At 31.3% G+C, this 57,671-nt stretch carries 42 protein-coding genes (2 of these 42 only partly in view); 9 read left to right on the forward strand and 33 right to left on the reverse strand.

Annotation, left to right across the window (positions count from 1 at the left end):
* From OIO11_RS07870 to OIO11_RS07885, 4 genes are all read right to left on the reverse strand, one after another.
* Positions 1 to 2,383, reverse strand: partial view of an efflux RND transporter permease subunit gene (locus OIO11_RS07870; protein WP_268070895.1) — the 5' portion only. The gene continues 731 nt to the left of window position 1, outside the view; only the first 2,383 of its 3,114 coding nucleotides appear in the window; it begins with the start codon at positions 2,381 to 2,383; its stop codon lies beyond the left edge, outside the window.
* Entirely contained in the window at positions 2,383 to 3,753 is a 1,371-nt protein-coding gene (locus OIO11_RS07875) for an efflux RND transporter periplasmic adaptor subunit (protein WP_268070896.1), read from the reverse strand. Before OIO11_RS07875 ends, OIO11_RS07870 begins: the two co-directional genes overlap by 1 nt.
* Before the next feature lie 208 nt (positions 3,754 to 3,961).
* Positions 3,962 to 4,531, reverse strand: coding sequence for a TetR/AcrR family transcriptional regulator (locus OIO11_RS07880; RefSeq protein ID WP_268070897.1), 570 nt, complete (start codon positions 4,529 to 4,531; stop codon positions 3,962 to 3,964).
* Positions 4,532 to 4,609: 78 nt separating this feature from the next.
* Entirely contained in the window at positions 4,610 to 5,458 is an 849-nt protein-coding gene (locus OIO11_RS07885; protein ID WP_268070898.1) for a DegV family protein, read from the reverse strand.
* Between the two features lie 316 nt (positions 5,459 to 5,774).
* Here OIO11_RS07885 and OIO11_RS07890 point away from each other — a divergent pair, with 316 nt between their 5' ends.
* Entirely contained in the window at positions 5,775 to 6,677 is a 903-nt protein-coding gene (locus tag OIO11_RS07890; RefSeq protein WP_268070899.1) for a polysaccharide deacetylase family protein, read from the forward strand.
* 186 nt (positions 6,678 to 6,863) lie between these two features.
* On the opposite strand, the gene OIO11_RS07895 is transcribed toward OIO11_RS07890, so the two are convergent.
* On the reverse strand, positions 6,864 to 8,036 hold the full coding sequence (locus OIO11_RS07895; protein WP_268070900.1) for an NAD(P)-dependent malic enzyme: 1,173 nt from the start codon (positions 8,034 to 8,036) through the stop codon (positions 6,864 to 6,866).
* Positions 8,037 to 8,605: 569 nt separating this feature from the next.
* Here OIO11_RS07895 and OIO11_RS07900 point away from each other — a divergent pair.
* Positions 8,606 to 9,841, forward strand: coding sequence for a S1C family serine protease (locus tag OIO11_RS07900; RefSeq protein WP_268070901.1), 1,236 nt, complete (start codon positions 8,606 to 8,608; stop codon positions 9,839 to 9,841).
* Between the two features lie 71 nt (positions 9,842 to 9,912).
* Positions 9,913 to 10,851, forward strand: coding sequence for a transposase (locus OIO11_RS07905; RefSeq protein WP_268070902.1), 939 nt, complete (start codon positions 9,913 to 9,915; stop codon positions 10,849 to 10,851).
* A gap of 156 nt (positions 10,852 to 11,007) precedes the next feature.
* Here OIO11_RS07905 and OIO11_RS07910 read toward each other — a convergent pair whose 3' ends face one another.
* A complete protein-coding gene (locus OIO11_RS07910; RefSeq protein WP_268070903.1) occupies positions 11,008 to 12,513 on the reverse strand; it encodes a sensor histidine kinase in 1,506 nt (501 codons plus the stop codon).
* Positions 12,510 to 13,190: a response regulator transcription factor gene (locus OIO11_RS07915; protein WP_268070904.1), complete on the reverse strand. Its 681-nt coding sequence runs from the start codon at positions 13,188 to 13,190 to the stop codon at positions 12,510 to 12,512. Before OIO11_RS07915 ends, OIO11_RS07910 begins: the two co-directional genes overlap by 4 nt.
* A 592-nt stretch (positions 13,191 to 13,782) precedes the next feature.
* Here OIO11_RS07915 and OIO11_RS07920 point away from each other — a divergent pair.
* The gene (locus OIO11_RS07920) at positions 13,783 to 15,783 is read left to right on the forward strand and encodes a fructose-1,6-bisphosphatase (protein WP_268070905.1); all 2,001 of its coding nucleotides are present in this window, start codon (positions 13,783 to 13,785) and stop codon (positions 15,781 to 15,783) included.
* A gap of 258 nt (positions 15,784 to 16,041) precedes the next feature.
* Here the strand turns inward: OIO11_RS07920 and OIO11_RS07925 are convergent, their stop codons facing one another.
* From OIO11_RS07925 to OIO11_RS07935, 3 genes are all read right to left on the reverse strand, one after another.
* Positions 16,042 to 18,033 carry a hypothetical protein gene (locus OIO11_RS07925; protein ID WP_268070906.1) on the reverse strand — a complete coding sequence of 664 codons (1,992 nt, stop codon included), beginning with the start codon at positions 18,031 to 18,033 and terminating at the stop codon, positions 16,042 to 16,044.
* 278 nt (positions 18,034 to 18,311) lie between these two features.
* Complete coding sequence (locus OIO11_RS07930) at positions 18,312 to 19,355, reverse strand: HD-GYP domain-containing protein (RefSeq protein WP_268070907.1); 1,044 nt, start codon at positions 19,353 to 19,355, stop codon at positions 18,312 to 18,314.
* A 382-nt stretch (positions 19,356 to 19,737) separates the two neighbouring features.
* Positions 19,738 to 21,018, reverse strand: coding sequence for a glycosyl hydrolase family 18 protein (locus OIO11_RS07935; protein ID WP_268070908.1), 1,281 nt, complete (start codon positions 21,016 to 21,018; stop codon positions 19,738 to 19,740).
* Between the two features lie 251 nt (positions 21,019 to 21,269).
* On the opposite strand from OIO11_RS07935, the gene OIO11_RS07940 reads away from it, so the two are divergent.
* The gene (locus tag OIO11_RS07940; protein ID WP_268070909.1) at positions 21,270 to 22,406 is read left to right on the forward strand and encodes an amidase domain-containing protein; all 1,137 of its coding nucleotides are present in this window, start codon (positions 21,270 to 21,272) and stop codon (positions 22,404 to 22,406) included.
* 226 nt (positions 22,407 to 22,632) lie between these two features.
* On the opposite strand, the gene OIO11_RS07945 is transcribed toward OIO11_RS07940, so the two are convergent.
* The 4 genes from OIO11_RS07945 to OIO11_RS07960 all read right to left on the reverse strand — a co-directional run bounded on the left by OIO11_RS07945 (position 22,633) and on the right by OIO11_RS07960 (position 26,597).
* Positions 22,633 to 23,433, reverse strand: coding sequence for a TPM domain-containing protein (locus tag OIO11_RS07945; protein ID WP_268070910.1), 801 nt, complete (start codon positions 23,431 to 23,433; stop codon positions 22,633 to 22,635).
* A gap of 129 nt (positions 23,434 to 23,562) precedes the next feature.
* Positions 23,563 to 24,132, reverse strand: a complete 570-nt coding sequence (locus OIO11_RS07950) for a LemA family protein (RefSeq protein WP_268070911.1) — start codon at positions 24,130 to 24,132, stop codon at positions 23,563 to 23,565.
* 338 nt (positions 24,133 to 24,470) lie between these two features.
* Entirely contained in the window at positions 24,471 to 25,379 is a 909-nt protein-coding gene (locus OIO11_RS07955) for an HD domain-containing protein (RefSeq protein ID WP_268070912.1), read from the reverse strand.
* A 219-nt stretch (positions 25,380 to 25,598) separates the two neighbouring features.
* Positions 25,599 to 26,597: a lysylphosphatidylglycerol synthase transmembrane domain-containing protein gene (locus OIO11_RS07960; RefSeq protein WP_268070913.1), complete on the reverse strand. Its 999-nt coding sequence runs from the start codon at positions 26,595 to 26,597 to the stop codon at positions 25,599 to 25,601.
* A 356-nt stretch (positions 26,598 to 26,953) separates the two neighbouring features.
* On the opposite strand from OIO11_RS07960, the gene OIO11_RS07965 reads away from it, so the two are divergent.
* Genes OIO11_RS07965 through OIO11_RS07975 form a run of 3 tightly spaced genes read left to right on the forward strand, consistent with a single transcriptional unit; the run spans position 26,954 to position 30,667 of the window.
* Entirely contained in the window at positions 26,954 to 28,063 is a 1,110-nt protein-coding gene (locus OIO11_RS07965) for a Ger(x)C family spore germination protein (protein WP_268070914.1), read from the forward strand.
* Between the two features lie 26 nt (positions 28,064 to 28,089).
* On the forward strand, positions 28,090 to 29,586 hold the full coding sequence (locus tag OIO11_RS07970; RefSeq protein WP_268070915.1) for a spore germination protein: 1,497 nt from the start codon (positions 28,090 to 28,092) through the stop codon (positions 29,584 to 29,586).
* On the forward strand, positions 29,579 to 30,667 hold the full coding sequence (locus OIO11_RS07975) for a GerAB/ArcD/ProY family transporter (RefSeq protein ID WP_268070916.1): 1,089 nt from the start codon (positions 29,579 to 29,581) through the stop codon (positions 30,665 to 30,667). Before OIO11_RS07970 ends, OIO11_RS07975 begins: the two co-directional genes overlap by 8 nt.
* 114 nt (positions 30,668 to 30,781) lie before the next feature.
* Here the strand turns inward: OIO11_RS07975 and gcvH are convergent, their stop codons facing one another.
* The 16 genes from gcvH to OIO11_RS08055 form a co-directional block, all read right to left on the reverse strand.
* Positions 30,782 to 31,165: a glycine cleavage system protein GcvH gene (gene gcvH / locus OIO11_RS07980; protein ID WP_268070917.1), complete on the reverse strand. Its 384-nt coding sequence runs from the start codon at positions 31,163 to 31,165 to the stop codon at positions 30,782 to 30,784.
* A gap of 159 nt (positions 31,166 to 31,324) precedes the next feature.
* Positions 31,325 to 35,128, reverse strand: a complete 3,804-nt coding sequence (locus tag OIO11_RS07985; protein WP_268070918.1) for a DUF5050 domain-containing protein — start codon at positions 35,126 to 35,128, stop codon at positions 31,325 to 31,327.
* A gap of 209 nt (positions 35,129 to 35,337) precedes the next feature.
* A complete protein-coding gene (locus tag OIO11_RS07990) occupies positions 35,338 to 36,705 on the reverse strand; it encodes a SpoVR family protein (RefSeq protein WP_268070919.1) in 1,368 nt (455 codons plus the stop codon).
* A 4-nt stretch (positions 36,706 to 36,709) separates the two neighbouring features.
* A complete protein-coding gene (gene yhbH / locus OIO11_RS07995) occupies positions 36,710 to 37,879 on the reverse strand; it encodes a sporulation protein YhbH (protein ID WP_268070920.1) in 1,170 nt (389 codons plus the stop codon).
* 4 nt (positions 37,880 to 37,883) lie between these two features.
* The gene (locus tag OIO11_RS08000) at positions 37,884 to 39,806 is read right to left on the reverse strand and encodes a PrkA family serine protein kinase (protein WP_268070921.1); all 1,923 of its coding nucleotides are present in this window, start codon (positions 39,804 to 39,806) and stop codon (positions 37,884 to 37,886) included.
* Between the two features lie 170 nt (positions 39,807 to 39,976).
* Positions 39,977 to 41,038 (reverse strand): endonuclease/exonuclease/phosphatase family protein, encoded by a 1,062-nt coding sequence (locus tag OIO11_RS08005; RefSeq protein WP_268070922.1) that lies wholly within the window; start codon positions 41,036 to 41,038, stop codon positions 39,977 to 39,979.
* Between the two features lie 227 nt (positions 41,039 to 41,265).
* The gene (locus OIO11_RS08010) at positions 41,266 to 41,808 is read right to left on the reverse strand and encodes a biotin transporter BioY (RefSeq protein WP_268070923.1); all 543 of its coding nucleotides are present in this window, start codon (positions 41,806 to 41,808) and stop codon (positions 41,266 to 41,268) included.
* Positions 41,809 to 42,072: 264 nt separating this feature from the next.
* A complete protein-coding gene (locus tag OIO11_RS08015; protein ID WP_268070924.1) occupies positions 42,073 to 43,776 on the reverse strand; it encodes a methyl-accepting chemotaxis protein in 1,704 nt (567 codons plus the stop codon).
* Positions 43,777 to 44,004: 228 nt separating this feature from the next.
* Complete coding sequence (locus OIO11_RS08020; protein ID WP_268070925.1) at positions 44,005 to 45,282, reverse strand: SH3 domain-containing protein; 1,278 nt, start codon at positions 45,280 to 45,282, stop codon at positions 44,005 to 44,007.
* 389 nt (positions 45,283 to 45,671) lie between these two features.
* Positions 45,672 to 46,892, reverse strand: coding sequence for a NupC/NupG family nucleoside CNT transporter (locus OIO11_RS08025; protein WP_268070926.1), 1,221 nt, complete (start codon positions 46,890 to 46,892; stop codon positions 45,672 to 45,674).
* Between the two features lie 122 nt (positions 46,893 to 47,014).
* Positions 47,015 to 48,340, reverse strand: a complete 1,326-nt coding sequence (locus tag OIO11_RS08030; RefSeq protein ID WP_268070927.1) for a pyrimidine-nucleoside phosphorylase — start codon at positions 48,338 to 48,340, stop codon at positions 47,015 to 47,017.
* Positions 48,341 to 48,360: 20 nt separating this feature from the next.
* The gene (locus tag OIO11_RS08035) at positions 48,361 to 49,179 is read right to left on the reverse strand and encodes a purine-nucleoside phosphorylase (protein WP_268070928.1); all 819 of its coding nucleotides are present in this window, start codon (positions 49,177 to 49,179) and stop codon (positions 48,361 to 48,363) included.
* Positions 49,180 to 49,321: 142 nt separating this feature from the next.
* The gene (locus OIO11_RS08040) at positions 49,322 to 50,497 is read right to left on the reverse strand and encodes a phosphopentomutase (protein ID WP_268070929.1); all 1,176 of its coding nucleotides are present in this window, start codon (positions 50,495 to 50,497) and stop codon (positions 49,322 to 49,324) included.
* A 204-nt stretch (positions 50,498 to 50,701) separates the two neighbouring features.
* On the reverse strand, positions 50,702 to 51,370 hold the full coding sequence (gene deoC / locus OIO11_RS08045; protein WP_268070930.1) for a deoxyribose-phosphate aldolase: 669 nt from the start codon (positions 51,368 to 51,370) through the stop codon (positions 50,702 to 50,704).
* Between the two features lie 176 nt (positions 51,371 to 51,546).
* The gene (locus tag OIO11_RS08050; protein WP_268070931.1) at positions 51,547 to 52,575 is read right to left on the reverse strand and encodes a LacI family DNA-binding transcriptional regulator; all 1,029 of its coding nucleotides are present in this window, start codon (positions 52,573 to 52,575) and stop codon (positions 51,547 to 51,549) included.
* Between the two features lie 263 nt (positions 52,576 to 52,838).
* The gene (locus OIO11_RS08055; RefSeq protein ID WP_268070932.1) at positions 52,839 to 53,342 is read right to left on the reverse strand and encodes a DUF1097 domain-containing protein; all 504 of its coding nucleotides are present in this window, start codon (positions 53,340 to 53,342) and stop codon (positions 52,839 to 52,841) included.
* A 602-nt stretch (positions 53,343 to 53,944) separates the two neighbouring features.
* Between OIO11_RS08055 and OIO11_RS08060 the strand changes: the two genes are divergently transcribed.
* Positions 53,945 to 54,883 (forward strand): DMT family transporter, encoded by a 939-nt coding sequence (locus OIO11_RS08060; protein ID WP_268070933.1) that lies wholly within the window; start codon positions 53,945 to 53,947, stop codon positions 54,881 to 54,883.
* Positions 54,884 to 54,957: 74 nt separating this feature from the next.
* Here OIO11_RS08060 and OIO11_RS08065 read toward each other — a convergent pair whose 3' ends face one another.
* The 3 genes from OIO11_RS08065 to OIO11_RS08075 all read right to left on the reverse strand — a co-directional run.
* On the reverse strand, positions 54,958 to 55,125 hold the full coding sequence (locus OIO11_RS08065) for a zinc-ribbon domain-containing protein (RefSeq protein ID WP_268070934.1): 168 nt from the start codon (positions 55,123 to 55,125) through the stop codon (positions 54,958 to 54,960).
* Positions 55,126 to 55,356: 231 nt separating this feature from the next.
* Positions 55,357 to 56,802, reverse strand: a complete 1,446-nt coding sequence (locus OIO11_RS08070) for a DEAD/DEAH box helicase (protein WP_268070935.1) — start codon at positions 56,800 to 56,802, stop codon at positions 55,357 to 55,359.
* Positions 56,803 to 56,939: 137 nt separating this feature from the next.
* Positions 56,940 to 57,671, reverse strand: the 3' portion of a protein-coding gene (locus OIO11_RS08075) for a serine/threonine-protein kinase (RefSeq protein ID WP_268070936.1). The gene runs 237 nt beyond the window's last position; only the last 732 of its 969 coding nucleotides appear in the window; the start codon falls outside the window, past its right edge; it ends in the stop codon at positions 56,940 to 56,942.

A 57,671-nucleotide genomic window follows, 5' to 3' on the forward strand; every position in this document is an offset into this window, starting at 1 on the left:
CTAAATTCAATGGTATACTGATTCCAGCTGCAGTTTGTATGTTGATATTTTTAAGATTTGATATACTTTGTCTGTATACTTCATCTCCTTTTACAATTACATCTATTTCATCACCATCATCAAGCTTGTATGTGGTAGCTGTTTTACCTGAGATAACCATATCCACTTGTGATGCCACTGCTCCTGCTGTAATTCCATATTGAGATGCGTTTTTTCTATTTAATCTTATTCTTACTTCGGGTTTTCCTTCTCCCAAGCTTGATTCCACTTCTCTTGTTCCTTTTACCTTGGAAATCTCCCCTACAAACTTGTCACCCAATTCTTTAAGCGTATCCAAGTTATCACCTTTTATCTTTATGGACACAGGGCTAGAACTTCCTCCCATAGCCTGTTGAGATGTAAAGCTCATTTCAGCACCTGGAATATCTTTTGTTTCTTTTCTTACCCAGTCTACAATTTCATCGGTACTTCTTTTTCTTTCTTTTAGGTCTTTTAATGTAACTGAAATTGAAGCATGATTTTTGCTGCTGCTTTCCCCAAACATAGAAGATCCACTTATTTGTGTATGTACTGTATCTACCTCTGTTACTTTTCCAAGTACAACTTCTATTTTGTTTGTAATATCCTGAGTATCTCTAAGATTTGCTCCTATCGGCAAGTCTACATTTATTGTAAATTGTCCCATATCTGAGGCAGGCATAAATTCAGCTCCTACCATAGTCAAAGAGAGTATACTTACTATAAAAATAGCTATACCTGCAAATACTGTAGATTTTCTGTGTTTTAATGCCCATCCCAATATTTTTTTATATCTTGTTTCTACTGAAATAAATCCTTTTTCAAAAGCTTCTCCAATTTTTGTAAAGATGTTACTTTTTCTTACCACATCTGCCCCTTCTATTATTTGTTCTTCCTTCAATAATTTATCTGAAAGCATTGGAATAAGCGTAAGTGCTACAACTAATGAAGCAACCAAGGAAAATATAACTGTCATAGATAATTCTTTAAACATCATTCCAGTTATGCCACTAGTAAACATTATAGGGAAAAATACCGCTACAGTAGTAAGTGTAGATGCTACAACCGACATTGTTACCTCTGATGCACCTTTAATTGACGCTTCTTTTACCGAATATCCTTCCTGTACAAACCTATATATATTTTCAAGTACAACTATGGCGTTATCCACCAGCATACCTATTCCTAAGGATAACCCTCCAAGAGTCATCAAGTTAAGAGTTACATTATTAAGATATAATAAGCAGAATGTACCTATTATAGAAATTGGTATAGCTGTTCCTATTATTAATGTACTTTTTATATCTCTTAAAAAAATCAATAGAATTAATATTGCTAATAGTCCACCCTGAATTGCAGCACTTGAAACACCATCTATAGATTTATTTATAGGTTCTGCCATGTCCATTAGAATTCTAATATCCAACTCTGGATAGGCTTTTTTAAGATTTTCTACTTCTTTTTTTATTCCATCTGCTACTTGAACCGTATTTGCATCTGATTGTTTTTGTATACTAAGGCTTAAACAATTCTCTTTATTAGCTGTGGATATTTGATTTATTTCCTTGTTATTACGGTTTACTTCTGCCACATCTTTTAATGTAATAACGCCGCCTGTTTTAAGAGGTATAGGGATTTCTTTTATTTCTTCAATAGATTTGAATTCTCCCATAGTTCTTGCCAGCAATTCTTGATTTCCTTTATATACTTGGCCAGAAGGTAAATTTATATTTTCTCCACGCAGTATATTGGAAATATAATCTATACTAAGTCCATATCCTTGAAGTCTTTCTTCATTTACTTTTATTTCTATCTGTTCTTCTACTCCTCCAGATATATTTGCTGAAGCAACACCTTTTACTCTTTCAAGCTTAGATTGAATATTTTCTTTTACTATATTTTGAAGTTTTGCCAAGTCTTTAGATTTTTTATCAGTTACGCCTAAAATCATAACTGCTTGAGCATTTGGGTCTATTTTCATAACCATAGGAGCTTTAACACTATCTGGAAGATGTCCTTTGATCATGTCTACTTTTTCTCTCATATGCAGAGTTGCAAATTCCATATCTGTACCATCTTTGAATTCTGCTATGATAAGAGAGTTTCCTTCACTGTTTCTAGATCTTACATTATCTATACCTTCTACTGTAGATATAGCTTGTTCTATAGGCTTTGTTACCAGCTTTTCTACTTCTTCTGGTCCTACATTTGGATAGGATGTGGATACAATAGCTATAGGCAGTTCTATCTTTGGAAACATATCTACTGACAGTCCCAATAGAGAGATTGTACCGAAAAGTATGATAATAAGCATACACATTATTGTAGTTACTGGTCTTTTAACGGAGAACTGAGGTAAATTCACTATTTGTCACCCCCTGCTCCATTTTCGTTAGGAGTTTTATCAGTGATAATTTTTATTTTTGTATTATTTTGTACATATTGCTGTCCTTTTACAATAACTTCTTCTCCTTCTTGTACACCGCTTTTTATTTCTGTATACTTTCCATTGTCCATTCCTATTTTAACTTCTTTTTTCTGAGCTTTTCCATCTTTCACTACATATACAATATTTTTTCCTTCTTCTACAAGTATGGTTTCACTGTTAACTGCCAGTACATTATTTATAAAATCAGTCTTGAAGTAAACTTTACCAAACATTCCTGGTTTAATTTTATGATCTTTATTGGCAATTTCTATTTTTACAGAATATAGATTGTTTTTTAAATCTGCTGCAGGACTTATGGTATATATTTTACCCTTTACTGCTTCTGCACCTATTGATTCTATGTCCAATTCTACTTCTTGGTCTTTTTTTAGTTTATTAACCAGGTTTTCTGTTACATTAACTTCAAGGTAAACTTTGTCCATATCAACAATAGTAACAGCTTCCTGTGCATTTGATGCTATTTCACCTTTTTCTATGCTTACACTGGATACTATTCCGCTGATAGGTGATGTAACTGTCAAATCCTTTAAAGCCTGCATAGCTTGATTGTACGCAACCTGAGCTTGGCTATATCCTGCCTGAGCCTGTTTAACACCAACGCTTGAGTTTTGAGATGATGCCTTTGTTTGCTCAAAAGATTTTTTTGCTTGATTATATGATGATTCTGCCTGATTAAGCTGTGCTTTAAATACTTCTATTGAATTATCGGAAGCTGCCAGCTCTGCCTGTTCATATTCAGCTTTTGAAACTATTCCCTGTTCATAAAGACTTTTCACTCTTTCAAAATTCTGTTTTGCATTTTGAATTTTTTCATAATTTAACTCATAATTTGCTTTTGCAGTATCATAAGCAGCTTTTGCCGAATCCAGCCCTGCTTTTGCAACATCTATACCTTTATTTGAAGAGTTTACACCGACTTGTGCTTGTTCAACGGCTGCTGAAGCTGAAGCCAATCCTGCCTTTGCCTGATCAATCCTATGCTGTGCATCTGTTTTCTGCAAGGTAAATAAAGTTGTGCCTGCACTTAAAGCATCTCCAACCTTTACCGCAACGCTTTCTACTATTCCTGGTGTCTTGGGTAAAATTACTGTGTCCTTATCTGCTGTGATTTTACCTGTTATAACAACAGAATTGTATAATTGCTCTCTTTTTATCTTTTCAACTTTAACTGGTGTATAATTTTCTTCTTCAGCTTGAACTTCATTTTTAGCGCCTTTACTGCATCCCGTGAAAATTCCTATTCCCAACGCTAGTGCCAATGCTATTGATAGTGCTTTTTTTTTCATTTCGGCCCCTCCTTGTTTCCTATATATTATATAATTTTATCGTTTTTTATATGAATGTTGTTCATAAAAAATCACACCCACAATCAGTTATAATTAATTTAAATATACTTCAATGAGATTTTTTTGTCAATATAAGTATATTTGATTCGGTGTTACACTATTAGCAGTATTATATATAAGTTTCAATGATGATTCTACACATTAGAACTTAATATATAAGTTTTAGCAATTCATTAATAAACCTGATATTTTCTTCTTTTTCATCTTTGTATATAAAATTTTCTATGGTCATTAATATGACAAAAGCTTCACTGAATCTATATTCCATGTCCTCTCTGATCCTAAGTCCATGTTTCGCTTTTAACTCTGCCATTATTTCATGCATCATTTTAACCAATTTATCTGAAAATTCTTTTCTCATATCTATCATGATTTCAAATTCTCTTTCTGAGGCATTATTTCTTAATAAACGCCCAATATTTCTTCTGGAATTCAGACCATCATGCAATATTTCCATAAACAAGTTTATCTTTTCTTTGGGTTCACTTTGTATTTTCATTGCATTCTCTAATTTGATCACTGTATTCTGCCAGCTGAGTTTAAAAACGTTTATAAGAAGTTGGTTTTTGTTTTCATAATAATTATATAAAGTTCCTACTCCTATTCCAGCTTTTGCTGCAATTTTTCTCATATCTGTATTTTGCCATCCGCATTCACAAAAAAGTTCATAGGCTGCATTTAGTATTTTTGTCTCGATATCTTCTATAATTTTAGGCACGAACCCTCCCCCTTTTTGAATTTAACTTACCAAAACCTTTGTAAAGGTTTATAGAAATTTATAAACCTTTACATCTGCTTACTCTTTTTCCATATATGCAATTCCAACTAACCCAGGTCCACTGTGCATTCCTGAAACTGGACTTATTGCTCCTCCAACTTGTATGGATTCTACGCTGTCAAGCTTCTTTAGTTCTTCATATACCCCTTGTGAATCCTTATATCCATTACCGTGCATTACATATACATTACATTTTTTATCTCGAGTAACATCTTTAAAGATGTTTATAAGTCTGCTGAGAGATTGTTTTCTTCCTCTGACTTTATCATATGTAAAATACTTTCCGTCTTCTCCTGTGGCTATTATAGGTTTAATATTTAAAATTTCTCCTATAGTGCCTGAAACTTTACCTATTCTTCCACCTTTTTTTAAATATTCAAGGGTTTGAACTACGAAAAATACATGCACTCTCTTTACCATTGAAGGCAAAGTGTTAACTATTTCTTCGAAAGTTTTTCCTGTTTCTATCATCTTCCCGCATTCTTCTACAAGAAGTCCTTCTCCCCAAGAAATTGCTTTTGAATCACATACATACGTAGTTATATTTTCATGACTTTCACTTGCTAACTTTACAGCATTCGAAATTCCAGATAAACCTGATGATAATGTTACTGCAATTGCATGAGTATATCCTTCTTCTTCTAATTTATTAAACATATCATGCATATCCTGCATCGATGGAAGAGATGAAGATGGCATCTCCTCTTCAAGTCTGTCATAAACCTGCTCTGGTGTAATGTCTACTCTATCCTTATATTCTCTGTCTTTAAAAATTATCCTGAAAGGCAGTACTTTTACATTATATTTTTTTATTACTTCTTCTGTTAAATCTGCTGTAGTGTCAGTTATTAAAGCAATCTTACTCACCAATTTTTCCCTCCTTCTTTTCTTTTGCTAAACGCTCTAAACTCCCTTTTAATAATACTTTAATAATACTTTAATAATACTTTAATAGTAGTATTTTATGTTAAAAAAAATTTATTATTTATAGTTCGTTATTAATGGATATCGTGTTATACTATTTGTAAATATTTCATCTATTTCTTTAATTAATATCATAATATTAATATTCTGTAAATTTTTAGCGTACATTTAATTTTATTACCTAATATATGATTTGTAAAGGAAATTTTCTTATATAGCTTATGATACCTTATGAATAACTTATGAAAGGATGTATCTGATGAAGAGACATTTAAAGCTTTCTTGCACAATTCTCGGCATTGTGATGTTTTTAATAGGCTGCACCAATAATAAATCAGCTGTTCCTAAGGTTGCAGTTTCTAAGATTGCAGTTTCTAACTCCTCAAATTCCAATACTGATAAAACTTCCACGGAGACTGCTGAAACAGCTAAAAGCAATTCAAATACAGAGGCTAACTTTATTTCTCATGCTAAAACAGAAGTGGTAAAAGACGTAGGGATTCCTGTATTAATGTATCATTCCATAGGATATGAAAAGGATAACCCTGTTAGACTTCCTGTTGAAAACCTTGAGAAGCAGATGAAATACTTAAAGGATAATAATTATACTACTCTGTCAATGGAAGAGCTATATAACTATTTTGAAAATAATAAGGCTATTCCTAAAAAATCCATAGTACTCACCTTTGATGACGGTTATCTGGACAATTATACGAAGCTATACCCCGTACTTAAAAAATACGGCTTTAAAGGAACCATATTTGTCATAACAAATGCTATTGATAAGGGAAAAGACTATTTACTCTCCAATCAGCTGAAAGAATTGGACAAAAACTGCTTGGCAATTGAAAGTCATACTGCGGGTCATGAGAATTTATCAGAGCTTCCTTATGATAAGCAGTTAAAAACATTAAAATCTTCAAAGGAATATCTGGAAAGAACTTTAAATAGAGAAGTAAACTATATCGCTTACCCTTTTGGAAAATATAATCAAGAAACTCTGCGTGCTGCAAAGAATGCAGGCTACAAAATGGCATTTACCACAGCTGGAAAATGGTCCGATAAATCCGACGGCATTCTAACTCTGGACAGAGTATATATAAGTGGCTTTTTCGACTTGGATACCTTTATAAGAAGAGTAACAAATCCAGACTATTATTAATGGGGTCAGGTCACAATTTTTCCATACAATTTCGAACCCAAAACTGGGGTCAGGTCACATTTTTTCTGAATCAAAAATAAAAATTGGGGTCAGGTCACATTTTTTTTGAACATAGCATGGACAAAACCCATGCTATGTTTTTTTATTTTATATATATTTGTAATCAATTATGTCTTCAGGTATATATTAAATTCGTGCAACTCCTGTTTTTCTAGCAACTTTCGCTACCTCCCCCGCTACAGCTGCTGCTACTCGTTCATCAAATGCTTCTGGAATAATAAATTCTTCATTTAATTCTTCATCTGTAATTATATTTGCAATTGCTATTGCCGCCGCAACCTTCATTTCTTCAGTAATATCAGTTGCTCTAACATCTAAAGCTCCTCTGAATACTCCTGGAAATACTAAAACATTATTAATTTGGTTTGGAAAATCTGATCTCCCTGTTGCGATAACTCTCGCTCCACCTCTTTTAGCTTCATCTGGCATTATTTCTGGTACTGGATTTGCCATAGCAAATATAATTGCATCTCTATTCATTGTTTTAACCATATCTGCTGTCACTATATTAGGTGCTGAAACACCTATGAATACATCTTTTTCTTTAATAACCTCTTCTAATGTTCCTGACTGCATTTCTCTGTTTGTTTTCTTCGATATTTCTGTTTGTGCCCCATTCATCCAGTCTGCACCTTCAACTAGCGCACCTTGTCTGTCGCACATAACTATATTTTTAGCTCCTTGAAGTATAAGAAGTTTACAGATTGAAATTCCTGCTGAACCTGCACCATTTATAACTATTTTTGCATCTTCAAGACTTTTCCCTACTAATTTTAATGCATTGCGAAGTCCTGCTGATACAGCTATTGCCGTTCCGTGTTGATCATCATGGAATACAGGAATGTTTAACTCTTCTTTTAATCTTCTTTCGATTTCAAAACATCTTGGTGCTGAAATATCCTCTAAATTTATGCCACCAAAGGTTGGTGCTAGATATTTCACTGTTTTTACAATTTCATCAACATCCTTTGTGTCAAGACATATTGGGAAAGCATCTACATCTGCAAATTTCTTAAATAATATAGCTTTTCCTTCCATTACAGGTATTGCGGCTTCTGGTCCAATATCTCCAAGTCCAAGTACTGCTGTTCCGTCTGAAACTACTGCTACAAGATTTCCTTTAGCTGTGTACTTATATACATCCTCAACATTTTCATGGATCTTTTTGCAAGGTTCAGCAACTCCTGGTGTATATGCTGTACTTAAGTCATCTCTATTTTTTACAGATATCTTAGATACTATTTCTACCTTCCCCTTATTTTCTTCATGCATTTTTAAACTTAGCTCTTTGTAGTTCATCAAAATCTTCCTCCTCTGTTCTATTCTTTTCTTACTTACTATTCTGTTTATTACTTGCTCTTTTCTTTGTAGTAGAATTTTCATTATTTGTTCCAACACTTTTGTACTTATTATTTTATTTTTCTTCTATTATATTATACTTTTAAACTTCCTTCTTATATTATACTTCTATTATATACTTCTATTATATATTATAAAAGAATAAATGGGGTCAGGTCACAATTTTTCAAGATCATACTTTTACATTTCTAAAAACTAACTGAAATAAATGGGGTCAGGTCACAAATTTTCTTTTTTAAAATTCATTCATAACTTTGTCATCAAACTGTAACAAAAGAAAGTTATTATATACTTACAGCAATAAAATATTATTCACAAAAGTTTCCAATTGAAAAAAGTATTCCAATTGTTATGCATAGAATAAATATTAATAATTATTCTAGGCTAAACTATAAAAGTTGTAGCAGTATTCTAGAACTTTTATATTTGAAAAGCATACAGCAAAATTTAATTCAAAGAAAGTATTAGAATTGTCGGTAATTATATGAATTTATTAGGAGGTAGTATATATGAGCATATTTAATAATGATAGTGATTTAAATAATGAAGGAAAATTTATTGAAGGTGAAATTATTGAACCTAATTCTATGGAAAATCAATATATAAAAAATGAAACTTATATATCAGCAAAGAATAAAAAAAGAAAAGGATTAAGCAAAAGAATCGGATCTTATGTTCTTATCGGTCTAATTTCTGCATCATTAGGTGGTACTGTTTCATCAATAGCAACTATAAAATATTTTAACCAAGCAGCTTCTCAGCAGCAACCAATCCAAAGTGAGAATAATATAAGCAATGTTAATAAAACATCAGCAAATACGGTTCCACTTTCTGTGGCAAATGTAGCAAAACAAGTAGGACCCGCAGTTGTAGGTGTATCTACAAAAAGTATAAGTTCTACTGATATGTTTGGTTTTCCAGAGCAACAGGAAGGTATGGGATCAGGAATAATATTTAATGAAGAAGGTTATATTCTTACAAATTATCATGTTGTGGCTGGGGCAAAACAAATAAACGTAATTTTTAATACCGGCAATGGCGGCAAAGAAACCCCAGCAAAGCTAGTAAATTATAATGCAGAAATGGATATAGCTGTTATTAAAATAACTGAACAAGTAAAAGTACCTGCTGTAGCAGAATTTGGTGATTCAGATAGTCTTCAAATTGGTGCTCCAGCTATAGCTATTGGTAATCCTCTTGGAAAGGAATTTTTAGGTACAGTAACTTCTGGAGTTATAAGTGCAGTTAATAGAGAAATAGCTATTAATGGACAAAAGCACAATTACATTCAAACTGATGCTGCTATAAATCCTGGGAACAGTGGTGGCGCTCTTGTAAATGTATATGGTCAGGTAATTGGGGTTAATAGTGCCAAAATTGGCGGAAATCAAATAGAAGGTATGGGATTCGCTATCCCAATTAATGCAATTAAGCCTGAAATTGAACATCTCTTAAAACCTATATTAAAAATTGGTATTGGAGCAAGAGAAATAGATACTAAGCTTTCTAAGCAATATAATATCCCTGTAGGAATATATATACAGCAAGTTGAAGAATTCAGCCCTGCTGAAAAAGCTGGATTAATACCTGGGGATGTTATTACTAAGTTTGATGGTAAAACAGTTAAAACTGCAAAAGAATTAAATGAATTAAAACAAAAACATAATGTTAATGATAGTGTAAATATAGAAATTGTTAGAGATGGGAAGAAAAAAGCTTTAAGCTTAAAGCTGGCTGAAAATTAACAGTGGTATCAGTGGGGTGAGGTCACAAATTTTNTCACTAACCAACAAACTAGAAAGGATAGGTTTATACTATGGCAAGATCTGTGAGAACTGTTGATCTATATGGAACAAATCATATCATGAATAGAGGAAGTAGTGATACAGTCATATTTAAAACCAATAAAGATAAAGAAGTTTTTTTGAATATAATAAAAAAAGCTCAAAAAATATATAACTTTGTTCTTTATTCATATTGCATAATGGATACCCACTTTCACTTATTAATTTATTCTAACGGATCAAATATAAGCATTTATATGAAATATATTCAACAATGCTTTGCTATGTATTATAACAGAACAAATAAGAGACATGGTCATGTTTTTGCAGATAGATTCAAGAGCGTTCCTGCTAAAGCTGATGCTGATTTATCTATGTCTTGTGCGGAATTAAACATTTCAGCTTATATCCACAATAATCCTAAAGATGTTGCTGGTTACATAGGGAAAATGGAACGTTTCAAATATTGCAGCTTTGGAGTGTATTTAGGCCTAAGAGAAGATTATCTAAACATTTTAAACACTGATTATATACTGTCATTTTTTCATCCAAGTGATAGAGGAATCGCTAGGGAAAAATATAGAGACTTTGTTTATCAATTTAGTCATATTGATATGAAGGAAACTATTGAGTTTAAAAACGAATCTTACAAATATCATTCTGACAAAAAATCTTTAGTTAATAAAACCTTCACTCCTAAACAAATCATAGATTTTGTATCTAAATATGTAGGGGATGATTTTTGTGCACACGTGAAATATAATCATAAAAATTCAAAAATAAAGTCTTTATGCGTAATTCTTATGCGATCCATATGTGGATTAACATTGAAAGATATTGGATCAATACTCGGTAATGTAACTTCTTCAAATGTATGGGCGTTAAGTGAAAATGGTCTTAGCTTTATTAATAAAGAATACAAAAATATTATTAATGACTTTATTGAATATAGCAATATGCCTTCTGCATAAACAATTATTTTTTAAAAATTCTCCTCTTAACTCTTATATTTCAAATTTGTTCAAGGACAAGCTATGATTTCAGATTGCGAATTTACAGAGATTATGGACAGGTCACAAAAATTCTAGCTGAATTTTTGTGACCTGTCCATAATCTTTCCATCTTCTTTAGCTTAACTTTAACGTAAAATAAAACTTAACGCCATTTTCAGTATTTTTTGCACCATATTCACTATTGTGGAGCTTCAAAATATTTTTTACTATGGCAAGCCCTAATCCAGTACCTCCAAGACTTCTATTTCTTGATTTATCTATCTTGTAAAATCTATCCCATATCTTCGATAGTTCATCTTGTGGTATTTTCTGTCCTTCATTTTCGATTTCAACTAGCACTTTATCATCATTAAATATAGTTCTAACGAATATTTTCCCATCATCCTTAGTATGCCTAATTGCATTAGTTAAAAAATTCGTTACAACTTCTTCTATTCTTATATCGTCACCTAAAACTATTAAATTGCATTTAATATCTGTGATAATTTCAACATTTTTATCTTGTTTTTTTTGTAACCTGACCCCATTTAGTTTTTTTATAATCTCTACTATTACATTATCTAAAGCAAATTCTTTAATATTTATATTAACATTTCCTGATTCTAACTTTGAAAGTTCTAACATATCTGACACAAGGCTTCCCATCTTCTGAGACTCGTCTATAATTACATCTAAATAATATTCTTGTTCTTCTCCCTCAACAATGCCATCCTTTATTCCCTCTGCGTATCCCTCAATTAAGCTTATGGGAGTTTTAAGTTCATGAGAAACAGATGCCACAAATTCTTTTCTCATCTTTTCAAGCTCTTTTTCTTTTTCTATATCTTGCTTTAATTTTTCGTTAGATGACCTAAGAGAAGTCAAAGCAGACTTTAGATTCTCTGATAAAAAGTTTAATGTATGGGCAAGATTTCCTATTTCATCCTCTCTATCATCTTGGCATTTTTCAGTAAAATCAAGTCTAGCCATTTTTGATGCCGTTTTATTTAAATCTACTAATGGCTTTGATATCATCCCCGAATATATAAATGATAATACTAAAATCAATCCCACAGCTGATATATATATGTATATATAAAATTCCTTCATCACGTTGGCTGCTTCATCAACAGGCTGCAGAGATGACATAGCAAAAATAACCTTAGCGGGAATATTGTTTACCAATATAGGATTTACACTAACAATATTCTTTATATTGTAAAATTTATCATCAAAAACATAGGTTATTGTCTCATTTTTGTTCTGCATTTTAAAAAAAGCCTCAGGATTAGATGTCCATTGATGAATTATTGACCTTATTACTTTTATTTTTACTGAATCCTTCAGTTCATTTTCATAATCCGTTATATAATTAAGTAATCCATTACTTTCTAAAATTACTATTTTTGCATTATTAGCCTCTTCAAATTCTCTAATATTTTCTAAAGTATTTTTGCTATTCCCAATATTATTTACATAATCCTTTTCAAATTTCTCTAAGGCAGTTTTAAGGTTATTTGTTTTTCTACTTATATAAAATTTTTGAAAAAACAAAGACTGAAAAATAAGTTGTACGCTTATAAAAGATATAAAAAATACTGCTGTTACTATAAACAATTTTAAGGTAATGTTTTTTTTCATTTTTTCACCTCAAATTTATAACCGCTTCCTCTGACAGTTTTGATAAGCTCTGCCTTTGATTTTAACTTTTCTCTAAGTCTTTTGATATGAGTGTCTACTGTTCTTAATCCTCCATAATAATCGTATCCCCACACTTTATCCAAGATTGTATCTCTACTCAATGCAATTCCTTCATTCTTAGCCAAGAACAAAAGCAAATCATATTCCTTTGGTGAAAGCACTGCATCCTCCCCATCTATCTTTACTTCATGAGATAACTCATTTATTTCTAGTCCATAGTAATTCATAATAGAATATTCAGTGTTATTTTTTGAACTAGTCCTTTTTAACATTGCCTTGCCCTTAGCAATTAACACTTTGGGACTAAATGGCTTTGTAACATAATCATCTGCACCCAGTTCATATCCTAAAAGTTTGTCATCTTCGTCTGACCTAGCTGTCAAAATAATTATTGGTACATCTGAATTTTTCCTTATATTTTTGCAGACTGTCCACCCATCCATATAAGGCATCATTATATCAAGGATTACCAAATCTACTCTATTATTTTTAAATACTTCAAGAGCATTTATACCATTCTCTGCCTCATATATTTTATAGCCACTTTTAATAAAATAATCCTTTAAAAGTTTCCTCATTCTTTTCTCATCTTCAACTATTAAAATACTTTGTTCCACCATATCACCTCTAAAATCGTAACTTTCCTAGGTTAATTCAACTATAATTTAGCTGAAATAAAAAACCTATTTTAATTAAGTTTCCCTTTATTATACTATATACTATTGAATTATTACATCTTGTATCAACCAATCTTTTTCTATAAAATTGTTATATGTTTATACTTTGCAGAAAATTTGTGACCTGACCCCAATTATTTCACGGCAAATTTGTGACATGACCCCATTTTTTATATTTAAATTGTTTGAATTTTTTGTGACCTGACCCCAATTTTTCCACCAATTCTTCCAATTATTATTGTATTTTTTTACATTTTATGGTAAATTGGATATGTTCGTGATATTTTATCATCATAAATAAATAAACACCTATAAATATAAACGTAGTAAATAGTAAAAATAAATATTATATGCTTTTCAAAACAATATATTAACACATACCAGTATTTATGCTATACTATTATTGGTATTGTAACGATATAAACTATATTAATATATAATTTTGTTTTAACTATCACCAACTATCACCAAAATATTAATATTAAAGAAATAAAGAAAAATATTAAAGGAGAATATTAAAGGAGGAAAACTCATGACCTTCTGTGACGAGAACAATATGGAATTAATCAAAAATGACTTACGCTACTTAGACCTGCTTGCAAAGCAGTATCCTGATATTTCTTCTGCAAGTACAGAAATTATCAACCTACAAGCTATTTTAAATCTACCAAAAAGTACTGAACATTTTATCAGTGATATTCATGGAGAATATGAATCCTTCACTCATATGCTAAAAAATGCTTCAGGTGTTATAAAACGAAAGATAGATGATATATTTGGAAATTCCTTAAGAGAAGGTGAAAAATGCAATCTAGCCACTTTAGTTTATTATCCTGAACAAAAGCTGGATTTAATAAAACGCACAGAAGAGAATTTAGATGATTGGTATAAAATAACTCTATATAGACTCATAGAACTATGCAGAGTGGTTTCTTCAAAATATACCCGTTCAAAGGTTAGAAAATCTCTTCCAAGGGATTTTGCCTATATTATTGAAGAATTGCTACATGAACAAGATGGGAAAATAAATAAGCATGAATATTACAACGGAATAATAAATACAATAATTGACCTTGACCGTTCCCCTGAATTTATAATTGCTATCTCAAAAGTTATTCAAAAGCTTGCAGTAGATAGACTTCACATTATTGGTGATATTTATGATAGAGGTCCTGGGGCTGAAATAATAATGGAAGCGCTGATGAAACATCATTCTATAGATATTCAGTGGGGAAATCATGATATTTTGTGGATGGGTGCTGCTGCTGGTTCGGAAGCCTGCATATGCAATGTACTTAGAATTTCACTAAGATATGCCAATTTAAATACCATCGAAGATGGATATGGCATAAACTTGCTTCCCCTTGCAACTTTCGCAATGGAGATTTATGAAAACGATTCATGCAAAAGCTTTACTCCTAGAACAATAGAAAAGAAACTAACCCCAAAAGACCTTAAACTTCTTTCAAAGATGCACAAGTCTATTTCTATTATTCAGTTTAAACTTGAAGGACAAATTATTAAAAACCACCCAGAATTCTTAATGGATGATAGACTTTTATTGGAAAAAATTAATTATGAAAAAGGTACAATTGATATCTACGGAAAAACATATACACTTAATGATAAAAATTTTCCTACTATCGACCCTAAAGATCCATATAAGCTTACTCCACAAGAAGAATGCTTGATTGCTAAATTAAAACGTTCCTTTATTCACAGCGAAAAGTTTCAAAAACATATTCGTTTCATGTACAGTAAAGGAAGCATGTATTTGATATATAATTCTAATCTGCTTTATCACAGCTGCATTCCGCTTAATGAAGACGGAAGCTTTAAAGAAATACGAATCGGTGATAAAAAATATAAAGGTAAAATCCTATTAGATAAATTTGATACACTGGCAAGAGAAGCTTATTTCTTCAAAAGTGACTCTATACAAAAACTTTTTGCTATGGATATGATGTGGTACTTGTGGTGTGGTCCAGATTCCCCAGAGTTTGGTAAACACAGAATGACTACCTTTGAAAGATATTTTATAGATAGTAACGAAACCCATACAGAGGACAGGAATCCTTATTATAAATATAGAGATGACTCAGATTTATGCAAAAACATATTCAAAGAATTTGATTTGGATCCTGCTACTTCTCATATAATAAATGGACATATACCTGTTAAAACTAAAGAAGGCGAAAGCCCTATTAAAGCAAATGGCAGACTCCTAGTAATAGATGGCGGCTTCTGCAGAGCTTATCAGCCTCAAACTGGAATAGCAGGATATACTTTAATCTATAACTCCTATGGTCTTCTTCTAACATCTCATGAACCTTTTGAATCCATAACAAAAGCCATAGAAGAAGAACAGGATATTTTATCTTCTACAATTATATTAGAACATGCCTTAACTAGAAAAAGAGTTGCAGATACTGATATAGGTAGAGAGCTAAAAAAACAAATTAAAGATCTGGAAATGCTGCTTGTAGCATACCGCAAAGGTCTTATTAAAGAAAACAAGTGGGAACGGGAATAAAAAGCAGAGGACAATTGACAGAGGACAGTTGAGAATTGAAAATTGAGAGTTAAAGAAGTTTTCCTTACAGAAAAGCAAAAAAACAAAACCTAGTATCAACCTTTGGTTATACTAGGTTTTTGTATTTCATTTTTAATTTTATCTTAGCAAAATATCCTTAACTGTTCTCTATCATCTATGTTCTATGCTCTGTCCACTTTAAACTTTCTTATTTTTTCCCTAGCACCTAGCACCTGGTTACTGGTTACTGGTTACTGGTTACTGAATTTTAACCCTGTCGTGAATCAAATATGAAGGATATTCAAATTCATACCATTTTTTAACCTTCATCTTGTCCCCTAATAAATTGAATTTTGGAGAATACTCCTTTGTAAAATCAATGTCAGTAAGAGTATTAAATAGGAAAATTCCATTTGCTCCTGCATTATACGCCTCATGAGCTCTAACAAGATAATCCTCAACAGTTAAGTATTCATTCTGAGGAACAAGTAACCCCTTTTTTATTAGTTCTTCCGTTTCCTTAGTTAAATCTTGACCCTTAAGATTAGCTGAAATTCCAACATATAATTCAACTTTTGTTCCCTTAACCATATCAACAAATTTATCTAAATCATAAAAATCCTCAAAGCCAATAGATGAAGGAATTAATCTGTCAATAAGACCTTCCTTTACCCAAGTCTCAACATCAAGTCCATAAGAAAGAGTATTAAGATATGGCACTCTCACTGATATCTTCTTGTTAGGAATTTCTCTTCTGACACTTCTCATAAATTCATTCATAATCTTGATTTTTTCGTCTGCAGTTGCTTCACTTCCCATAACATTTGGATATCTGCAAAAATCAAGATTTATATAGTACACATTATCAAAACTTGCAATTTCTTTTAATACGTTTATTACATATTGCCTGTATCTTGGATAGAAATAACTTAATAAATGACTGTTATTTTGCTTACAATTCGCATATTCATCATACATATTTCCATTTAAAAACATTGTAGCCATTGCACTGTAAAATGCATTCATACGCATTGATGCATTTACTCTGATTCTCTTTTCTTTACCTCTATCTGCCGCAATTTGTAAAGGTGATTTTCCTATATCCAATATATTCAATATCTGTTCTCTTGCCAGTTTATCTCCCTGTCTAATATAAGAATCATATTTGTGTGAATCTTCAAAGGGTTTTCCTGCATAAATACTATTATAATTTAATAGCCCTGTAGTCCCTATCTCATAATTAATTTCTCCTGCTCCTGCATCTCTTACAGAATCAACAACTACATTTTTTAGTTCCTCCTCATTTCCACATTTGCCCCAGAAGAAATCTGTAAACCCATCATTATTATAAACTACTCTGGTATAGCTTCTATATTCATCATATCTTTTGTATAAATCAACCTGTTCCTGCGTTAACCCTGCTAATTTTATGTATGCTATCCTTGCCTTCTTACCATCTATACCTGCAATAGAAACAGTTCCATCCTTAAATTCTGCTGCAAAAGCAAAAGCTTCTTTAAGATATTGTTCTTCATTGTTCTTTTCTACTATCTTAATATTTTCTTCCTTTCCAGCTCCCTTTACTTTAAATTCTTCTGTTCCCGTAACATACCCTACATATATTCCAAACCATCCATTAATCTTTGCTGGAAGCATCAATTCCTCTGCTCCCTTACTATTCTCAATGTATATCTTATTGGAATTAAATTTATTCAAAGTATATGTTGAAGCATTCCAATTGGTATAAACTACACTTTTACCATTAATATCCTTCAACTTATCTATTCTGTCAAATATATATTCTTTTCCTGCTTCTGAAGTTATGGTGTCACCATCATTTATCTTCTCATCTCCTGCATGTCTGTCCACTTTTTTTATAGTGAATTTTGTATCCTTGCTCTTTTTTAATTTAGCATTACTTGTTGAATAAATATTTGTTCCAATCTTTAAAGTATAGGTTTCTCCTTCATTATACTGCTTTACTGGGGGCTTAACTAAAATAGCTTTGCAATTTTCACTTAGTTCCAAGCTTATGTTTACCTTCTTCCCATCTTCATTAATTACACTTATTTCCCTTTTAGTACTTTCATCCAATTTTACTTTCTTAGAAAAATTAATCTTCCATACTTTACTCTTATCTACTTCCAGGATACCATTTGTTTCTCCTTTTACAGCTTGTCCTCCTAAACATATAAACATAAAACTTAATATCAAAATCCCAACTAACTTTTGATGCATTTTCTTAATCAATTTAATCCCCCTCTAGGTGCGTATAATTTATATCGTAAAATCTACATTATCTTCTATTATAAACCATTTTACTTAAATAAATCTATCTCATTATGCTATTTTTTACAAATTTCTTTATTCTAAAAATATGATTCCACTTAAATTCTACGCAAACTATCAACTTCCTAAAGTCCATTATATATAAGTTGCAATAAATACTATTCATTGTATTAAAACTTGGTTGAAGTTTTTTCATAAATTGATCATTAAGTAATGAATATTGATAATTTCAATATATATTATTTTTCCACCCCAACAATAGTAATATTCCTTAAATTCCAATCTTCCGTAAGATTAAACACACTTCCACTTTCTAAACAATTTACTGTAGGACGAGTTGAACACACCTCATTATTTTGAATAACAATGGCCTTTTCTCCATTGCTTAGCATTACTATGGTACCTAAAGGATAAGGTGCCACTTTTTTTAAAAATATTTTAACTAGCTTGGGATCAAATATAGTTCCATTATGAGCCATAATATATTCAATAGCATCTGAAGGGAGATACGCCTTTTTGGTAGGAGTCTCTGAAATCAAATTATCATAAGCATCACAAATACAGATTATTCTTCCAAAAATAGATATGTTTTCTCCTTTCTTCCCATCTGGATATCCTTTTCCATCATATCGCTCATGATGCTGAAGAATTCCTACATATGATGTTACTGGAATATTGAAAAACTGCTTTATATATCTATATCCTTTCTCTGCATGAGATTGCACTGTCTTTTTCTCATCATCCATTAGATTTTCTGTTTTGTTCATAATATGCTTAGGTATAAAAACCTTGCCAATATCATGAAGCAGCGCAGAAGTCACTAGTTTTTCCAATTTTGCATTATCTAAATTTAATGCTATCCCTATTACCCCAGCTAAAACTGCAACATTAACCGAGTGGCTGTACATATAATCATCATAGTTTTTTATATCAATCATATTAATCATAATACTTTTATTTGATAATATTTGTTCTATCATGTTTTTAGCTATATACTCTACCGTATTCAAGGTTTTAATTATACTTTTAGGATTATTATAAATGTCCCTAATAGCTTTAACCGCACCAATTCTTAATTCTTCTGATATAACATTTTCAATTTTTATATTTTCAGATATACTGTCCTCAATATACACACCATTAATTACCATTTTCTGAATGTCTGCAATATATTTTTGCGATAATACAACATCCCTTGCAAGTAAAACTACTCCACCTTGAGAATATATATTCTTTCCTAAAACCATGCCTTCCCTTAAGCAGTTTGATGGAACATATCTCATAAACACACCCACTTCTTATTTTTTATTAAATTTAATAAAACTTCAAATTAAATTTCCAGTTTTATTATCGTATATAAAGTATATAAATATAGTACTTTTATTTGGAAATTTTATATAAAACCTTTAGTACACACTCCTATTTATCAGTAATCATTGACCAGCAGCTTATCCGCAGTCATAAAAATATGTACTTAATAAAAATAAGAGATTAGATACTGAATTTCAGTTGCCAGGTCATTAGATACCAGCACCTGGCAACCTATTTTATTAAAACTTCGTTGAAGTTTTTTCATAAATTGATCATTGAACAATGCCCATTGATAATTGCAATATATATATATATACGTAAATTCTATCTGTTTTGGTTGGTATTTGCTCAAAATTAAATTAATTTTTCTACATCATATAAAGAATTTAAAATCAACCAGTTTTGTGGAAAGTATTTTCCTATGCTCCAGTAGCTGACACCTCCCAATTTATATCTATTAGCTACATCCAACTTGGCTCTTATGCTTCGTGCATCTTCAAACCATACAATGTGCTGTCTTCCAGCATTATCGTAGTAAGTAAAGAAAGGTGCTTGTGCTTTCCAGTCATATTGTATAATAGCTCCTTCCCTAAAAGCTAAGTTTACAGCTTCTGTATTGGATAATGCTTTTGCTGCTGTTCCTTTTACATAAGGTAGTGTCCAATCATATCCATAATTAGGTATACCCATAAAAATCTTTTCTCTAGGTATAGCAGTTACAGCATAGTTTAAAACTTTTACTACCTCATTTAATGGAGCCACTGCCAATGGTGGACCAAAAGTATACCCCCATTCATAGGTCATCAATATTACATGATCTACTAAAGCTCCATGTACAGGATAATCATGTCCTTGATACAATATTCCCGGCTGATCTGCCGCAATCTTAGGTGCCAATGCAGTTGTAACAGTATAACCCAAAGGTTTAAGCCTATTTACCGTTTTTCTTAAAAAATTATTATAATCTTCTCGGTTCTCAGGATATATATACTCAAAATCTATGTCCAATCCATAATAATTTTTAGCCTTTAGTGTTTGAATTACATTATTCAATAGATTTTCCTGAGCAGTATTGTTCGTAAGAATTTCTTTAGCAATATCACTGCTAAAGCCTTTTCCTTCTTCTATATTTGTAATTACCATTAACGGAGCTACCTTGAACTCTCTTGCAGCCTGAATTAATGGAACATCATCAATTTCCTTCAAGCTTCCATCCTTCATTACTTGATAGTTAAATATGCTTAGATAAGTTAGATTCGGAAGGGTTTTTCTAAGTGTCTCCATTTCAATTTCAGGAAATGCATACCCATTTACCTCTATAGTTCCATATTTTCTTGTTCTCTCTGGAATAATTATAATTTGTCCTACTTTAAGCTTACTGGGGTCTGTTATCTGTGGATTAGCTACTAATATAGCTCTTGGAATCATTCCATAGGTTCTGGCTATTGTGTAAATTGATTCTCCAGGAGCTACTGCATGCTTTCGTTCTCCTTCTAGTATTACAAGACTTTCTCCAATGACCAGTTGTCTAGGATCTTTTAGTTCATTATCCTTTGCAATTTTATCTGCTGAAACTCCATAAATACGTGATATTGAAAATAAGCTTTCTCCAGGCCTTACTACATGAATAATCAAATATTACTCCTCCTTATATTACTAATTTACTATATGCAGCTTACTCTCTAGAGGATAATACAACTTTAAACTCCTTGTAATTTTTAAAATTCATCGAATAAACTTTTTAATATATCAAAACTTAATTTATTAAAATTTTACCAAAGGAAAGCATCGTTCACTCTCTATTTTCAACTTTTTAAAATTTATAAATATAATAATATATCTAAAACTCAACACATATATTTCCTATATAGTAATTTAAAGTTGAGGTGTTATTTATCTTTATTGTAATAAAAAAATCAAAATTAATTTCAATTTTTTTAGCTATAACATTAGTAACAACTGTGCTATCTTGGTATTGTATTTCTTCTCCTACTGATGCTAAATTCACTGAAAATGTACCAAACAAAGAGGAAATTACTAATGAGATAAAGGATTTGTTCCAGATTAGAAATAAATCTATTTTAATGAAGGATATCGAAGGAATAGATTACATATATGATAAAGATACTAAATATGGAGTATGGGCTTATGAACATGAAGTAAAAAAAATGAAATATCTATTTAACTGGTCTGAAAAACAAGGGGTAAAATTTATAGATATCGTTCCTATGGTAATTATACGAAGTATTAAAGGATATCAAAACACTTATTCTGTAAATCTTATTTGCTCTACAGAATATACGTATGTTTATGAAAATCAAGAAGATTATACCAAGATGAATATGTTTAGAATCGGAACAGCTCATTCCTTAAGATTAAAAAACAAGGACGGAGTTTGGGTTATAACAAAAGAATGGTATACAGATCCCTTTGCAGACTCTTTAAATCTGGATAATATAAAAGCAGATGATATAAAAAATTATATTTTGTCTCAACCAGCTAGAGATTTTTCAACTCTAAACAAACGAAGAATTTCAGCTGTAGAATATGCTGATAAATACTGTGGCATAGCTGCTGATGAAGAGTTTGGCTTCAAATACAATAAAAAATATGGTGATTTTAATCCTTTAGGTGGAGATTGTGCTAACTTCGCTTCTCAAATTTTACACGAAGGAGGGAAATTCAAAAAGACTTCCACATGGAATTTTGATAGAGGTGGCGGTAGTAAAGCTTGGCTAAATGCAAATGGCTTCAAAGATTATATGTTAAACAGCGGTAGAGCCTCACTTATAGCTCACGGTAGCTACGAGAAAGTATATAAAGCTGCTTATAAACTGCAGCCTGGAGATTTTGTAGCCTATGAAAAGAAGGGAAAGGTTGTTCACATTTCTACAGTAACTGGTGCAGATTCAAAGGGCTACTCTTTAGTAAACTGCCATAATACTGATAGATACAGAGTCCCTTGGGATCTTGGCTGGAGCGATAAAAAAATAAAATTCTGGCTGGTGAGAGTACACTATTGAATAATGTTGCCAGGCAACGTTATTCTAGTAACCAGCGACCAGTAGCCAGTGACCAGTTAAAGGAATAGTAGTAACAGCTAGTGAAAATTTTGAAATTTAATTTTTCACTAGCTATTTTGTTTTTTAATTTAATTGAAAGATTTTCTGACCTAAGGAAGAAAATTCTCCTTCACTGGCTGCTGGTTACTGGTATCTGGTTACTTAAGAAAAGTGCATCACACTTTTCTTACCAGTCTCCCGAAGATCCTCCTCCTCCGCTGTCTCCACCGCCGAAGCCTCCGAAACCGCCGCCGCCAAAGCCTCCTCCTCCGCCTCTGCCTCCGCGACCGCCTCCAAAGAAAGAGTTCCAAAATAACATTTGAAGAATAAATCTTATTATTCTTCCTCTGTTAAAAATAATATCTAAAAAAACTAAACCTATTAATATATATATAGGAACAGGATTCCCTTGTACATTTTTCTCTTTTTTGTAATTTAAATCTATCTTTTCACTTTTTTCTAAAGTTACCCCATACTCTTTAGCTATATTGTCTACAAAGATTGAATAGGCGTTTTTAAGTCCTGCCCCGAAATTACCCTTCTTAAATTCAGGTACAGCAGCTTCCTGCATAACTCTGTTTGTCAAAATATCAGGCACAGCACCTTCAAGTCCTCTGCCTACCTCTACAGACCATTTTTTCTCCTTCATAGCCATTAAAATCAAAAAACCATTATCCTTATCCTTTTGCCCTATTCCCCATTTTCTAAAAAGATTAACCCCATAATTCCTAATTTCATTTCCTTCAAGAGAATTTATTATAACAACAGCAGCCTGTGCTCCAGTTTTATCTTCCAACTCTTTTCCTACAGATACTATATATTCTTTCGTATCACTATCCAATATGTCAGCATAGTCATTTACATATTTTAGGCTTGTTGGATTTGGATATTTTGTTTCTGCTTTTATATTTTGAAAGGGAATTAAAACAAACAGCAAAGCTAATATAACAATTAACAATCTACTGAATTTGTTTCTTGATTTTTTCATTTTTAAAACACCCCCCTTCTTTTAGTAACCAGTGACCAGTAGCCAGTGGATAGTTATGAAAAGAATTAAGCTTTACTACTATATACTTTGTAGTTTTGCATTAGCAAAACATCCTTTACTGGTTACTGGTTACTTACTAAAGTCTACCTTTGGCACATCTTTAGCTCCTTCTGCGGCTTTATAGTAATCTTTTTGTTCAAATCTAAAAATTCCTGCTATTATTGAATTAGGGAATTTCCTTATTGTAGTATTATAAGTGTCCACAGTTTTGTTATAATCCTGTCTTGCTAGATTTATTCTATTTTCTGTTCCTTCCAAAGCTACTGTTAAGTCTTTGAAATTTGCACTGGATTTTAAATCTGGATATCTCTCTACTACCACTAATAGTCTTGATAAAGCTGAAGAAAGTTTGCTGTCAGCATTGGCTTTTTCACTGACAGTCTGTGCTCCGCCAAGCTTTGCTCTGGCATTTGCAATATCAGTAAATATATCTTTTTCTTGTGCTGCATACCCTTTAACAGTATTCACAAGATTAGGAATCAAATCACTTCTTCTTTGCAGTTGAGTGTCTATATCAGATTCTGACATTTTTACCTTTTGCTCCAAACTAACCATACTGTTATAACTTCCTATTACAGGCATTGCTATCAGCAGCACCACAGCTATAACTATAAGTACTGTTTTAAGTATTCTTTTCATTCTTATACCTCCGTGCTAAAATTACATTCATATTAATATTATTGTCAGGGATGCATAATTAATACCAAAATATTAAAATTAATTCTAGTCCCCAGTCGCCAATCCCCATTCACCAGTGAAAAATGTTTTGCTAATGCAAAACTAAAATTAAAATAAAGAAAAATAGACTTAAAAGTAGATATAATCTATCTTTAAGTCTATTTTATTTTAATTTTATTTAACTTTTCTTAATTCCTTTTCTCTTTTTTCTTTATACTGGTTACTGGTTACTGGTTACTGGTTACTGGTTACTGGTTACTGGTTACTGTAAACTATAAGAAAAGTGCACCGCACTTTTCTTATAAGTATAGTCTTGTTCCAATTCTCCTGTCATATTCTGACCAGGTATTGGGTTCTGTAATCTTCTTAACTTGTGATATCTTATTCATTACCGCATCTACATTGTCTGCAAAATTCACAACAAATGCCTCTTCAAGACTGGCAGCTTTAGGAGAACCATATTCTATTTTTCCATGGTGTTGTACAATACATCCTTTCATTCTACTTTTAAACTCCTCACTATAAATATCTCCTCCTGCTCGAAAAGCTTCTTCCAACATAGTTACAGCTACCACTATATGCCCTTCCATATCACCTCTCATTGTCACTTGAAAAGGTCCATCTGTATAGTATTCTTCTACTTTTCCAATATCATGAAGCTTAGCTGCAAGGATAGCGATTTCTTTATATCTACAGTCATATCTATAAGCAAGAATTTTAGCAAGATACATTACATTTAAGGTGTGTTCTGCAAGACCACCAATATAATTATGATGCTGTCTAAGTCCTCCAATACCCTTCTTAAACTTATCTACAAACTCTTTATTTCCGAAGAAATATTTATCTAACGCTTTACTTTCTTCACTTTTAAATTCTTCTTCAGAAATCTCTTTAATTTCTTTCATAATCTCATCTATATCAGCATCTATAGTTGGCAGAAAATCTTCTATTTCATATTCTTCTTCCTTTTCAAACTCCTCCACAACTAGAAATCTATCATTTGCATCAGCTTTAATTTTAATTACATCTCCCACTTTTAAATTACATTCAGTATCCTTAATTTCTGATTTTATGTCTCCAGTATTATCTCCTATAAAAGCAATAATAGTTTCTTCTTTTCTTTCCAGTATCTTCATTATCATAAAGCTGGTTTCTATAATCTGTTTTTCTTCAAAACTCTTTAAGTCCTTTATGTATATATTCTTCATATACAGCACCTCTCTAGATTAAATTTTTCAACAGCATCCTCACAGCAAGTACACAATTATCTTTCACCAAACCTGATTTTTTATCCACTCCAAATATAATTTAAAACTTAACTCACATAGAGTATTAGAATTGTTAGTCATAAAATAAACCTAGAAAAGACAAAAGACTTGAAGATAGCTCCCTCCTATCTTCAAGTCTTTTGCTTTTTTATTTGAATTTTAGTTTTGTACTGGCAAAATAGCAAAAATGCCTCCAAAGGCTATGCACGAATAGTAAGTTATTATTCTCCAAAGCAGTACTGCCGGCATTATAGTTGCGGGATTAAAAAACAAGCTAAACAGCAGATAAAATCCCCCTTCTGACCCTCCAGATGCACCTGGAAGAGGAATAACTGCCACAATCATATTCAAAAAAGTTTCTGCAGCAATCATATTCCAAAAATTTGCTGAATTCATGTTGAATGCTCTGTATATAAAATAAGGAATAATAAAATATGCAGTTAATTGAACAAAAGTAAGAACTGTGCATCTAATCAATATCTTCAAATTTTTACTCATCTCAACTGCGTTTTCATGAAAGTTTGACAACTCTTCTTCTATCTTTGATAAACTCTTCTCCATATCCTTAACCAATCTAATCTTATTTAAAAATGTAAATATTACTTTTAATATAGAATTAGTCACTTTTTTATTGACAGAAGCCATTAACAGAAATAAAATCACCCCAGTATTTATTAAAAAACCTATAATTGATATATAAAAAAAGTTGGGCAAATTTTGTTTAAAAAAAGTAAACTTTAAAATAATCGCCATAAGAGAATATAGTGTAAGTACTCCTTGATAAACAATTAATTTCATAGTCAAAATAGAACTGGCAGAACCTGCCTTAATACCTCTTTTCATCATAAAATATAATTGTGCAGGTTGCCCTCCAGATGCAAAAGGAGTAATGGAATTAAAAAACTGTCCTACCATTGTTATTTTAAAAGAATCTACAAGTTTCTGTCTCAAAAATATTGATTGTGTAAAAATATTTAATATAATACTTTCAATTGCCCAATACATAAACATGCAAAACATGGCCAATAAAATCCATATGTAATTCAAGTTCGTCAATTGTTTTATGAAATACCCTATTCCATGTGAAAATATAAGAAAATATAAAAATACTACAGCAGATAATATAATAATTATTATATTAAAAATTTTATTCTTCATTTAAATCTACTCCCTATGTTTAACACTCTTAAACTGATATTTCTAATTTATCACTAAAAGCCCCTTCCCCGTTCAATTCTCAACTCTCAACTCTCAACTCTCAATTCTCAACTCTCAACTCTCAACTCTATAAATATTATACCTGTAATCAAGAACAATTATATCATTCTATTCTTAATTATTTATTAACTCTACCTTAATTTTATCCTCTGGTTACTGGCTACTAGTTACTGGTTACTGGTACCTGGCTACTAGTTACTGGTTACTGGTACCTGGCTACTGGTCACTATTTTTTGTTTTGTATACAAATTTATAAATAATCAAATACTAAGCATAGGACTAATGGGAGGATAATTATGAATTATAAAAAAGTACTTACTATTTTATTTTTCTGTATAGGAATATATATCTTTTTTGCTAGTGGAACAGTCTCAGTTCCATCAGAGGAAATTGCTGTTCCATCAACAATTGGCTTTGATCTTGAAAGAAAAGGTTCAGAAGTAGAATACAGTATTCCTATTGCTGTTTATAATTATACTGGCAAAGAAATTCCTTCCACTATTATACAAACCGGAGTAGGCAAAACCATAGGAGGCACTAGAGAAGACCGTCAATTGGGATCTGACCTTAAATTTTTATTAGGTCTGGAAAAAGTACTCATATGGGGAGAGGATATTGCACGATTCGGCATTGAAAGTTCAATTGATATGTTATTTGCAAATCCTAATGTTAATGATACTGGACTTAATGCAGTGTGCAAAGGTAAGTCTATGGATATTCTTAAATTTAGCGTTGAAGGCTATCCAAACGCTGGGGATTATATTGAAAACCTGTTAACTCATGCAAAAGAATTCAATTTTTTTTCAGATAACTATAAACTTATGGATATTTATGTAAGAATAGGTGCAGAAGGAAGAACATTGGTGCTTCCTTATATAGAAATAATAGATAAAAAGCCTAAAATTACTGGAATGGCTGTATTTAACGAAGACAAGATGGTAACAACTTTAGGTATGAAAGACACAAAAATTTTAAATCTTCTAAAGGAAGACAATGTTAAAGGTATGCTTTCAATAAGAAAAAATACAGCAGAATACATAGACTATTACCCTACCTCCAAACGAAAAGTCAGCTGTGAAAAAATCGATGATAAATATAAATTTATTATTTATTTATCTTTAAATGGAGACATAATAAACAATAATTTGTATGAAGATATAGCCAATAAACCTGCTGTACAGAAAAAATTTATAAATGATATAGAGAAAAAAACAACTGAAACCTGCTATGAATTTATTGATAAAATGCAAAATGATTATAAGATTGACTGCCTGGCTCTTGGTACAGTAGCTGCAGCCAAATATGGAAGACATACTGAAACTGACTGGAATAAAATAGTTTCTGAAGCTGATATAATTGTTAATGTCAAAGTTAAACTAGACAAATTTGGTAGAGGAGATTACTAAAAATACTAAGCATAGGGTGATATGTAATGATTCTTAACTATAATTTAGAAGAAAAAATCAATTTTCTCACCACAGAAATTGGAAATAAAAATCCTGTAATTATTAAAAGATTTTTCATAGGAAAAAATCAACCAATATCTGCTTGTGCTTTATATATGGAAGCTTTGGCAGAAAGAGATATTATAAATAGAGATCTTTTACGTCCCTTAATGTTCAACGTTGAAGAAGAAATAATTCTTGGAAAAGATACTTGTGAATATTTGTGCAGAAAGTATATTCCTTTATCCAATACTGTAACTGAGAGTGATATCAGTAAGGCTGCAGAAGCTATCAAAATTGGGAAAACCGTCATTTTAATAGATAGCCTTGAATATTTCATAATTACGGATACCAAAGGTGGAGAACAGCGCAGTATTTCTGACCCAACTAATGAATCAGCCATAAGAGGCGCAAGAGATAGCTTTGTTGAAAATATTAAAATCAATATAAGTACACTTAGAAGAAAAATAAAAGATAAAAATTTGGCTATTGAAAAATATACCGTTGGAAGGCGTTCTCAGACAGCTTTAGCCCTTATATATATTGATGATATTGTGGATAAAACTGTTTTAGATGAAGTCCGCCGGAGAGTTCAGGCTATAGATGTAGACTCTCTTGAAGATTCAGGTGTACTTGAACAGTACCTTGAAGATAACCCCTTTTCTCCTTTCCCACAAATTTTTGGAACAGAAAGACCAGACATTGTAACAGCAAATTTAATGGAAGGCAGAATAGCTATTATTTTAAATGGAAGTCCTTATGTTCTTACAGCTCCAGCTTTATTTGTAGAATTTTTTCAAGCTCTTGAGGACTATTCGGAAAGAACCCTGACATCTTCATTTTCAAGACTCCTTAGAACAATATCAATCTTTATTATAATAACTTTATCACCTATATACCTAACTCTTATAAGATATAATACGGAGCTGATACCCGTAAAATTCATAACACCTATTGTTCAAGCAAGAAAAGGTATTGCTTTAACACCATTTCTTGAAATACTATCTATGGAATTAATAGTAGAGTTTTTAAGGGAAGGCGGTGTCAGATTACCTCCAAGAATCGCTACAACCTTAAGTATAGTAGGTGGTATTATTATAGGGAATACAGCTGTTGATTCCAAGGTTGTGAGCCCTACAACCCTGCTCATAATTGGAATATCTGTTGTTTCTACCTTTTTAATACCTAATTACGAAATGTCTCTTGGTATAAGATTTTTAAGATTTCCAATGTTGGTGCTTGCTAATGTTATGGGGTTTTTAGGAATTACTGCAGGTTGGTTTTTCATACTGGTTCATATTACAAGTATGAAAAGTTTTGGAGTATCTTATTTTGCAATAAAGGGCAATGATTTAAAAGATATATTTGTAAGAGCACCTATATGGCTTATGAATAAAACTCCTGAAGAACTGCCAAATACCAATCCTGTACGTCAAACAAATTTTAGAGAAAAGTTATGGAGGAAAAATAAGAAAAATGAATAATACAAGTAACAAATTTCTAAGTTGCAACCAAATAACTGCTCTATTGATTGCTATTGCTATTGGCCCAGGTTCTTTAAAATTAGCTAATATTCTGGTATTAAAACTTCAGCAAGACGCATGGATTTCTTCAATTATTGCACTGTTAAATCCATTATATATGATTCTTGTAAGCAGTTACATTATCAAAAAATATCCCAATGATAATATATTAAGTTTAAGTAATCAATATTTTGGAAATACATTTGGAAATTTGCTGAATTTATGTTTCTCATTGATGTGTACTATATATATATCAACAGTAACCTCTGATTTAGTTAGATTTTCTCGGATTTACTTTGTAAGCTTTTTGTCTCCCTTAAAAGTTGTTATTGTTTGTATTACTTTAACTTATTTTGCAGTTTATAAAGGTTTGAGTACTTTGGCAAAGATATGCGAAATAAGTATGTATCTATTGATATTTATAACTATTTTTTCATTATCTTCATTAAAGTATGGAAGTATACTGAATATACAACCAGTATTTAGTTTAAGTTTAAAGGATATACTCAAAGGCAGCATACTTACAGCTTATTCCTATTCAGGTTTTGAGTATTTGCTAATATTTCATCCCTTTGCCAAAGACACTAGTACAATAAAAAAAGCGAGTTTAAAAGCTGTACTTATATCTGGTTTTATATGGGTATGGTCTGTTTTTTCAACAATATATTATTTGGGTATAGATATAATCCCTAAAAGCCTATGGGCTTATATACTGGTTTTTGAAAGTATTAACGTACCTCTCATCAATAATTTTAGATATATTTTCATGTTTGTCTGGTGCTTTATAGTGTTTAGAATAAATGCTGTTAACGCATTTATTTCCTCCTTCATTTTAAACCATGTTACAAAAATAGATATAAACAAAATATTATTATTTTTATATTTTCTTTCATTAATTTTATCCTTGCAGTTTGTAGATGTGTCATTCTATAAAAAAGTAATAGATCTTATCTCCCCTATTTTATTTGTATTCAATGTTATATATGTTTCTTCAATAGCATTAATGGTATTAATTAAAGGTAAGAATACTTTATCCTTATAATTGAAAGTTAAATTAGACAACTTTAGGAGAGAAATTTACTAAAGACCAGCTCTCAACTGGTCTTGTTCACCCTTGGATAGTTTTTCTTTTTAATCCTACATTCATAAAAGACATCTATAACTCCCTCTTGCAGTATTCTTTATATTCTTTAGCATCCATAAGCTCGTCTACTTGCGAATCATCAAACATCTCCACCTTTATCATCCAATTTTTATATGGATTTTTATTTACAAGCTGAGGCTCATCCAATATATCCTCATTTACTTCCAAAACCTTTCCATCTAGTGGTATATAAAGATCTGATGCATCCTTGTCAGATTCCACTACCCCAAAAGAATCTCCTGCTGTAAATTCTGTATCTACTTGTGGAAGGTCAATATAAACAATATTGCCCAAATTATTTTGTGCATAATCTGTAATTCCAATATAAGCCTCATCTCCATCAACCTTTATCCATTCATGATCATCTGTGTAATATAATTTTTTTATTATTTTCATTGCTTATCCCCCTCTATTTTTTATGATTTTTATTGTAATTTTTTTTACTCACTACCTTTAATTTTAATTTCTTATGATAATTTTAATATCTTCTTTGTACTATGAATATATTTATTCAAGCACAAGAAAAGACCAGCTTTTTTTGCTGGTCTTAAAATATTAATATACTAATTGTTTTTCTGTACCATCTATTTTCATTTTGTAAAGTACTTCTCCAATTCCGTCATGAATTCTGTAATAAATCCATTCACTTACTATATTGCTAATATCACCCTCTCCTAACTTAATCGTGTCTGTACCGTCAGTTTTCTTCTTACATATCTCCTGCATTCCTGCTCCAGATCTATTATAATAAATCCACTCTCCATCAATTTTTTCTATGCCCAAACTAGATTCGCCACTATAGCTTAAAACTATTTTTTGTGTTCCATCTATACTGATTTTATACATATTATTATAACGTTTATCTGTATAATAAATCCATTGGTCATCTATGCTGTATATGGTGAATTTTGATAATGGCTCTGTATTTATTCTTATTGTATTAGTACCATCCAAATTCATTTTATAGATTCTTCCCCAATCAGACTTATTAGAATAGTATATACATTTATCTTTTAAATTTACATGTGGATATGCCATTAAATTATCACTTATCTTAGTTTTGTCAGTGCCATCAAGCCTCATACTGTAAAATTTATTGTCATCCTCTGGATTTGTATAATAAATCAAACTATCTACTATTTCCCAATAATATACTCTACCCTCAACCAGTTTAATCTGCTCTGCACCATCAGCCTTCATCCTGTAAAGACTACTATTTTGTTTGTTATCTCTATAATATATCCATTCATCTTTTGTATCAATAATTTCCATAACATACTTTTCTACTACTTTTGTTTTACCTGTGCCATCTTGTTTAACTCTATACAAGCAATTATCATCATATATATTTTCATAATAAATCCAATCACCAGCTTCTGCAACTACCTTTCCTGTAACTAGGTTGTCACTTTCTACAACAGACAATTTAAAACTTAAGTTTTTATCATAAATCTTATTTGTTGGAGTCCCTTCTATAGTGTATTCTCCTGCTTCACTTGTATCTATGCTTGATGGAGTCCATGTCATAACTATACTCTTTTTAGAGCCATCACTCATAGTAGCTTTAACAGAATTAGGAGGCTCAAAATCAGTCCCTTTAGGTCTCACTATTGTTGCATTATCATACTCCAAACTTACAATTTCAATTACATTAACCTTTAAAAGAACTTTCTTCATATATCCTTTAACAATTCCTTCATATACGTATTGTCCAGCTTTACTTGTATCAATTTCTGATACATTCCAAGTCACATATAAGTTTATTGTAGAACCATCCACCAATTCAGCCTTTACAAGACTCGGAAGTGAATAATACGAATTTTTATCCAAAGTAACTTTTATATCATTTATATTTAATATACCCGTATCAAATTTCTGATTTTCTGAACCATCATTTTTTATTCTATAAAGATTATAACTGTCTGACTCATTTTCATAATAAACATATTCATCAACTACCTGAATGAAAAATGAACCCTTATCATTTAAAGCTTGATTGGATGTACCATCAATTTTCATTTTATATAATGAATTATTGTTATTTAAGTTTGTGTAATAAATCCAGCCATCAGCTGCATTTAAGAAAGAACCTGATTGGTCACTTACTTTTGCTCTATTTGTACCACTAGTTGTAATTCTATAAATTTTACTGCTGTCTGATAGATTTTCATAATAAATCCAACCATCAACTACATTTAAAAAACCTGATTTATCATTGTTAAGTGCAGTTCTTCCTGTTCCATCTGCTTTAATTCTGTATACTCTGAAATTATCACTGCAGTTTGTATAATATATAAAACCATTTGCCAGATTAGCATTTGCTGAATAATCATTGTTTAATTTAGTTCTGTTTGTTCCATCATTTTTTATTTTGTATAGTTTATAATCTTCTGCTGCATTTGCATAATATATCCACTGATTTTCTACAATAATTTCTTCTGCAAGATCGTTACACAATTTTGTTCTTCCAGTACCATCAATTCTTATTTTATATAACTTTCCATAGTCCAATAAATTACAATAATAAATCCAATCATCAACTACATTAATATAAAGTGGTATATCATTACTTACTTTTGTTTTATTGTTACCATCAACTTGCATCTTGTAAAGTTTTCCTTCATCAGCATGGTTTGTATAATATATCCAACCATTACTTTTGGCAACCATTGCTACGTTTACAATATTACCTGCAGTATTTCCTTTAACATCTTCTACTGTTAATGTTAACTTACATTTTTGATTATATCCTTTTACAGTTCCTTGGAAAGTGTATGTTCCAAGTTTACTTGTATTCGCTATTCCATCCCATACAACTGATTTTCTTACGCTGCTTCCATCTTCAAATGTAACCATTACAGTTTCTGGTAGCCTGTAATTTGAATTTCTTGAAGTAGATACATTTACATCTTCTACAGAAGTAATTTTTTTGATTTCAGAAGTTATATTGATAGTTTTTAGCTTCCATCCATCGTATTTTTTAGTAGAATTATCTCTTTTATACCAAAGATCAACTATATATGTTCCCGCAGGAATATTGCTCAAATCATAACTAATTTTTTCTTCATATTCTGTTAAATTTGTTATCCACTTATTATTTTTTACATCATATAGATGAAGTTTATATTTTGTATCCTTCTGGTGTGAATTGTTAACTCCATCAATAATTAACTGGTCATTCTTTGCATACTCAGTCTTATTAATAAGCATATCTCCCCATGAGTATATAGCAGGATTTCGAACTACATTTACTACAAATGGGTAAGCATTATCATAGTCACCATATTTATTGGTATATTTGCCCTTATACCCTACTCTTCTTACTCTTATAGCAAATCTATAAAAATTTTCTCTCAAATATAAGTGTGATATATCTACATTAATAGGTTCATGAGCATCTACAGGTTTTGTCCATCCATCTACCATTCCATAATTATGAATAAGCTCCCACTTTGTTCCCATTGTAGCTGCACATGTATAGAATAATTGATACTGAACTTGTCCATCATATCCCTTTGAAGAAATAAAAAACTTATTTTTTCCTTCTGCTATAAAAGGTGTATTGTCTAAAGAAACTATTGCTACCTTTGGAATTTGTTCCTCTTTTACTTCTATAATCTTAAGCTTCCATCCATCATATACTTTGCTGGAGTTATTCCTTTTACCCCAGACGTCAACTATGTACTTTCCAGCTGGAATACTGCTCAAATCATAATTAATGTTATCTCCAAACTCTGTTAAATTTGTCATCCAGCTATTATTTTTCACATCATATAAATGAAGTTTGTATTTTGTATCTGATTCTACATCGTCGACTCCATTAATAACTAATTTTTCATTCTTAGTATACTCTGTTTTTTCAATAAGCATATCTCCATTTAAATGAATATTAGAATCTTTAACTACATTTATCACAAATGGATATGCATTATCATAATCTCCATACTTATTGCTGTATCTTCCCTTATATCCTACTCTTCTAACCCTTATGGCAAATCTATAATATTCTGCCTTAAGATTCAAACTGCTTATATCTACCTTGATTGGCTCATGAGCATCTACAGATTTTGTCCACCCATTCACCATGTCATCATTGTTGATAAGCTCCCAATTTGTACCCATAGTTGTTTTACAAGTATAAAATAATTGATATTGAACTTGTCCATTATATCCCTTTGAAGAAATAAAAAATTCATTACTGTCTCCTTCCACAAAAGGCTTATGGTCTAAAGATACTATTGCCACTTTAGGCAAACTCTCTGCTGCTTTAGTTATCAGTGGAGTTAAAGCCATTAATCCATTAATAACCAAAATAGCTGCTAAAAATAGACTAAAACTTTTTTTCATTTGTTTCTTCATTCGTTTCCCCTTTCCATTTTTTTGATTTTATATAAGTCAATTATAAAGACTTTCCATAATTATTGTATCAAAACAGTTTATACCTTTATAGTAAGTTTCAATGGATTTAATTCAAATATATGGATTGTAATCTATTTATTCGAAATCATTATGCAATTCAAAAACACAAAAAGAACATACAGCATGAATATGCCATATGCTCTTTATTTTCAAGCATAAGTTATTAATTTATTTTCAGTACAATTTATAGTTACTTCTTTTTCTTTTATAATAGTCTTTAGACAAACCTTATGCTTCCACAAATCTACAATATATCTTAAGGTTTCCTTTGCATAATCCAGCTGCAGCTCTCTTCCGTCATAAACGTGCTCCAGTGTAAGTGTCTTATCTGATTTTGACATATCTATTACTCTTATGTGTGGAATCATTCCCATTCCACAAGAACTGCTTAAAGTATTTCTTATCTTTTTCCAGCCCTCATCATCAGATACTTCTGTAATTACATAATTCATATTTCTCTTTGCATATTCAAAAAGATTTAACTCTTCGCACAATTCTTTTGTCAAATATCTTCTTATAAAGGATTCATCTCGCTCCAAAGCTCTAACTTCAAATATTTTCTTAATTCCATATTTTTCTACTAAATCTTCATATATTTTGAATCCCATGAAATATGGGTTTATACGGCCTATCAAAGGAGTTATTACATCATTATGTCTCTTTATAAATTCCAAATGAAGAGAAGGCTCTAAATCCAGTTTTTTAAGAATATTATAGTGCCAATAGCTGGCCCATCCTTCATTCATAATCTTAGTCTCAATTTGAGGAATAAAATATCTAGTCTCTTTTCTAACTATTTCTAATATATTCTGTTCCCATTCCTCTAAATCACCATAATGACTTATGAAATACAATACATCATCCTCAGGCTTTAATGGCGTTTTCTCTACTTGTGGAGGCTCTTCCTTTACATAAGGTTTTATAATACTGTAATTTGTATTCTTATTTTTATAATCTTCCAGCATCTTTTTCTTTACTTCTTCATCACTTATTCTTTTTTCTCCAACAACTCTTGTAGTCTGAAGCTTAATTCCATGAGCTCCATTTAAAAGCTTTTCTACACTTTCATAACCTATACTTGGATCATTTATATAACTTCTTATAATTTTCCCGTGATTTTTAAAGTCTTCTAAAGTGTATTCAGCATGAGTTCCCACTTTAAACAATCGATTATTTTTGAAAAAATCATTATGTCCGTAAACATGAGCAATAGTCAATATCTGAAGAAGTAAGGTATTATCCTTCATAAGATAAGCCATACATGGATTAGAATTAATAACCATCTCATACGGAAGTCCTGTTAAGTTGTATTTATATAAGGTTCTAAGTCTTTCATAGGCTTTTCCAAAGCTCCAGTGAGGATATCTTGAGGGCATTCCCACATATACTTCATATGCCAGCATATCATTATAGGTTATCATTTCAAATTCCTGTGGATAATAATCAAGGCCTACTTCATTAACTACAGCTTCAATTTTCTCATTCCACATTTCTAAATCTTTTACCGTATATTCCAAGATATCACCCCTCTTTCTGATTTCCATTCAATATATCTTTTAATGAAGGGAACAATTCTTCTTTGTTTTTCATAGTTGTAGCAACAAAATTCTTATGCTTTATTTCTTCCAAGTATTTTTTCTTTATTGTACTTAAAGCTGTTCCAGGCATAACTTCTGCATAACCAAACAAATTACATACATCACAAAGCTCTTTAGCCTTTTGCACTGCCTTTTCATTGTCTTCGCTCCAGTTGTCCCCATCACTTACATGAAAAGCGTATATATTCCAAGCTTCTGGATTGAATTTTTCATCTATGATTTCAAGAGCCTTGGAATATCCACTTGAAATATAGGTTCCTCCCGATTCCATCTTGTGGAAAAAGTCATCTTCATTCACAACCTTAGCACGAGTAGAGTGGGCAATAAACACCACTTCTACTCTCTCATATCTCATTTTTACAAATTGATACAATAAGAAGAAATAAGATCTTGCCAGATATTTTTTTGTTCTGTCCATAGATGAGGAAGTATCCATAATACACATAACCACTGCATTATATTCCCTTTTTACAGTATGCTTGATTCTGTTATATCTTAAATCATCCTCTTTAAATGGAAATCTTTCAACCTCTTCCTGTTTTCCTTCTTCTGCTAAAGCTCTTAAATATCCCTGCTTTCTCTTTAATTTTTCAACAACAGTTCTCTTTTTGGCAAGTCTCGGTCTTATGCCTTTTTTCTGATACCCAGCTCTCTTTTTAGCATGTTCTGATAATATTTCAGCAGATTTTTTCTTATCTAAATTAGGAAGATTTAATTCTTCAAACAGATAATTTATTACATCTTCAATTGTAACTTCTGCCTCATATATATCCTCTCCGTCATTATTTCCAGCTCCTTTATTGCCCGAGCCTTCTCCTTCCCCCTTTCCTGTTCCTATTTTATCTCCTCTTTTTTCGCTGCCTTTTCCGCTGCCAACTCCTGATGCATTGTCACCAAATACAAACTGATATTCTTTTAATCCCTTTACCGGAATTCTAATTTTCTTATCCTTACTCTGTCCTATTATGCTTTCGTCTGACAATATATCAACTAAATTTTTCTTTATAGAATCTTCAACTAGCTCTTTATGTCTCCTTCTGTCTTCAACAGCTCTATCATGCTCTATGGGATTGAATTCTCTAAATATTGCCATATAATCAATCCTTCCAAAGATTATTTGCGGCATATTTCAAGATAACATCACAGCAGTGATCACAATAGCCATTTGCCTTCATTTCCTCTACCATAGCATTATATTTTTTACCCTGATCCTTATCTCTAACCTTTGACTGAGTTATAACTCTTGATAAATCCTTTACAGAAGTAGTTAATTTCTGTTCTATAGCTTCTTTTAACGGCTCATAAGAATCATAGCTTATTTTTCCACCATTTCTGATAAGGTAGAACATATATGATGTAACATCTGTTCTAAAGCCTTTGGCAGAGCTTTCACTTACTCCTATTTGCTCCTCAATTGAACGCATAAATGTTTCATCCGGTTCTAATTCTTCTCCTGTATATTGATCCTTTAATTTTGTCTTATTAACATAAGCCTCTGCATTATCAAGATAATTGTTGAAAAGACTTTCAGCCTGCTCTTTGAAGCTGTTTATGAAAGCTCTTGTTATTTCTTTTTCCAAAATCTTGTTATATTCTTTTCTTATAGTATCTTGAACAAACGCCAAATATCTCTTCTTGTCCTCTTCATTTGTATCCAATTCCTTAATAGATTTTATTATATTTTCCATTACGCTTAAAGGATTAATACAATCATGATCAGAATTTGAAAGGGCATTATCAATGGCTTTTACTATAAATCTAGTAGATATTCCAGACATACCTTCTCTCATGCCTGATTCTTCTCTGAGCTCCGTAATATCTATTTTTTTAGTAGTTCCTTTTTCAACTATCTCTTCCCCGTTATATATCTTTAATTTTGTAAGAGGGTCAACCTTAGTTGAAGGTGTAAGTCTTGAAAGCACAGCAAACATTGCTGCAATTTCAATAGTATGTGGGGCAATATGAGCTTTAAAGCTGCTTTTTCTCAAAATTTTCTCATATATCTTTCTTTCCTCATTTAATTCCAAACAATAAGGAACCTCAATCTTTACTATTCTGTCCAATATGGCTTCATTTGTATGATCTGACTTAAACTTGTTCCATTCAGCTTCGTTAGAATGCGCCACAATTACTCCATCAAAATATATCATAGAATTTTTTCCTGGAGACGGTATAGATTTTTCTTGAGTAGCTGTTATTATTGTATGAAGGTATTCTACATCATTCTTAAATACCTCAATAAATTCAACCATTCCTCTATTACCAACGTTGAAAGCACCATTTAAAGAAAGGATACGTGGATCATCCTCTGGATATAAATCCATTTTGGATATATCTACTGAACCTGTAAGAACAGAAGTATCCTGATTGTTAGGATCAACTGGTGGAACAACTCCTATTCCTTTTCTTGATCTTATTGAAAAGTCAGTGCTTACAACAGGGAATTTTTCATATTCTCCATTAAATTCATGTTTTAATCTATGTCTGCATACTGGACACAAATCTCCTTCTACTTTTATTCCAAGCTCATCCTCAAACTCGCCTCTTAAATGCTTCGGAATCAAATGTAGAGGTTCTTCTCTCATAGGACATCCTTCTAATGCATATACTGGTGGACAGTTTTCTATTGCTTTTTTAAGAGCTTCTACTAATGAAGATTTACCTGCTCCAACTGGTCCAACTAAATACAATACTTGTCTTGCTTCTTCTCCCTGCATAGCTGCTGAGTAAAAATAGCTTACTAACTTCATCAATACCTTATCAATACCATAAAAATCCTTCTCAAAAAAATTATATTTCTTTATAGTGTCATTTCCATATATTTTTCTTATTCTTCTGTTTTCCTCAGGCTTTAGAACCTCAAAGCCCTGTTCAATTATAATGTCATACATTCTTTGATGTGAAAGCTTAACTGCCTCTGGATTTTTCTTTACTATTTCCAAGTACTCAAGCAAAGTTCCACTAAACTTATTTTTCTTTTTATTCTCTCTATCTTTTTCTATAAGCTGTCTAAAATCCACTAAATCCCCTCCTTTAATTAAATCTAAGCTACTATACTTTTTCAGTTTATGTTCTATAAGTTTGTTTCTAATTATTATGCAATTTTTTTATGTTTTATGCTGAATAAATAAAAAGATTAGCTTTGCAGCTAATCTAAATTCCATTTAATTTACTTGTAATTCTCATCAAATTATTTTAACATAAATTCCATTTTCACTGGGTTGTGGTCTGAATTCTCAAATTCCAAAGAATAACCTTTTACCTTATTCACTTGAATATTGGGAGACACCAAAAATCCATCTATTACCGACAAATAATTTACTCCTTTTTTATAAGGTATATCTAAAGTTCTATTGCTAGGAACCAACTCATCTGCTGCCCATTGAAATCCTTCCGGTTTAAAGTCCTCAGGAATTTTTTTCAACCACTCAGGCCACTCTTGTGTGGATTGAAAAAGATTTGGGTCAGTACCTGGAATAAGATGGTTCCAATCGCCTCCTATTACTATGTAATTTCCTTCATTGTATTTTTTGTTTATATATTTCTTTAAAAATTCCAGCTGCTGTACTCTTATTACTCCACCTTTATCATAGGCTGAAAGATGTGAATTGATTATTATAAGCTCCTTCCCATCTTCCACTTTAAATTTGCTTTCTATAAAACATCTATCTAATAGAGCCAGCTGTCTTGGCCATTTTTCCTCTCCTGGGTATTGATATCTATTTGCTTCTTGAATATTGTACTTGGAAAATGTGGCTAATCCAGCCTCTACTTTCCCATGAGGCTTTCTAATAGGTACAGGTACCCAAGGCACTTTGTAGTTTAATGCAAAGACTGAAGCATAGTCCTTTAAGTTGTTTTTCATATATCGGTACTCGTCAACATGATAACTGCGTGTAGAATTCATATCTATTTCCTGTAATAATATAAATGAACTATTTTCTTTCTTTAAAAATTCAGTGTTTCCCTTAAGGTTTTCCATAGTTTTTTCTTTGCTTATTGAACGTGATTCTGTACCTCCATCCATAAAAAAGTCACGTTCTTTATCTAGACCACAGTAACCAATATTGTAGGTTACAATTGATAAAGAAGTTTTTTTCTTTATTTCATCTTCCTTATTGTTTTCTACATCTAATCTTATAATCTCCTCAGGTCTATAATCCGTAACTGTCATAAACACAAGATAAGCTGCAATAATTATTGCTAAAATAAGAATTATTCCTATAATAATTTTAAAAATCTTTTTTACCATAAACTCCCCCCACTATATATTTTTTGAATAAATATATAAGTTGCAATAAATACTATTCATTGTATTAAAACTTCATTGAAGCTTTTTCATAAATTAATCATTCAGTAATGAATATTGATAATTGCAATATATAATATTATTACTTTATTGAACATGCTATAACTATTTATACCATATTTTCCTAAATAAATATATCTTTTTATATAAAGTGAAACTTAATACTCTGGTCATCTTATTTTTCCTAACTGATAATTTATTTTCTTTCCTATTAATCCAGCTGCAAAAGCTTTAAATAAATCTCCAGGTATAAAAGGTAGTGCTCCCGCAGTAATGGCTTTAGAAATACCCATCCCTGTCATGCTTGCTAGCCACGGAACTCCAATTAAATATACAACCATAATTCCTCCAACTACAGATGCAAATATCAATCGAACAAAAGAATCTCCTTTTCCTTTAACCATACTTATAACAACAGCCCCTATTAAGAAACCTATTAAATATCCTCCTGAAGGACCAGCTATAACTCCTAGTCCTGCTCTTCCACCTGAAAATACAGGAACCCCAACTGCTCCTAAAAATAAAAATGTTATCATACTCAACCCTGCCTGAAGTGGAGTTAAAACACAACCTGCCAGCATAACTGCAAGTGTCTGTCCTGTAATAGGTACCGGACTGAAGGGCAGTGGTATGACAAGGTATCCTAAAACTCCTGTAAGTGCTGCAAATAAAGCTGCGTATATCATGTCTCTTATATCTAATTTCTTTGACATTAAAATTCCTCCTCAATATTAATAATTTCAGCTTTATAATAAACTCTAAATTTTAAAATCCATTATGTATTGCTTTAATTAAGTATAAAAAAAATAAATAGTATTGTCAACTTGATTTTGAATCTAAGTTTACAATACTATTTAAAAATTTCAAGTAAATTTACTTCAGATATAGTTTTTATTCCATATGAAAAAACAAAAGACCAGATAAAACTTCTGATCTTTTGTCTTTTGGGTTGTAATAACTAAAGTGAAACTAATATATTATAATTTGAACTTATTAACCTCTTCCAGTGTTTTAGAAGACATAGTAGAAAGTATTTCCGAAGCTCTAGCTACTTCTTCAGAAGAAGCATTCATTTCTTGAGATGAAGCTGCTATTTCTTCAGAAGTTGCTGAATTTTCTTCTGCTACTGCTGATGCTGTTTCAATTTTACTTATAATTTCATTCTTATCTTCATTTACCTTATTTATTTCTAAATTTACACTTTCTATTAAAGGAAGAATCTTGTCTATAGCGTTAATTATTTCCTTGAAAGACGCTATTGAATCATCCACCGTACTGACTTGACCTGAAAGTTCTCCATTCACTTCATTTGTGGTAGTAATAACTTCTTTAGTTTCTGATGAAATTAAAGTTATCAAATTATCAATTTCAGAAGAAGAACTCTTACTTTGCTCTGCTAATTTTCTTATTTCATCTGCAACTACAGCAAAGCCTTTTCCCGCTTCTCCTGCTCTTGCTGCCTCAATAGCAGCATTAAGAGCCAATAAATTTGTTTGATCTGCTATGCTGTTTATAAGGGCTGTAATCTCATTAATTTTATTAACACTCATTCCTAGCTCAGATATTTTATTGCTTACATCTTTAAAAGCTGAACCTATGCTGTTAATAGATACTACTAATTCTCCCATGGTATCATTACTGTTTTTAGCCATTTCGTTTATTTTTTTTGCATTCATATCTACATCTTCTACTGATAAAACAATGCTATCTACAGCATTACCAAAGGCATTTAAGGTATTTGCCATTTCCACTAATTCACCAGCTTGAGAAGATGAACCTTCTGCAACTCCCTGTACAGCATTGGAAACCTCTTGAGAAGATGAAGTCATCTCTTGTGAAATTGCTGATAAGGATAATGCTTGTTCATTTACTGAAGCTGTGCTCTCTTTAACTGACTCCAATATATCTCCCACTGCGTTGATTGTTAAAGCTAAATCCTTTTTCATAATTCCAAATTCATTAGTTTGATTTTTGTCCACTTCAACTGTAAAATCTCCAGAAGAAATCAGCTTTAATATATCCGTAAGCTCCTTTATGGATGACTTTATTACACTAAGAATAAATAAAGACAACATAGAAACAATAGCAACCAATATTATTATAACAATCACAAATACTGATTTTATGTGCTGATAACTTTCCTCAGAACTCTTATTAACACTCTCTGCAGCCTGTATGTGGTATTCTACTAATTCTTCCAATAAATTAGATATCTCACTGCCAACTTTACCAGCTTGTTGTGCCAAAGAAGCATCTATAACTTCTCCTCGCTGCCTCTTTTCCTTTATTTTTTCATACAAATCCATATAAACATTGTAATTTTCGCTAATAGAACTAATTGTTTCTGAATCTTTGCTATCTTTGCCTACAGCTTGTTGAGCTTGCTGTAAAATCTCTCTAATTGCCACATCACTTTCTGCTACAATTTGTGTATACTCATCATTATATACTCTGTCAATTACCTTAGTAAAAGCATTCCTTAAAACACCCATTTCTCCATTTATTTTACCTAACTTTTCAATTTCTAAAAGCTGCTCATCATATATTATCTTAACATTTTCATTTAATTGCTTTAAATGTGTTAATCCTAAACTTCCAATTAGTGCAGTACTTATAATAGATAATATCCATATAATAATAATCCCTTGAGTAATCTTCAAATTTCTCAGTTTTTTTAACACTACATCTTCCTCCTACCTTTGTTAATATACCTGCTTTTATTATCGATACATATAATATTTTCTTTAATATTTTTTTTTTAATATCTTTTATTTTTTTTTAATATTTTTTAATCATTTTAAGTATTTATTAGAAAAATAAGGTTTATTATTACAATTTATGTATAATTAAATCTAACAACAGTACACAAATAAAAAGACTAGCTTTTTATACTAGTCTATTAATTAAGATTACTTTCCTGATGAATGTATTATTTCATTGATATTTACCCCTTTAGTTCTTTCACCATATCCACCACTGTTCTTATCACTTACTACAATCATATAAGGCCACCATTTCTCCATTGATTCTATAACATCTTCTGAAGAATAGTACCTATTCTTTCCTTTTTTTGTACCATTCTCATAAACTTCATTCCAGCTATTCGGATCATAAACTTCAAAGTATGTTTTATCATCTACAACCTTATATCCTTTTACAACTATGAAGTGTCCCCCACCAACTCCATAGTGACGTCCTACATGCTGTTCCTCATTAGAATTATATGTTATATAATTGCTGTCAATACAAAGCATCATTATATTCCCATTATTTAACTCCTTTTTCATGGAGCTTTCTTTTATATCCTCTGATGTCCAATTCTTTATATTATACTTATCCAAGTAGTTTATAATATCATAAGTATACCACCAACCACCTTCACTTCTATAGGTATTTCTAGCATCCTGTGCTGTTTTATCAAAAGAAGAGTCGGCCCATTTTATTGCCATTGTAACACTGGAAGGTCCACAGTTTTCGTAATTATATGTGCCTGTCTCATACTGATCTATATACCATTCATATTCTCTGTCATTATGAATGTATTCTGTCTCATATTTTCCCAACCCTAAAGCTTCATCCAATATTTTATTAATGCCGAAGCTTAGCTCCTTAGATTCCTTCAATTGTGCTCCTGAAAGACTTTTAATATTTGTTCCAATAGTCAATGTATATCCTTGTCCAAGCTTATATCCTCCTACTGGTGGATTAACCAATATGCTTCTGCTGTCTTCACTTAATTCCACTTTTACTGGTAAAACATCGCCTTTGCTGTCTTTTATCTTTATTTCATTTTCAGTTGACTCATCTAACTTAATTTCTTGATTGAAATTTATCTTCCAAACCTTATCCGTATCAACTATTTTATCATATACTGGTTTCGTCTCTTCACTTTCCTCCGGAGAGCTTGTATCAATTTCAACATACTTTCTATACACATACCCATAAGAAGATCCTAGCTTGATTTTGTGCCACTCCCCTATGGTATCTACTATTTCCACTGAACTGTCAGGTTCCAGTTTTGAAATAATTTCTGAAGCTGAGCTTGGACCTTTTCTTACGTTTAAATCCGACTGGGTAACAACAATACCTTTTTGCATATCTAATGCTCTAGCTAAGGAACTTGACCCAATAATAGGACTTAAAGCAATTGATATTGCTAGTATAGCTGATATTATTTTTTTCTTCATATTTCATTCACCCACTTTTAAATATTAATTATATATTCGTCAATTTTCGTATATAATTTTAGCATTTATTTCTTATTATTTGTTTGCAAAATAGTAACATCTGTTTAATTTTATACTATAAACCAACTTCTTTCAATAATAATGTTGCGCCACAGCATTACTATATTCCCCAGTATCCAATCGCCAGTCCCCATCAAAAATAGAAAAGCAATTAAGTAATGTTATGTTATATAAACTCTTTTTATGTTATATTATAAATAATTAAATAAAACACGTTGAAAGTCACCTTTACCCTTCAACGTGTTTTTATTTATATATTAAGTTTATCGTCATCCTCTAATCTAAACCTACTAGTTAAACTTCTAAACTTCTTTTCATAATAAACTTTTTTAGAATAGGATTCCCGCAATAACACCAGTCATAAATGCAGCTAATGAACCACCGATCATAGATCTTAAACCTAATTTTGCAATTTCATGACGTCTTTCTGGAGCAAGTCCACCTATTCCTCCAATTTGTATTGCAATTGAACTAAAGTTAGCAAATCCACAAAGTGCATAAGTTAAGATTACTATAGTCTTCTCACTTAATGCTGCACTTTTAATCATTGGAGCCAAATTTGAATATGCAACAAATTCATTTAGAACTATTTTTTGTCCTAATAAATCTCCAGCTGCGATGATATCTTTAGGAGGTATTCCCATTATATATGCTATCGGAGCAAATAATCTTCCTAATATCCAGCTTAAGTTTAGATAATCCATTCCAATTATTCCACCAAACCAAGAAATAATAGCATTTACCATAGCAATAAGTGCAACAAAAGCAAGAAGCATAGCTCCAACATTTAAAGCAAGAGAAAGTCCTTCAGCAGCTCCATTAGCCGCTGCATCAATAATATTTGAATTAGTTTTTTCAAATTCAATTTCTACTTTTCCTTTTGTTACTGGAGTTTCAGTTTCTGGAACCATTATTTTAGCAATTATAAGGCTTGCAGGAGCAGACATTATACTGGCTGCCAACAAGTGTCCTGCATTAACTCCCATTGACACATATCCTGCCATAACTCCCCCTGCAACTGTTGCCATACCTCCAGTCATTACAGTTAATAACTCTGATTTTGTCATGCTTTTAATGTATGGTTTAATAACTAATGGTGCTTCAGTTTGTCCAACAAATATATTAGCTACTGCTGATAATGTTTCTGCTCCACTTGTTCCAAGCAGTTTAGCCATACCTTTAGCTAAAACAGATACTATAAGCTGCATAATTCCTAAATGATACAAAATACTCATTAAAGCTGAAAAGAATATGATAGTAGGTAATACATGAAGTGCCCATATATATCCTGCCTTATTAATATTAACTAAGTCTCCAAATAAAAATATTGTTCCTTCTCTAGTAAAATTCAATAACATTGTTATCTTCGAACTTAATTTTTCAAAAGCCCATCTTCCTAAAGGCCATTTTAATATTAGAAGAGCAAATACTATTTGAAGACCTATTCCTGTACCAACCAGTTTCCAATTAACTGCCTTTTTATTCTCTGATAATAAATACGCAATAAAAACTAAAATAAATAAACCTATTATGCCTATAATCTTGTCCACCTATGTTTTCTCCTTTGTATATTTTATTGTTTATTTTTTTGTTTTTAGACTTTAAATTAGAATAATGCTGAATTACAACATTATTCTAATTTATCTAAACCAAAATCTTACTTACTTTTTATTTAAGCTCTTCTTATTCCGTCTTTTGTAACAATACCTTTTATCAGTGATTTTGCCTTAATTTCTTCTTCTACGATATTATATGCCTTTAGTATAATTTCTTCTGCTGATTTTTTCTTTTCAGCATCATTAGCGTAAATAGTTGCTATAGCTTCACCTTTCTTCACATAATCTCCTATTTTCTTATGAAGAACTATTCCAACGGATAAATCTATTTGGCTTTCCTTCGTTTCACGTCCTGCACCAAGTACAAGAGCCGCTATTCCTATGTCGTCAGCTTTTATTCCCTTTACATATCCTTCTTCTGAAGCTGTAACTGGTTCCACAATACTTGGAACTGGGAACAAAGATGGGTCATCAACATAAGCTGTATTTCCCCCTTGAGCTTCAACTAATTCTCTTAATTTTGCAACGCCTTTTCCTGATTCAATTATATCTACAAGTATTTCTCTTGCTTCTTCAGCATTCTTCGCCTTTTCTCCTAAAACAAGCATATGTGAACCAAGAGTCAGACAAAGTTCAGTAAGGTCAGCAGGACCTTGTCCTTTTAATGTTTCAATAGCCTCTTTAACTTCTAAAGCATTACCTACAGCAAATCCTAAAGGTTGATCCATATCAGTGATTACACCAATTGTATTTCTTCCAACATGTGTTCCTATATCAACCATTTCTTGTGCAAGTTCGAAAGCACTATCTTCATCTTTCATGAAAGCACCGCTGCCAGTCTTTACATCAAGAACAATAGCATCTGCTCCTGAAGCTATCTTCTTACTCATTATGCTTCCAGCAATTAATGACATATTATCAACAGTTGCAGTAACATCACGAAGTGCATAAAGCTTTTTATCTGCTGGAGCTAAGTTAGCTGTTTGACCCCCTATTGCTATTTTCTTATCATTTACATTTTGTATGAACTTTTCAATTGGCATTTCTACTGAGAATCCCTCAAAAGATTCTAATTTATCAATAGTTCCGCCTGTATGTCCAAGTCCTCTGCCAGACATTTTTGCAACAGGTACTCCAGCTGCTGCAACTATAGGTCCAAGAATTAAAGTTGTTGTATCTCCAACTCCACCTGTACTATGCTTATCAACCTTTATACCTTCTATAGCAGATAAATCAATTATTTCTCCACTGTCTACCATTGCCTTTGTTAAATCCGCAGTCTCTCTTTTGTTCATCTTTTGAAAATAAATAGCCATCATAAAAGCTGATACTTGATAATCTGGAATTTCACCTTTTGTATATCCATCCACAAAGAAATTGATTTCTTCTGTAGTAAGTTCTGCACCATTTCTTTTTTTCATAATAATGTCATACATTCTCATACTATTCACCTCCAGAGATTTTAAATACCTTTTATTACATTTCTCATTAATTTTATGAATTTTTCTCTAGCCATAGCTGATGTTTCCATTACTTCCCTGTGATCTAATGGTTGGTCTAAAATTCCTGCTGCCATGTTTGTCATGCATGAAACACCAATTACTTTAATTCCACTGTGAGCAGCTACTATTACTTCTGGAGCTGTAGACATTCCCACAGCATCTCCGCCTAAAGTACGTACCATTTTGATTTCAGCAGCAGTTTCATAAGTAGGACCGCTCATGCAAGCATAAACTCCTTCTTGAATTTCAATTTCTAAAGATTTTGCAATATCTTTAACTTTTTGTCTTAATTCCTTATTATATGGATCTGACATATCAGGGAAACGCGTTCCGAATTCTTCTAAATTCTTTCCTATTAATGGATTGTTACCAGATAAATTCAAGTGATCACTTATAAGCATCAAATCTCCTGGTTTATAATTTGTATTTACAGCTCCTGCAGCATTAGTAACTATTAAAGTTTTAATTCCTAATAACTTCATTACACGAACTGGAAAAGTTACTTCCTGCATGTGGTATCCTTCATAGTAGTGAAAACGTCCCTGCATTGCCACAACTTTTTTACCTTCTAAATTTCCTATAACTAAACGACCTGCATGACCTTCTACAGTTGAAACTGGGAAATTCGGTATTTCGTTATAAGGATAAAATTCCGCATCTTCAATTTGGTCTGCAATAGCACCAAGTCCTGAACCTAGAATTAGTCCAATTTCAGGTTGAAATTTTGTTTTTTCTAAAATATATTTAGCAGATTCCTTTATCTTAGCTTGTAAATCCATAATATTATCTCCCCTCATACTATTTAATAATTTTGTCCGATAACTAACAATTCTAACGCTCCTTTCTCTACAAGAATGAGCTAAGAATTGTAAAGTTCCTGGATTGGTTCAACTAGAATTTAGATGGAGTAAAAATTTCATCTCAATTAAGTTTCACTTTATCCAAGAAGCTTTCTCCATTTTTAATTGACTCTACTGAGAATATTTCTGCAACTGTTTGACCAATATCTGCAAAAGTTGCTCTGGTTCCTAAATTGACATTATTTTTAAGAGCTTTTCCATATGCTAGGAAAGGAACATATTCTCTTGAGTGATCAGTTCCTGGCATTGTTGGGTCACAACCGTGGTCAGCAGTAATAAATAATACATCTGTATCCTTCATAGCTTCTATGATTTCATAAAGCCTTTCATCAAAAGCTTCCAATCCTTTTCCATAAGCCTCAACATCATTACGATGTCCCCATTTCATATCAAAATCAACAAGATTTGTGAAAATAAGTCCTTTTTTATCTTCCCTCATGTAATTTAGAGTTTGATCAACTCCATCCATATTGTCTTTAGTGTGTACAGCTTCTGTAATTCCCATGCCTGTGAAAATATCTTCTATTTTTCCAACTGCCATTACATTCAAATTATTTTTCTTCAAAATATCTAATACAGTATCATGAGGTGGAATTAACGAGAAATCTCTTCTGTTAGCAGTCCTAGTGAATTTTCCTGCTTCTCCAACAAAAGGTCTTGCTATAACACGAGCAACTGCATGTTCTCCTTTTAGAATATTACGAGCTGTTTCGCACATTTTATATAACTCTTCAACAGAAATAATTTCTTCATGAGCAGCAATTTGGAATACACTGTCTGCAGAAGTGTATACAATAGGGCTTCCTGTTTTTATATGCTCTTCTCCAAGTTCCTCTATAATTGCTGTACCTGAAGCTGGCTTATTACCTATCATTTTTCTATCTACTGCACTTTCAAAAGCATCTACAACATCTTTAGGAAATCCTTTTGGATATGTTGGAAAAGGTTTTTCCGAATAAATTCCTCCCATCTCCCAATGTCCTGTAGTTGTATCTTTTCCATCAGACATTTCAGCAAAACGAGCATAACATCCTGCTGGATTTCCTACTGTGGTAACTCCTTTTATCCCATCAATATTGCCTAAACCTAACTTCTCCATGTTAGGAAGTTTTAATCCACCTAAAGCCTTGGATATATTTCCGATTGTATTACTTCCAACATCACCGTATTTTTCAGCATCAGGTAACGCTCCCATACCTACACTATCAAGTACAATCCATATAACTCTATCTATCATTATAACTACCTCCCTATGTCAGTAAGCAGTAGCCAGTAACCAGTATCTAGTAACCAGTATCTAGTAGCCAGTGCTAGTACCTAGCACATTTTTTCTGTTTACTGGTCACTGTTTACTTCTTCCTTGTACCTTTTACCTGGTTTCTGGTTTCTGGTTTCTGGTTACTGGTTACTGGTTACTGTTCACTGGTTCTTGGCTACTCTATTAGTATCCACTGTTTTCACTTTGAGTGCCTTCAACAATAGCTATAGAAGCACTAGCTCCTATTCTGTTAGCACCTGCTTCAATAACAGCTTCTGCATCTTCAGTAGTTCTTACCCCACCTGATGCTTTAACACCTATTTCAGTACCAACAGTTTCTCTCATTAGTTTTACATCTTCAACTGTTGCTCCACCTGTTGAAAATCCTGTAGAAGTCTTTACAAAATCTACTCCAGCTTCTTTTGATAATTCACATGCTTTAACAATTTCATCTTTTGTTAATAGACATGTTTCAAGAATAACCTTTACTAATGCTTTATCTTTTGCTGCCTCTACTACCGCTCTGATGTCATCTCTTACTACATCGTATTTCTTATCTTTTAAAGTTCCTACATTTATTACCATATCTACTTCTTGTGCACCATTTTCAATAGCCTGTTTTGTTTCAAATGCTTTTACTTCTTTTGTTGTTGCTCCTAGAGGAAATCCTACAACTACACAAGTTTTTACATTAGTTCCTTCCAACTGTTTGCTTACCAATGAAGTGTAGTATGCATTTACACATACTGAAGCAAATTCATATTTTTTAGCCTCATCACAAATTTTTATTACTTGTTCTTCAGTAGCTTCTGGTTTTAATAATGTGTGGTCTATGTATCCATTTAATCTCATTTTTATTCTCTCCTTTTTTATTTAATTAGGCTTTGTTATTAATAAAGCCTTATATATTGCAATTAATAGTATTTGTTATAACTTATATATTATTTTATTATTCATTTTTATATAATCATATTTTATATGAAAGCGCTTACACATATAATAATTTTTAAAATGTGAACAATGTTAATTCACATCTTTTTTTGTATATATTTCTCTGAACCTTTTAAAACAAGCTCTGGTATTAAAGTAACTCTATTTATTGCTCTCTTTTCTTTATTATTTAAAATATCAATCAACATTCTCATGCCTATTTTGCCCATTTCTATAGTAGGTCCGTTAACAGAGCTTATATTTATCCCCACAATATTTAATACTTCTATATTGTCAAAGGCCACAATAGCCATATCTTCTGGAATTTTCATATTTTGTTCCATCAATGCTTTTATGCACCCCAATGTCATCATATTGCTGCAAATAAAAACAGCAGTGGGCCTATCTTCCATCATAAGCAATTGTTTTGCAGCATTATATGCGCTATCGAGCCTATACTCACCATTGAAAATATATCTTTCATCTAAGGGTATATTATTAATAGCTAATGCTTTTTTATATCCAATAAATCTATCCTTTGCTGGTTTAGAATTCATACGCCCTGTAATTATGCCAATTTTTCTATGACCAGCTTTTATTAAAGCCTCTGTTGCCTCGAATGCTCCTTTTATATTATCTACAAAAACTCCGCTAAAAGTAGAATATTTCACATGTCCATCTACCAGTACAATTGGTATGCCCAGATTTTCAAGGGTACTTAAATATTCACTGTTAAAATCCTCTTCTACAGAAGTTGGAGTAATCAATATTCCTTGAATTCTTTGTTCTTTTAAAAGCTTAATAGCCTTAAGCTCTTTATCTAAGCTTTCATCGGTATCACAAAGAATTATATTCAAATCATGCATATCTGCAATTTCGCTGATTCCCTTTATTACTTCCCCAAAAAATGGGTTGTTTACGTCTGGAACTATAACGCCTATAGTATTTGTTTTACTTGTCGATAAACTTCTTGCAATAGCACTTGGAGTATAATTTAACTCTTTTATCACGCTTAATATCTTTTGCCTTGTTTCTTCTTTTACATAACCTGAGTTATTTAAAACTCTTGATATTGTTGCTGGGGATACCCCTGCTGCCTTAGCAATATCGTTTATTGTAACTGACATTCCAGTTCCTCCTCATGTCTTAAGAAATCGCTTACACATGTTTCATATACTATTATATAGCATAATATTTTAAATTTAAATACCTTATTTCAAATATTATCCACTCACCCTATATCAGGGAATTATGTTGATTCAGGATTATATAAATCAACAAACAGTATGTTAGCGGTTCCATATTTAATATACATTATTTTTAGATAAATTACAATACACCCTAATTGTTTTCTTTATTTTTTCCATATAAGTTAGTGATTTACTAATTTTTATATAGCTTTATCCATTTCCATTTTTTCAATTTTATCATTTCTTACCAGTGTACTTCTTAACAATACATTGGTAAGCTTTTCCGAAGCATATCCTAACAAGGACCCACTAATCATGGAAAGAATAGTTATTTTAAAATTCATACCCGATGCAATAAATGCAGACCATCCAATAAAAGATGCTGGAATAAATGATACTAAAGATATCTTTGACTGCAGACATATACCTGCTGAACCTATGCCATTTCCTAGAGCAATAGCGGCAGTATTTTCATATCGTAGAGAAAGTAAGTCAGATAGTTGCAAAGTTATAAATCCCCAACATATTCCACTTAAGTTTGCAATTAAAGCTTTTTTAATTCCATTTCTACCTCCACCTGCTGCAAAAAAGCTGGACCAAGCTAAGAAACCAGCGACAGTGCTTAATCCTAAATAAAAACTTCCTATTGTCCACAGTAATGCAATGATACCACTACTACCCCCTATGGCTATTACCTTCTTCATAAACACCCTCCTCTATAATTTTTATAAAAAAATCCCTATACATATTCCGATAATTTAAAATATATATAGGGACGAATTATCCTTCGTGTTATCACCCTATCTTACGACTTAAATCGTATTTACCTTGTAACAGCGGCAATCCATAAATCTTTAAAAGATTTCTATTTTTATTAACTTTCGACATGAAATACTATAATATATTTTTTTGCATTTATCAAATGAAATTTCAAGTAGTTGGAATCAAGTTTTATTTGATATTTTAAATTAAATTTAAATATAGCATTAAATTTAAATGTTTTTAATTTTATTAAATATTTAAGAATTCAAATTACTAATTTATAGATACTTGAAATTCGGCTTGACAATTAATTAAAAAAATTGTATATTGGGAAATGGAAAATTACACAATTTGTGAAAATTATCGGAATACCACCGTTATATGGTAATTATAGATTTCTAATCCATAAAAAAGGGTGATAACACGAATTTTATTTCGTCCCTTAGATAAATTATACAATTTATCTAAGGGGCGCTTTTTGTTGCATGTCCATTATATATTTTACATTTATAACTAATTATAACATTATAGGGGGAGAAATAAAATGAATGATACAAACAAAAACAAAGAAGGTTACTTATTGGTTGCTATATCCGCAGCTTGTTGGGGTATGATGGCAATATTAACAAGAAAATTAGAAGAATTAGGCTTTGATTCTATATCAATTTCTGCACTTAGACCTACTGTGGCAATACTTTTTTACTGTTTATTTACTTTAATAAAAAGTCCTAAATCTTTTAAGACTGATTTTAAAGGTATTTTATTTTTTATGGTATATGGTGTAATTGCTTTAGACGGAATGTTTCTTTCTTTTACTTATGCAGTTAAATATACCAGTATTGCAACAGCTTCAGTTTTATTATTTACAAATCCAATCTTTGTAATGATTATGTCATATTTTGTTTTCAAAGAAAAATTTACACTTAAAAAAATTCTTTCATTGTTATTAGCTATTTTTGGGTGCTTTTTAATTTCTAGAGGATATGATAGTCAATCATTTAAAATTGATAATTTATTTGGAATAGGGATGGGAGTATTATCCGGATTTACTGTTGCATTACAAAATGTATTAGGTAAAATTGGTTCTAAAAAATATTCTCCAAAAACTCTTTTAGTTTATTCTTTTATATTTGCTACTATATTTTTGTGGTTCTTTAGATCTCCAGTATCACTGATCCAACATACTAACAATTTGACAGCACTTTTTTATGTTATTGCAATAGGTTTTGTAGCAACTGTTATACCAAATGGATTATTTGTAAAAGCATTACAACATGTTGAATCTAGTAAGGCAAGTATAGTATGTAGTATAGAACCTATAATTGCAGCCATATTAGGTTATGTTATTTACAAGGAAGTTCTAGAAACCCCTCAAGTTATAGGAATGATATTAATATTATTTTCAGTAGTATTAATTCAATTAAAAGATAAGAAAAATAAAGATTACAATAATAAAGCTATAGAATATAGCAAAGCTTCTTAATCTATAAAACTATCAGATATTAACACAAAACCCTATAAGAATTAATTCTTATAGGGTATATAGTACAAATAATACTATCTTCTGAATCCTCTATTGTTGTTTTGTTGCTTTCTTTTTTTTCTGCAATCAACACATCTTTGAGGTTCATTTTCAAAACCTTTTTCTTTGTAGAAAGCTTGCTCTCCTTCAGTGAAGATAAACTCATTTCCACAGTCTTTACAAACTAAAGTCTTATCTGCCATTTCAACATTCCTCCTTTTCTTAAAATTCAGATTTAAAAACTGATTCACATTACGTTCCTTAAAAGAGGGAATGCTGTTAACCATATTAAATCTATACCCAAGTAATTGTTCAAACTACTGGCACGTATAGAGTATACAGCATTCTGAAACAATACACAATAGTTAAATAAAAAATATTATATCTTTTTTTTTTCAAAGTTTATCTTTCCTTAAGCTAATATTTATTTCTTTTTATTTTATTGCTTTCTGAACCTTAACTTTTTTTCCCTTTATGGTAATATGTTGAAGTTGTTTCAATACAATATTTCCTTTATTATCAAGTATATCTACATAAGTGAAATTATCCTGTACATCAATAATTCCAATATCATCTCCACTGATACCCTCAATATTAACTATTGCTCCAACAATATCTCCTGGTCTTATTTTTTTCTTCTTCCCAGCATTTATATGTAGTTTTGTAATTTCCTTGCTTAATTCAGCACTTTTATCTATCTTTAGCTTAGGTCTAGCCTTAAATTTCTTTTCAAAAATTTTCTTTCCCTGTTCAGCCTCTTCTTCTGAAGGAATTTCCTTCTTTGATATAGCATACCCTAAATATTCCTGAATCTCATTAAAAAATCTTGCTTCATAAGGACATACAAAAGTAATAGCCGTCCCTGTATTACCAGCTCGCCCCGTTCTCCCTATTCTATGAACGTAACTTTCTTTCTCTACGGGTATGTCATAATTTATAACATGAGTTATATCTTCTATATGAATTCCTCTAGCTGCCACATCCGTAGCGATAAGGAACTGAAATTCTCCCCTTTTAAATCTTTGCATCGTATCTAACCTGTCCTTTTGCTCCATTCCTCCATGCAATCCACTACAAGAATAGCCTTTATTATTCATTTTTTGAAGTAGATTATTAACTCCCTCTTTTGTACTACAGAATAAAATGCAGCTCTCTGGCCTCTCAGTATATATTATTTTATTTAGAATATTAAATTTTCTACTCTCTTCAATTTCATAATAAACTTGATCAATTTTATCTGTAGTAAGAGTTTTAAGTTCAACTTCTATCTTCTCCGGATTAATCATATATTGATTACACAATGTTTCAATTTTCTCAGGCATAGTGGCTGAAAATAACATAGTTACTCTATCATGTGGTAATTTTTTCATTATTGCTTCAACCTGATCGATAAAACCCATATTCAGCATTTTATCTGCTTCATCTATAATTAGATACTGTATCTCTTCTAAATCTACTGTTCCCCTATCAATGTGATCGAAAGTTCTACCTGGAGTACCAACAATAATATGTACTCTCTGCCTTAATTCTCTTACTTGAATATCCATAGGCTGTTTCCCAAAAACAGCAGTACATCTTATTCTTTTAAATCTTCCTATATTAGAAATATCCTCTTTTACTTGTACTGCCAGCTCTCTAGTTGGAGTAAGAACCAACACCTGTGGTTTTCTATTCTCTAATTCAATTTTTTCACAAACTGGAATAGCAAAAGCTGCAGTCTTTCCACTACCTGTTTGAGATTTCACTATAATGTCTTTATTCTGTAGAGCAAAAGGCATAACCCTTTCTTGAACCTCTGATGGTCTTTCATATCCTAACTTTTCTAATGCTTTAAGTATTTCTTCACTTAAACCAAAGTACTTAAAATTCGACTTATCCATATTTTTTTAACCTCGTATATTACTATTATTTATTATTATATATAATCTGCCTAAATTAAAATAAAATTCATAAACTATGTATAAGCTTTTCAGCTTTTTTCTGAAGATTCTTTTATAATAGCATATACAGGTATAAACTAGCAATTTAAAATATAAACAGTTACAAAAATTGTTATCATAAGTGACACCATACCTATAATTCTTCTCTTTAATACAGATTTATTTGATTTTTTTGTTTTTATTTTTTCTGTAGATATATTTGGCTCAATATCAGCTTTTTTTTCATTTACTATATTTCTGCCTTTTTTGCCTTTAAACAATTCTATTATAATTTCTTTGTTTAATTCTTCAATTGAAGCATATCTATTTTTAATATCAATTTCAAAGCACTTCTGTATTATCCTTTTTAAACTGCTATCTACATTGTTTCCATAATTATCATCTATAAGCGGCTCTAAATCCATATTTGGAATCTTTCCCGTAGTCATAAAGTACATAACCCTGCCTATATTATATATATCTGTTTGCTTATTAGCTTGTCTTAGACCATATGGCACTGCTAAAGTACAGCCATTAGTCCCCATATATATGTTATCCTTCTCCTCAATAGCTTTATCCATCTTTGAAATACCAAAATCAGTTAAAACAGCTTTCCCATTTGGCGTTATTATTATATTGGACGGTTTTAAATATCTGTATTTCATGGGAAGAGCTAAATTTTGTAAATATCCTATTATATCACATATACTTGATATAATAGGAACTATATTTTTTGTTCCTATAGACTCCCTTTCTTTTACATACTCCTTTAGTGTTTTTCCCTCTATGTACTCCTGAACTATATACAGGTTATCGTCCTCATAAAGTAC

Source organism: Clostridium sp. ZS2-4 (genome assembly GCF_026719745.1).
In the GTDB taxonomy this organism is placed as follows: domain Bacteria; phylum Bacillota; class Clostridia; order Clostridiales; family Clostridiaceae; genus Clostridium_H.

Excerpts from the sequence above, each read along its gene's own strand:
- OIO11_RS07875 (WP_268070896.1), bottom strand. The coding sequence starts at position 3,753 with ATGAAAAAAAAAGCACTATCAATAGCATTGGCACTAGCGTTGGGAATA.
- OIO11_RS07890 (WP_268070899.1), top strand. The coding sequence starts at position 5,775 with ATGAAGAGACATTTAAAGCTTTCTTGCACAATTCTCGGCATTGTGATG.
- OIO11_RS07895 (WP_268070900.1), bottom strand. The coding sequence starts at position 8,036 with ATGAACTACAAAGAGCTAAGTTTAAAAATGCATGAAGAAAATAAGGGG.
- OIO11_RS07900 (WP_268070901.1), top strand. The coding sequence starts at position 8,606 with ATGAGCATATTTAATAATGATAGTGATTTAAATAATGAAGGAAAATTT.
- OIO11_RS07905 (WP_268070902.1), top strand. The coding sequence starts at position 9,913 with ATGGCAAGATCTGTGAGAACTGTTGATCTATATGGAACAAATCATATC.
- OIO11_RS07910 (WP_268070903.1), bottom strand. The coding sequence starts at position 12,513 with ATGAAAAAAAACATTACCTTAAAATTGTTTATAGTAACAGCAGTATTT.
- OIO11_RS07920 (WP_268070905.1), top strand. The coding sequence starts at position 13,783 with ATGACCTTCTGTGACGAGAACAATATGGAATTAATCAAAAATGACTTA.
- OIO11_RS07930 (WP_268070907.1), bottom strand. The coding sequence starts at position 19,355 with ATGAGATATGTTCCATCAAACTGCTTAAGGGAAGGCATGGTTTTAGGA.
- OIO11_RS07945 (WP_268070910.1), bottom strand. The coding sequence starts at position 23,433 with ATGAAAAAATCAAGAAACAAATTCAGTAGATTGTTAATTGTTATATTA.
- OIO11_RS07950 (WP_268070911.1), bottom strand. The coding sequence starts at position 24,132 with ATGAAAAGAATACTTAAAACAGTACTTATAGTTATAGCTGTGGTGCTG.
- OIO11_RS07955 (WP_268070912.1), bottom strand. The coding sequence starts at position 25,379 with ATGAAGAATATATACATAAAGGACTTAAAGAGTTTTGAAGAAAAACAG.
- OIO11_RS07960 (WP_268070913.1), bottom strand. The coding sequence starts at position 26,597 with ATGAAGAATAAAATTTTTAATATAATAATTATTATATTATCTGCTGTA.
- OIO11_RS07965 (WP_268070914.1), top strand. The coding sequence starts at position 26,954 with ATGAATTATAAAAAAGTACTTACTATTTTATTTTTCTGTATAGGAATA.
- OIO11_RS07970 (WP_268070915.1), top strand. The coding sequence starts at position 28,090 with ATGATTCTTAACTATAATTTAGAAGAAAAAATCAATTTTCTCACCACA.
- OIO11_RS07975 (WP_268070916.1), top strand. The coding sequence starts at position 29,579 with ATGAATAATACAAGTAACAAATTTCTAAGTTGCAACCAAATAACTGCT.
- gcvH (WP_268070917.1), bottom strand. The coding sequence starts at position 31,165 with ATGAAAATAATAAAAAAATTATATTACACAGATGATCATGAATGGATA.
- OIO11_RS07985 (WP_268070918.1), bottom strand. The coding sequence starts at position 35,128 with ATGAAGAAACAAATGAAAAAAAGTTTTAGTCTATTTTTAGCAGCTATT.
- yhbH (WP_268070920.1), bottom strand. The coding sequence starts at position 37,879 with ATGGCAATATTTAGAGAATTCAATCCCATAGAGCATGATAGAGCTGTT.
- OIO11_RS08005 (WP_268070922.1), bottom strand. The coding sequence starts at position 41,038 with ATGGTAAAAAAGATTTTTAAAATTATTATAGGAATAATTCTTATTTTA.
- OIO11_RS08010 (WP_268070923.1), bottom strand. The coding sequence starts at position 41,808 with ATGTCAAAGAAATTAGATATAAGAGACATGATATACGCAGCTTTATTT.
- OIO11_RS08020 (WP_268070925.1), bottom strand. The coding sequence starts at position 45,282 with ATGAAGAAAAAAATAATATCAGCTATACTAGCAATATCAATTGCTTTA.
- OIO11_RS08030 (WP_268070927.1), bottom strand. The coding sequence starts at position 48,340 with ATGAGAATGTATGACATTATTATGAAAAAAAGAAATGGTGCAGAACTT.
- OIO11_RS08035 (WP_268070928.1), bottom strand. The coding sequence starts at position 49,179 with ATGGATTTACAAGCTAAGATAAAGGAATCTGCTAAATATATTTTAGAA.
- OIO11_RS08040 (WP_268070929.1), bottom strand. The coding sequence starts at position 50,497 with ATGATAGATAGAGTTATATGGATTGTACTTGATAGTGTAGGTATGGGA.
- deoC (WP_268070930.1), bottom strand. The coding sequence starts at position 51,370 with ATGAGATTAAATGGATACATAGACCACACATTATTAAAACCAGAAGCT.
- OIO11_RS08050 (WP_268070931.1), bottom strand. The coding sequence starts at position 52,575 with ATGTCAGTTACAATAAACGATATTGCTAAGGCAGCAGGGGTATCCCCA.
- OIO11_RS08055 (WP_268070932.1), bottom strand. The coding sequence starts at position 53,342 with ATGAAGAAGGTAATAGCCATAGGGGGTAGTAGTGGTATCATTGCATTA.
- OIO11_RS08060 (WP_268070933.1), top strand. The coding sequence starts at position 53,945 with ATGAATGATACAAACAAAAACAAAGAAGGTTACTTATTGGTTGCTATA.
- OIO11_RS08065 (WP_268070934.1), bottom strand. The coding sequence starts at position 55,125 with ATGGCAGATAAGACTTTAGTTTGTAAAGACTGTGGAAATGAGTTTATC.
- OIO11_RS08070 (WP_268070935.1), bottom strand. The coding sequence starts at position 56,802 with ATGGATAAGTCGAATTTTAAGTACTTTGGTTTAAGTGAAGAAATACTT.